A 46,008-nucleotide genomic window follows, 5' to 3' on the forward strand; every position below is an offset into this window, starting at 1 on the left:
AATCTGATAGTGATGCGGTCGGTCAACCAGCATTATCTTATCATTTTGGGAGGATTTTTTGATACCACGCTAAAAGCTTTTTGGAACCACCCGCATAGCAGGTGGTTTTCAAATCATACAAAAAAAGAAAGCCAAGAGCAAGGGGTGCTCTCGGCTTCCTATGAGGAGAGAAATTAAGGATTAGAAGGAGCTGGGGTAGGAGTTGTTGCTGGTGCGTTAGGGTCACTTGGTTCATCATAAGCCCAAGGAACAGCTTTGAATTTCAAATTCAAATTAAAACTTGGTTTACTCATGGTGCTAAGGGCAGAGTTGACCTCACCTGAGAAGTTGTAGGTTGCCTTGTTACTGTTAGCTACAGCCACTCCGCCTTTATCAGTGACCCCATCATCGTTAGCTAAAGTTAATAACGCATCAGTGTTTGGATCTTTGATCGTACCTGGTGCGCTGAACAAATCAGAACCAACTGTTTGGTTTGATCCAGTGTTCGTCACATTCAACTTCAACGATTTGATGTCAGTGATCGGGTCACTGCCGTCTTTATGACTGAAGCTGCCGACAGCTACTTCGACTGGACGACCTGATTTATTTTCGATATTGTATTGTGGTGAAGTGATATCTGTCTTACCTGCTTTGTTATAGAAAATAGTTGCCGTATCTAGACTGACGTCAATCCAGTCTTTTTCACCTTCATCGATCCCGGCAGTTGCTTTTGTATTGTCAGCGCCCAAAGTCCCGTTGACAACGATATTAGCATTGTCTTGACCGTTAAAGTTTTGGTTCGCTGCTAAAGCGACACTACTTACGCCAATACTTGCACCCAGCATCAAGGTGCTCAAAACGATCTTTTTCATGATGCTTGCCTCCTTTTGCATTGATTGATGAGTGATACATAAAAAACTTCAATCCTCTACTGGGACGTTCACCTTCATTCTGACGGGCGCCGACTTTACAAATCAGGCGGGCAGTCTAATTTATATTAATGAACCGCCAACAAAACTTCTGCGGAAACTTGCCCGCGGCGTTCTTTTGTGGCTGGATCATAAATATTGAATTCAGCGGTCATCTGATGTGACCCCGGAGTTAGATTTTTTTCTAGATGAAACGTTCGGACTTCATAGCCTGGCTGGATCGCACCGGTCGTATAGACTACGTCACCTGTCGCATCATCTTTTAAATCTACCGAAACAGGATAGGCATTTTCTTTTGGATTTTGGATCGGCAATTCAGCGTTTTCCGTTGTTTGATCGATCTTTCCAGTTGGTGCGATGATCATATTGAATTTGCTTTTATCCACTTTTGTTTGCGCAAACTTTTGCAAATCAGCAGGTTTGATCTTTTGCGCATCTTTTTCAGGCGGTAAGAAATCACCACTTACGACCATCCGAGGTGAAACGGTTTTTTGGGAGTGGAAAAATAAAGCTGCACCTGCTCCGATCAAAATGAGCAACCCTATGATCACGTAAATGAGCCGTTTTCTTGTTTTGACATCCTTCAGATCCATTTTTCTCACTTCCTTCTCACAAGATAATTAAATTGAAACCCAACTTGTTGGACGCCGGTATTCGGTCCTGAATAATTACCTTGCAAATAAATTTTTTTCGTAGCCTCCGGCGGCAAGTTGATCTCAGACAACTGATTTGTCCCGATTTGTAACGGTCCCAGTTGTTCTCCGCTATCGGTCATTAAATTCAACATCAGTTCTTGATGATGGGTCACAAAATTCTTTTTCAACGCAATCGGATTATTTCCCGTCTCACTGACTGTCGCAATGGTGAAAGCAACCGGATAGTTACTCAAGTTTTGGATCGGTTGTGCTTGATCCAATGAAGTAAATGCCCCAGATTGCTTCGTTTTAAAATCTAACTCAGTCGGAACTGAGATGATCATGCGACTTTTTGGGATAAACATCTGCTGTTCTGCCCAAAGTGTCGTTCGAACAAATTGCGGTTGATCAGGATCATCAGTCGGTAAAAGATCCGCTTTGCCGTACAAATAGTATTCCTCTGGCTCTAAGTTTTTATAAACAGCCTGCGTCGTCACTTGTTCAGGATACGCTAGCGCAGCTTGTTGGATCTTTTGTTGGTTGATTGGATCTTCTAATCTATAAAGACCATTGATCAATGATCCGTTACTTAATCGAAACGTCGCATTTCGTAACGTGAATTGAGCCGGTGTGTATTGACCGATCGTAGCGGTTACTTGACTGACACCTGGCTTAACACTTGGCACTACATTGAGGCTAGCAAGTTTAGCTTGTCCGGCGATCAACAAGCGTTTGCTTGCGCTCGCAAGTTTAGGTAGTGCTACATCACTTAAAACATTCGCCCCTGTCCGTAACGAGGTCTCGGTACTCAATGCTTGATCATTCGCCGTTTGATACGTATACCCGTAGCTGTTAGGATCATTGAGCTGCACATTGACGGTGGAACCAAAGAACTTAGTCGCTGCTGGTTTTTTAAATAAAATCGCGCGCGGTTGATCCAAATTCAAATTGATTGGTCCCGCCGAATTCAGCAAACCACCGAAATTAAACTCGCCGTAAGAGCCGGCTTGAAAGTTTAAATTAGTCGGAATCTGACTCACGGTCATGCGAAAATCACTCGTTGGTTGATTCAATTTGAAGCTGGCGTTTTTTCCTACATCGATCGTTAAACCTTGACCGGCTGTTAAAAAGTACAGACAGTTCGTCGTAAGAGCAACTTGCGCATTTTCCTCTAAAGTCAAATTAACGATGTTATCGCGTTGTGTCGCGCCACCAGATGAATAAGCCGTCAGAATCGATGAACTTGCCGGTGAACTTTGCTGATCAATGTAAGTTTGACTATCTTTTTGAAAAATAATATTGTTGCCTTCCAACCATTCTTGTGAACCATTTCCAGGCAATTGAGTAAAATGATTTTCACCCGTGAAGTAAAAGCGACTCAACCGATTGTTGCTGTAAAATGCTTGTGCACCTTGACTCGCGTAATAATGGACATTCTCACTCGTCAGATCAAAAGCGATGTCTTTTTGATTGCCCGCGCTGATCATGCCATACATGTTACTGTTGGAATGTTGTGGATCACCAAAATTGAGATTTTTCACTTTGACTTGCACACCGGATTTAACGATTCGAAATCCAACATTCGCACGCGTATAGTCATTGGAATCATAACTAATGGTGTGGCCTTGTCCATCGATCTCCGTATTATCACTGATCGCAAAAACATTTTGTTCCGTGTACGTAAGATCACTAGTCAATTGCAGGTAGCGCGTCGTTTGACCAGCAGGCAGCGGTTGCTTCAATGCAGCAGTCAGGGCTTGCACACTATTCACTTGAAAAGGTGCGGCTTGTGTTCCGGTTTGTTCTGGTTCATTATTTGATCTGGGATTTTCTTCAGCCGAAGCAGAGGCTTCAGTAGAGGTTTCTTCCGTTAACTGAGACGATTCACCAGCAGTCGAAGAAAGTGTTGCGGGGTCTTGCGAAGTTGTACTAGTTTGTTGTTTTTCAGCTGAATCATTCGAAATACTAGTTGATTTTGAAATACTTTCACTAGTTGTTTTATCAATCTTTGCGGTCGTTGTCTCACTTTCAATTGAATTTACAGCTGACAAAGTTTGGGCAGTGGCTGGCTGAGAGGAAAAATAAAATAGCCAAGTCACACTAAAAAAAATCAGGGAAAAATACTTGTTAAAACGGAGCCTTTTCATTTTTCTCATCTCCTCTAGATGAGCAACTCCTTTTCCATCAAACGGTTACATCTGCTTCTATGCTTATAATATAATTCCTGTTTCTTTTTTTTTCAAGTTAATTTACTTATATTTTTAAAGTATTCATTAATCCAACAACTATTTATTCGTTATTTATTTTACAACTAATTTTTTTATGGCTTGCATTTAGTTTTTTTATCTTCCGTTATCGAAAAATTTTCAGAATCTTCTCTTATTACAATCACTTTTTTGATTGAAGGCCGCTGTTAAAACTTGTTATCGAATCGCTTCACAAAAAAGTTTTCGATTAGAAAATAAAACTAAAGACTGCTGTTTGTTTTCTCGTACGAGCTTTCAAACAGCAGTCTAAAAAGGAAAAATTTTTTTATGATCGAGCAAATTGCTGAGCAAAAGCAAAGTAGTTAGCATCTTTTTGATACAACGAAAACACGATCGTTTTAAAAGCGTCTACTAGATCGGCTTGCGTGAGACTTTCAGCAAACAAACGAGCCACCACTTTCGGATCATTGCCAAAAACACCACAACCAAACGCACCTAAAATGATCGTCTGACAACCCGCTTGTTTAAAAGCACGCAGCGTCTGTAAGATCCGGTAGCGCAAATGTCGCTCGATTACATCAGCTGCTAGCTGGTTTTTATGCAGCCGCATCGCGCGTTGATTTGGCGCAGCAACGGTGGCCACATCGACTAAGTACGGCTCAGTTAAAAAGGTCTCTTTTCCCGCTACTTCCCGTTTGACAAACCAAACTGCTTTTGAATAGATCACGTCATCGCTGTAAAGATCTTGTTGCGGCTTCCGTTGATTTTTTTCGTAATACGTCGCTTGGAATTTGACTAACTCTGGATATAAAAAGGAACAGCGCGCAAGCGTTTCTTCTTGCGCATTGACACCGCGCAAAAAATTCCCACCAGGATAAAACGGCGAAGCAAAATTCATCACGCCCGTCCGCCCGTCCACATGCTGAAAGATGCTGTTCACGACATTTTCAGCTTCTACAATCACGCGCGTTTTTTGCGGATCCGTTGGCAGCACGGGCAGCGCTTCTTGAATCAAGGTTGAAGTTGCATGTTGCGGTAATTCATTTTTTTCATAATAAGCTAGTGTAGCTTGAGCAGATCGTTGATAATGATTCATCGGCAACACCCCTCCTTAGTATAGCAGAACTCACGCTTCAGACACTTTTTTCAAATAGGTGCCACCAACTAAAATGATCACTGAAGCAATGACTGCGATCAAAAACATTTGCTGATAAGCATGTTGAGCAGTTAAATGAAATAAATCGAGCATGCCTTGATCGGATCGTGCTTGGAGTTGCAAATAAAAACTTTCAATCGATTGTTTCGTCCCAGCTTGGGCCAATAATTTTGCAAAGTTCCCTTGGATAACAGTCGCATAAATCGTCGGTGCGATCGTCAACCCGATCTGACGACTGACTGACAATGTCCCTAACGCGACCCCGTTATCTCGCTTGCCGGCGATTTCAGAGATCAAAACTTGGAAAGGCGCTCCCATCAACATCCCAAAGCCGATTCCAGCAATAGTGGAAGAAACTAAAAACCAGACTGTCGTCGGACTTAAGAAAGCGACCAGTGAAAAACCGACTAATGAAAGACCACCTGAGATAACTAACGAACGGGCAGCTCCCAGTTTTGAAACGAGCATTCCGCCAACTCCAGCCCCCACGATCGAACCAAGACCGATCCCACTGATCCACATGCCGCTACTACTAGCGGAGACTCCATAACGATGTTCAACAAAACTAGGAACAAACACGAAAATCGCGATTAACGTTCCTGACAAAAAACCTAAAAACAACGTCACTAAAAAACGAGTATTTTTCAGTAGATGATAAGGTAAGAAAGGATCCGTCGTGGCTGTTTGAACTCGCTTTTCACTTTGAACAAACAAGAAAAATAAACCGATCCCTAATAAAGCAAAGCCCCACACACTTACCTGGGCCACACTTGCAAGTAGTGCGGCACTTTTTAAATTAGTGATTGCCAACATGAAACTCAAGATCCCCAGCGTCAACAATGACAACCCACGATAATCCAAGCCTTTACTATTTGCAGCGACCGTTTCGGGAATCGCTAACGAGCCGAAGACGAGTACAAAAATAGCGAGCGGCAAGTTGATCAAAAATAGCCAGCTCCAATGCCCACTGACATTTAAAATCAAACTGCCTAAATTTGGTCCGACGACCGAGGCAATCCCATTAATCGCTCCTAAAATCCCTAACAAAGCGCCTTGCTTTTCTTTTGGATAAGTCGATAAAATATGACTAGATGCAATAATAAAGATCCCGCCACCGCCTAAAGATTGGAACAAGCGAGCAGCTAAGAAAAATAAAAAGGAGGGACTCAATGCTACCGCAAGTGAACCTAATGCAAAAATCGCGATCTCAATCAAAAATAATTTCTTGCGGCCGAACGTATCAGCTAATTTTCCGACGATCGGTGTGGCAATCGCCATTCCTAATGTATAAAGCGTCACACCCCACGTTCCTTGGACCTCTGAAACATGAAACGAGTAATTGATCGTCGTTAGCGCACTGGAGATGATCCCATTATCTAGTGCGGACATAAAGACGCCTAAAATAAAAATAAATAATGCAAACTTTCGATTCTTCATGTAAAGACTCCCTCTCACTATAAATTAAGCGCCCATTCCGATAAACATCCCGACAAAGTAAGGAATCAACCAAAACAACCAGACCACGATACTAAATTTATGAAAGTTTGCTTTCGCTTTGGGATTCCCCTTTAGTAAAACATAGATCGCCCAAATTAAATGAAAGACCATCAATAAAATAGCAGCCATGCCGGTGATTTGATGCAATGGGTTAACAGCAACCGTACTACCCGCAGCGATTTTTGACATGATCGTCGTACCCGTCGTATCAAAAACCAAGCCTAAGCCAAACAAAATAATATGTTTTAACTTCAAATCTCCACTACGCCGTTCTGAAAACACCCCACTCGTATAAAAAACTAATGCTAAACTAATCGTCACAATTGCTAAAATCAACCGTATATTCATCTGTGAATCCTTCTTTCATTCATTTTAGTGACACTTTATCACTTGACTGAACTGATCATAACACCTCAGTGACATTTTGTCACTACGATTGCTTAACAAACTAAAAAAAAGAAGCCAGACATTTTTCGTGTCCGACTTCTCTTATTTAGTAGCCTTGATTTGGTTGGTAATATTGATTATTTTCGTAATTGTACCCTTCATAGGTGTTGTTGCTGTCTACGGCTGGCTCCCCATAGTCATTGTAATCTGAACTATCTGTACTTTGTTGAGACTGACTGCTCTTTTGGTACCCGCTGCTGCTGTTTTCGTCATCATCATTCGTTTGATTGCCAATAAAGTTTCCGTACTCATCATAGTTTTCACTGTGATCGTAGCCGGGAGCGTATTGACTCGTGTCTTCAGTCAAACGTTTATCCGAATCATCATAGAATAATAAATCTGCATCATCATCTTTTAAGTTTGGTAATTTTTTCTTCGTTGGCAACTCTAATTGTTTTTTCAACGTGTTTTGGACTTCTAACAATTCGTGCTTCCCTAAGATTTGATAATAAACGCCTTGGCTCATATCATTTTTACCGGCTAATTGTTTTTGATTGATCTTATCAAAAGCAGGCAAATAATTCGTGCCAATATCGACCATATTATCCCAAGATAAATCAGTCTTCATATTTTTCTCGACTGCTTTCAAGATTTTTTTATGATTGCTGACTCCATTGACTGACATCACTTTTTTCAAAATCTTCGTCACAACTTCTCGCTGCCGTTTTTGTCGGCCAACATCACCTTCTGGATCTTCATAACGCATCCGAGCATAAGCTAAAGCTTTTTTCCCGTACAATGTCTGTTTTCCTTTTTTGACTTTGATGCCATCTAAGGTAAACGTCCGTTTGTTGTCGACTTCGATCCCACCGACTGCATTGACTAAATCTTTCAAGCCTCGCATGTTGATGGTCACATAATGATCGATCGGAATGTCTAATAGATTTTCGATCGTGTTCATGGACATCTTCACGCCACCGTAAGCATACGCATGATTTAGTTTGTCATTTTCTCCGTAACCAACGATCTTCGTCAAAATATCACGGTCCAAGCTGATAATGGTAGATTTTTTTTGTTGCGGATTAACGGTCACGACCATCATCGTGTCTGAACGTCCTTGATCGGTTCGACCAAGGTCACCTGTATCAACGCCTAATAATAAAATCGAAAATGGCTCGGCATTATTGATATCGGGTTCACCATCTGTTCGCAAAGCGCTTTTACGATCGATTTTTTCGCGGACATTATTCATCATTTGACTTGCATCACTCGTTACCTGCATTGCATAAGCAATCACTCCAGCTACAGCTAGATTTAAGATCACTAACAGCGCAACGATTATTTTTTTCCAACCGCTCATACCACACCTCTATCAATAAATTTACGTTTTATTTTCTCACACTCCAACTGATGATTCAATGGATTTTTCGCAAGAATGATGTTTTTAAATTAAAATTTTAAATCTTCTCACTAGTTGACTATCCTCTTCCAATCAGACTTTCTCGCGAAGAAAATTTAAAGATTTGCATAAATATCGATTTTCAGTCTGGCTAGGCAAAAAAAATAAGCTCACAGGAAAACCTGCGAGCTATTTACTAGTTTAAGCATTCATTGCTTCTTCTAAGTTTTTATTGACTTGATCCCAGTTGATGATATCCCAAAAAGCGGCGATATAATCTGGACGAACATTTTTATATTTCAAGTAATACGCATGTTCCCACACATCCAAGCCTAAGATCGGTGTTTTGCCTTCCATTAAAGGTGAATCTTGGTTTGGAGTCGACATGATCTCTAATTTTCCGTTGTTTAAAACGACCCAAGCCCAACCTGAACCAAAACGTCCGGTAGCAGCCGTCTTGAATTCTTCTTTCATTTTTTCGAAGCTGCCGAAATCTTTTTCAATCGCTTCTTTGACCGCGCCCGTTGGTTCGCCACCAGCGTTTTTAGCCATGATCTTCCAGAAGAAGCTGTGGTTAGCATGTCCGCCTCCATTGTTGCGAACCGCAGTCTTGATCTCAGCAGGTAATTCGTCCACGTGAGAAATCAATTCTTCCACACTTTCTTCACCTAACTCCGGATATTTTTCAATCGCTGCATTCAAGTTCGTCACATACGTATTATGATGTTTGTCATGGTGTAAGTGCATCGTTTCTTCATCGATGTAAGGTTCTAGTGCATCGTAAGCATAAGGTAGATCTGGTAAAGTGTAAGACATTTAAATTCCTCCTTAGTGAAATTCTGTTACACTTGTAACTGTACCAAACTCTTCACATATCTTCAAAACATATGCTTAGACTGCCCGAGTATTCGCTTTCTTAAAAAGCAGTGCAGCTCCACTTTAGTCGATCTCTTCTTTGACTTCAACTTTTTTGAAAATAAAAACTTTGCTGAAGACATAGTTTGCCACGACCACGACGATTTGCGTGACGATCTTGGCAATCAGATTACCGGTGTGCAAAAGATCGATCAACACATACATACACGCCATGTCCATCCCAAATGAAACGATCCGCGCTGCTAAAAATTTGCTGAACTCCCAGGCTAAGGCCACCCAAGTTTCCGTTTTGGAATGAAAGACCCATAACTTATTGGTCACAAAGGCAAATAAGACCGAACAGATCCACGAAAAAGCATTAGAGAGCGGCCAGCTCCAACCAAATAAATTAAAGGCTAACGCAAAAGTAAGCAAATTGACGAGTGTCGCCAAGCCACCAAAAAATAAATAAATGAATACTTCCCATAGTTTTTTTTCTTCTAAGTACTGCTTGAATGCTAAATAAAGTCTCATCGTTGTCGTCCTTTTTTCTATTCTTCTTAGTAACCTTAGCGAAGGTTTGCCATTCCGTCAATCATTTCGTAAAAAAATTAAGCTTTGAGCTATTGTTATTTGATTTTGACTTCGATACAATGGCAGTTAGTAGATAGAATGGAGCGATGTTATGACTTTTGGGCAATTAATCAAAGGCGCCCTTTTTCATTTTAAAGATCTAAAAGCTGCCAAAAAGACGCCGTTTTGGAAAAGTGTCGTGTATTTATTGATCTTAAGTTTGTTTTTGGCGATCCCGACCGTTTATCAAGCTGTCCGAGTGACCCAAGATATCAAAAGTGACAGTCTCAAGATCGCGAAGAAAATTCCTGATTTTACCATTAAAAATGGTGCGATCAAAACAAAAGGTGACAGTGAAGGATTTATTTATCAAACAAATTCAATCATTTTGACCTTTGATCCTGAGGGCAAGCGCAGTGAAGAAGATGTCACCCATGACTTAGTCGGAAATTTTTTCAGCGTCGGTCTGTTAAAAGACCAAGCGATTTTAGTTTTACCTGATTATGGCGGCGTCAGTACGTCACTTTTTGGAGACAACGTGTTGAAGTCGACGTACAATAAAGAACCGTTAAAAGAAATGACTGGCGCAAAATTACGCCACGAGTTACGCAATTGGCAAATTCCGTGGTGGGCTCCTTTGGTCATGTTGCTAGTCGCGATTTACCCCGCCTTTTTGAATTTATTATTGACTGTCTTCATTACCGCGATCGGTGGGATCATTTTAGCCAAAGTCCGGTTGAAGCAGATCACCTTTTTCGAAACCTTCAAGACATTGATCTTTTGTTCAACGATTCCAGTGCTCTTGTCGACAATTCTTTTGTTGTTCCGACCAAATTTTGATTTTAGTTTGTTGATCACGTTCATCAGTATCTTCATTTTCGCTCGGATCGTTGGTGAATACGATCAAATGGATCTACCTGGAATGTAATAAAACTGCCTCTTATAATGGGAGGCAGTTTTATTTTGCATTTGATAAGCATTTGTTACAATAGACGCGAGGTGAATAAAATGACCAAACCAATAATTTATTTACAACGTCCTTTTCGCGCTGAATGGATCGAAAAAATTCAACAACTAGCGCCTGAATATACGATCACCACTGACTTACCCACCGATCTTTCCCAAGTCGAGATCACAGTCGGCTGGGAAAAACAAAATGAACTGGCCTTGTTAAACGCAGAAAAACTCAAGTGGGTCCAAGCGATCTCAGCTGGCGTCAATCAGCTCCCGTTGACCCAATTTGCACAAAATGGAATCTTGCTTTCAAATGGCAGCGGCATTCACAGTGAATCGATCAGTGAACATGTGATTGGCAGTTTACTCGCTTATTATCGCGGGCTGATTCCGGCGATCATTGACCAAACAACTAAGAAATGGGCACCGAATACGATCCACTATGACCAACTGGCCGGTAAGAAAATGCTCATCGTCGGCACGGGACATATTGGACAAAAATTAGCTCAACTGAGTCACGGTCTAGCGGTCCAAGTCTATGGGATCAATACGACGGGGCATCCAGTTGAAGGCTTTAACGAAACTTACGCGATCAAAAATTTAGCGAAGATCGTACCTGAGATGAATATCGTCGTTGATATTTTACCTAGTACCGAAGCGACATATCATTTATTTAATAGTAGTATTTTCCAAGCGATGAAGTCGACCGCGGTCTTTGTCAATGTCGGTCGCGGTGATACGGTCCACACCAAAGAATTGATCACGGCACTGAACGCTGATGAGTTCGCATACGCCTTGTTAGATGTATTTGAGACCGAGCCGCTTCCAGCGACTGATCCTTTATGGCAAACTAAAAATGTTTTGCTAACGCCTCACATTTCTGGTCTGACCGTTGACTTTGAGCATAAATTCATGAATATCTTTTTAGCTAACTTGAAAAGTTATCTTAAAGATCATACGTTGAATCAAAACCAAATCGATCTACAGCGAGGCTATTAATAACTAAAAAGAGGGACGTCAAATTGTTTGACGTCCCTCTTTTTAATGCTTGTTCAACACGTTGTAAAGCTGTTTTACTTTGCTTTTGGTGTTTTTTCAGTTTCCCGCACGATATAGATCGGCCGGTCTTTCGTTTCTAAAAAAATCTTGCCGATATATTTTCCAATGATCCCTAGACATAAAAGCTGCAGGCCACCGATAAAAAGAAAAATCGAGACCATTGAAGGCCAGCCAGATGTCGGATCACCAAAGATCAATGCCCGTCCCACGATGAAAAGTAACGCGATCAATGCACCAAAACATGACAAAGCGCCCACAAATGAAGCGATGTTCAACGGCGCATCCGAAAAATTAACAATTCCATCGATGGAATAATTGAATAATTTCCAAAATGACCACGTCGTTTCTCCGGCAACGCGCTCCCGATTTCCATACGATAAATATTCAGTTTTAAAACCGACCCAACTGAACAAGCCTTTGGAAAAACGATTGTATTCGGTCAGCTCTAAGATCGCATCGACCATTTGCCGCGTCATCAAGCGAAAATCTCGGGCACCGTCTACCATCTCGGTCTCACTGATCTTATTGATCAACTGATAAAATTTACGCGCAAAAAAACTGCGGATCGCAGGCTCCCCTTTTCGATCGGCCCGACGCGTTCCAACACAGTCGATCTCTTTTTCTTCGATCAGCTGGATCATCTGAGGCAAAAGTTCTGGGGGATCTTGCAAATCAACATCCATCACCGTGACCAACTCACCCGTTGAAGCTTCTAGACCCGCATACAGCGCCGCTTCTTTGCCAAAATTCCGCGAAAAAGATAAATAATGGACAAAGTCATGCTGAGCCGCTAATTGACGTAGTTCTGCTAGGGTTCGATCTTTTGAGCCATCATCGACAAAAATATATTCCAACTCATGCTTCAGTTGCGTTTTGATTTTTTCCATCGCCGCAAAAAATAGCGGGATCGCTTCTTCCTCATTAAAACAAGGGACGATTACAGATAACACACGCTCCACCTCTTACGCTTCTACAAATTTATATTTTGGTTCAGCTAGTTTTTCATCATACGCTACGACTAGGTCATACCCTTTGAAGAACCATTCATCTGCTTGTTCGATAAAAAAGAGTAGCCCGTCCTCGGTTTCTTCGATTAGTGGCTGTTCGGGCACATCAACTGCCATCCCGACCGAAAAGCCATCATGGACTTGGGTCTTACCATAGACTTTGCCGTAAAACTTGATCCCTTGTTTAGGACCGACTTCGATTTCCCGTTTAAACCAAGCTAATGCTTCAGGCTTCATAGTCAACTTCATATTCGACACACTCCTTTTAGCCATTCATTTTTTCATCTAATAACTCGACATCTTCATTTTGGCCGATCACAACGAGATGATCGTTTTTTTGCACGATCTCTTCAGCTGCTGGTGAAACAATCGGATCTTCTTGCCCACGCCGAATCGCCACGATATTCAAGCCAAACCGCTGACGAAAATCTAATTCTTGTAACGTCTTGCCATAAAACTTACGATTTGTGACCACGATCTCCGCAAGCGAATATTCTTCTGATAGTTCCAAGTAATCCAAAATATTTTTTGACACGAGGTTATGGGCGATCCGATTCCCCATGTCACGTTCTGGATGGACGACCCGATCAGCACCGATCTTTTCTAATACGCGAGCGTGGTACTCATTTTGCGCTTTGGCTAATACATTGGGCACCCCCATCTCCTTGACCATCAATGTTACTAAGATGCTCGCTTGAATATCTTCACCGATCGCTACGATCACATGATCAAAATTGCGGATGCCTAGTGAACGCAACGTCATCTCATCTTGCGCGTTTGCCACGACTGCGTGAGTCGCGATATTCATATATTCGTTCACACGATCTTCATTGCTGTCGATCGCCAATACTTCTTGTCCTGCTTCGACCAATGTTCGACAGATACTGCCACCAAAACGCCCCAAGCCGACGATTACAAAACTTTGCTTCATGTTTTCGCTCCTTTTGAATTAGTATAACAAACAACGAGCTGATAAAACAGAGAAGTCCTCTATTTTATCAGCCCGTGTTTAAAGGCGTAGATCGCGGCTTGTGTGCGATCTTCTACTTCTAATTTTGCTAAGATATTCGAAACATGCGTCTTCACTGTCTTCAACGTGATGAACAGTTCATCGGCGATTTCCTGATTACTCATGCCTTGTGCGATCAGTAGTAAGATCTCACGTTCACGATTCGTCAGTTCATCGTGTAAAATATGGCGGTTTCGCCCAGACAATTGCGCCATGACTTTATCAGTCACTTCCGGTTCTAGCACGCGCTCTCCTTGATATGTGGCGCGGATCGCTTCAGCTATTTCTTGAGCGGTTGAAGTTTTGAGTAAATAGCCCGAAGCCCCCGCTTCAATCGCAGGATAGACTTTTTCGTCATCAATGAAACTCGTCACGATCAAAATTTTGGCTTCTGGCCAGTCAGCCAAAATCTTTTTCGTTGATTCAATCCCATCCATCACATCCATCACCAGATCCATCAAGATCACATCCGGCCGCAACGCCAAGGCTTTCTCATAGCCGACTAACCCATTTTCCGCTTCGCCGACGACTTCGATATCTGGCTGGATCGATAAATAAGAAGACACGCCTAAGCGTACCATTTCATGATCATCCACTAGCAATACTTTAATCATCATCTTCCCCCTTTACAATTGGCACTTTAATCTCCACGCTGGTACCTTGATCTTTGAAACTAATGATCTTAGTTGTTCCGCCAACACTTGCGATGCGTTCGCGAACGTTACGCAACCCGTAACTGCCCGCGTGTTCGTCATTTTCTTGATTGAAGCCCACACCATCATCGATCACTCGTAGAATTAAATTCGGACCAATGATCTGCAAATAGACTTCCAATTCATTCGCTTTCGCATGTCGCAATGTGTTAGACAACAATTCTTGGACTACACGAAATAATTGGTCTTCGATCGTAGCGGCCACATTGATATCTTCCACGTCCCACTTTAATTTGATCTGGACTTTCGTCTGCAATTCTTTTAGCAATTGTTCGATCCCTTGCTTCAGACTTTTTCCCTCAAGGTTAACTGGACGTAAATGTAATAACAGTGCCCGCATCTCAGATTGTGCTGCGTTGATGATGTCAGCCACCATCGCTAATTGTTTTTTGTACGGTTCCAAAACGGCGACTTGTTGCGACTGTTCATTTAACGCAGACATCATCATCATTGCGGCAAATAATTGTTGTGAGACTGAATCGTGAAGTTCGCGGGCAAGCCGATGCCGTTCTTCTTCTAAAATTTTTTCTTTCGTCGTGCCATCCACCATTTGAGGTCGGCTGCTCAACTGCTGTAATTCTTTTGAAGTGCTGATCAATTTTTGTTGGATCTTTTCGATATCGGTTGCCATGTTGATTAGATGTACATCTGTCAGTTTCGCTGAATCAAACGTTAAAAGCGGATGCTTATAATTTCCCGCAGCTAATAATTGCAATTTTTCTTCGATCTGACTAAACTGTCGCTTTTGTGTCACCGCAGCAACTAGATACGCGGTACTCCCCGTAGCAAGCGAAATCACTAACAAATACACGACGATCGGGATGTAAAAAAAGCGCGGACCCAGTAAGATCGCGAGCAAGTTTTTTTCACCCAAGGCATAGCCGTAAATAAAAAGCGTCATTACCAACACAAAAAAAGTTGTCGTGCCGGTGTAGACGGCGAGGTGAACATTGGAATATTTCTTACTCATACTCGGATCACCTCGATGTCCCCGATCAACGCATTCGTTACTAATTTCAATCGGCGAGGACTTTCATCATAATCATGACTGTAAAGTTTCAACGTTTCATTTTTTAAAGTGACCGCATCGTCTTCAAAGACTACTTTACCATAAAAAGTCGCATGTTCAATCACTACACCGATCCCATACGGAATCAAGACTCGTGTCCGACCAAACCCTTTGCGGATAATGACGACACTGTCTTCTTTAGGCAACAACGTGTTTCCTAGATCCACGATCGTATCACCGGCCAACATCGTCAAATTGATATCGTCCCACTCATAGACTTGGCTGCCGATCCGTTCATTGCCGAACCAACTTTGCTTTTTGCGCTCACCGGCATGTTTCAACGGCTCTTCTGTTTCCACCATGACCATTTGTTTTTTCGTCTTAAACGAATGATCGGGAACTGAAATCCCTGCGATCTCAACACCTTTTAAGCCAATAAATAAAATCGCAAACACGATCATCAGCCACACCGCGGGACTAGTGATCAGCGCTACTGTCGCCATCACTAACCCTGCCACTAATTGGAAACGGCGGTGTCGGTCTTTTTTCAGTGCCCAATAAATATTGGCGCCACCAATAACTAAGATCACTAACAGCCCTGGAGTTTGGGACAGCTGCCACATGACAAAAACCAGTAGCAACAACTCGATGACAATAAAAAAGCGCCAAGGATTTTTCACGCTGTGTTCCCTCCTTTTTCCAAATGCAATCACTCGTTAAGCTAGCAACACATTCACTTTAGTCAGCTTAGCCGAGAAATCTGTTTTCTTGTTCTTACTCTATCATAGCGGTATTCCCGTAAAAAACCATCGGACTTAAGTATGAACAAAATCCAGCTAAAACACAATGGCTTCTTGCAGAAAAATTAGCTAGTTCAATGCCAAAATAAAAACTAGCTCCTAGCTTCACTGCAAAAAAAGATCGAAGCTGCTGCTACACTGAACAGCGCTCCGATCTTATCTATTTTATTTTTTAGTGATGATCACATCACTTGGTTTGATGTCTTCTCCAAAGAATGGTTTCAACGTTTCGTTATAGGCCGTTTCAAAGAAATCAGCTTGGTTCAACTTTTTAAGATCATTATTGACCCATTTCAACAATGATTTATTCCCTTTTTTCACAGCCGGATTAATCGTAGAAACTTCTCCGATCTCTTTGATCCCGACTTTGTAATCTGGATTTTCTTTGACCCACGCATATAAGTACGTATTATCATCAGCTAATGCTTGAGCCCGCCCATCCGTCAAGGCTTGGAACTGTTGACTTTTAGATTCATATTTTTCCAAATTGATCTTCGGATATTTCTTAGTAAAGTACGTTTCAGCCGTCGTTCCTTTTGTTACGATCAATTTTTTATCATTTAATTGTTTAGCTTTGGTGATCTCAGCTTTTTTTGGTGACACCACGCCAATCCCGACTTTCATATACGGTGAAGCGAAGTCGACTACTCGTGTTCGTTCCGGCGTTTTTGTAAAATTAGCCAATACTAAATCGACTTTATTTGATTTTAGCGCATCCACGCGTTCTTCTGCATTCACTACGACAAACTCGACTTTTGATTCATCTCCTAGTAAGTCTTTAGCTAAACGTTTGGCTAAATAAACGTCATACCCTTGATTTTTCCCTTCTGAATCAACATAACCATAGGGTGATAAATCACCAAAGACGGCAACTTTTAGTTTCCCTCGTTTTTTGATCGCTTTGACTGACGACGGATTATCGGCAGCCTGAGCTGACTGGGTTGTGCCACTTAGCCCAACCGTTAATGCTAGTGCTAAAAATGCAATAATTGCGACCCATCTTTTTTTCATTTTCATTCCCACTTTCTCTTTTTATAAATTTTCGAAGTCTAAACTTCGTAAAAACTGTTTTGCACGACTGGTTTGCGGTTGATCAAAAAAGGCGGCGGTTTGATTTTCTTCAACGATCTCACCATCTGCCATAAAAATCACGCGATCACTAACCCGACGAGCAAAAGCCATCTCATGAGTGACGATCAACAAAGTTTTATCTGTTTTTGCTAATTCCAAGATCACTTCTAAAACTTCGCGGACATTTTCTGGATCTAATGAAGCGGTAACTTCATCAAACAGCATCAAGCTTGGATTCATACACAGACTGCGGACGATTGCCACTCGTTGTTTTTGCCCACCAGACAATTCTCGTGGGTAACTTGAAGCACGTTCCCGCAATCCTACCCGGTCTAGCCATTCCAAGGCGACCTTTTCTGCTTCTGCTCGTTGACGTTTTTGAACTTTGATCGGGCCAATCACAACATTTTCCAGCACCGTCTGATTCGGAAATAAATCATAACTTTGAAAAACCATTCCGATTTCAGGTCGTAATGTTTGCCAATTTTTTTCTGTTGGCTGAATCGGCTGACCTTTAAAAATGATTTCTCCGCTACTGACGGTCTCTAATCCATTTAAGCAACGTAAAAGAGTGCTTTTCCCACTACCTGAAGGACCTAAGATCGCGACAGCTTCTCCTTTTTTTACCTTTAGATCTACATCTTTTAAACCGATCTTAGTTCCGTAATGCTTAACTAATTTCGTTGTTTCGATCATCATCTCGACCATCATGCTGCTCTCCTTTCCAATTGTGCTGCCAATCGACTCAATGGATAACACAAAATAAAATATAAGAAAAAGATGAATCCATAGACAGTCAAGCTCGCAAGGGGAACTTTGACCGTATAATGTTCAATGATCTGTGTTCCAACCCGGATCATTTCCGTCACTCCGATCATCATCAATAAGCTGGTCGTTTTGATCACGCGGGTCACTAAGTTGATCGTAGCTGGCAAAATCGAACGAAAACTCTGCGGTAATAAAATATACCGGTAACGTTGAATCCGATTGAAGCCTAATGATTTTCCGATCTCCACTTGGATCGAGCTGACATTTTGGATCCCACTACGAACCAAATCACTCATTTCCGCTGAGATCCAGAGTACAAAGACTAAAATCGAAACGGTTTGATTATTGATTTCTTTATTCAACACTTCGGGCAATAAGTAATAGAAGACAAACAGCAGTACTAACAACGGTACGATGCGGAAAATCTCCAAATAAAGTTTGAAAAAAACGCGAATCAGTTTACTATTAGTCGTTCGCAAGATCCCAAATAAGATCCCTAAGATCAAACCAATCACTAGCGAGATGGCCGATAGTTTGATGACTTCCACCACCCCGCCCATCAAACGCCAAAAATTATTTCCGGCAAAAATGATTTCAACTCCCAGCGGAAACACCTCCTACACTTTTTTCCAGCCAATACAAGATCACGACCATTGGAATAATCAAAATGCTGTAGCTGACCACAAGCATCAATAAAAATTCGCGCGTCATGTAATACATCCCGATCAAATCCTTGGTCACGTTTGTCAGATCCATGATTGCAATCGCACTAAAGACTGAAGTTTCTTTTAGTAAAAAAATACAATTGGCTCCGACACTGGGGATCGCTAATTTCATTCCTTGAGGCAGCAGGACTACCGTCGCTAATTGAAATCCATTAAAGCCCAATGAGCGACCGACCTCCAATTGAATTTGAGAGACTGACTCAAAGCTAGCGCGAAAAACTTCTGCCATATAAGCCGCTCCTAAAAAGGTCAAGCCGATAATCGCGGCTAATTCTTTTGCCAACGGGATTCCCAGTTTTGGCAAGCCATAGTATAAGAAAAATAATTGGATCAAAAGCGGCGTATTGCGTGACAATTCGATATAAGCTGTCAAGATCCGTGTTAAGATCGGAACTTTAAAAAAGCGAAACAATGCGATCATAAACCCGAATAAAATGGATAACACGATCCCGATTGCACCTAGGGTCACCGTGACTTTCATCCCTTTGACAAACAACGGAATATTTTCTTGAATGATCTGCAAATCCATCAAATTTCCTCCTATTCAAACACCGCCAACGCTTGAAGCAGATCAGTCACTAAGTCATCAGCATCTTCAATTCCTACCGATAAGCGTAAAAGATCCGGCGTCAAACCATAAGACTCCCGCAGTTTTTCAGGAATATCCGCATGGGTCTGCGTCGTTGGATAAGTGATCAAACTTTCAACCCCGCCCAAACTTTCAGCAAACGTGATGATCGCTAACCGTTCTAACAAGGCAGCGATCTTTGTAGCATCGGTGACATAAAAGCTGATCATAGCTCCCTTTTCAGGATATAAAACTTGTTTGATCCCTGGATGATCGGCTAACGCTTTTGCAATTTTTTTAGCATTTTCTTCTTGGCGTTCGAATCGTAGCGGAAACGTTTTTAAACTTCGGATAAACAACCAGCAATCAAAACTGGCTAAGGTTGGTCCCGTTGTATTAGCGAGCCAGGCGATTTTTTCTCCTAATGCTTCGTCTTTTGTGATGACGGCACCAGCTAAAATATCATTGTGGCCAGATAAAAATTTTGTGCCTGAATGGATCACGATATCTGCCCCTAGCTCCAATGGTTTTTGGCGTAAGGGCGTTAAAAAAGTATTATCGACGATCAAAGTCGCGCCTATTTTTTTCGTCAATTCACTAACCGCTTCAATCGAGATCTCATTCATCAAAGGATTGGTGGGCGTTTCTAAAAAGACACCGGAGATTTTTTCGTTTAATTGATTTTTCAAACTAGTAAAATCATCAAAGTAATGAAACGTTGCACACTTTTGCCGTTCTAATTCCGTAAAGTAACGAAAGCTGCCGCCATATAGATCCCGCGAAACTAAAAATTCGCTCCCAGCATCAAAGGAACTGAACACTAATTGGATCGCGCTCATCCCAGAACTCGTGACAACAGCTTGCGTACCATTTTCTAATTTTGCTAACCCCGCTTCTAAAATATCTCGCGTTGGATTTTTAGTTCGAGTGTAATCATAACCGGTGCTTTGGCCTAATTTTGGATGCGAATAAGTCGTCGATAGATAGATTGGTGCTGAAATCGCGCCAGTTTGCTGATCACTGTGATTACCTAATTGAGTTAAATACGTTGTAATGTTGGTCATAAGCGCTCTCCTTTTTCTGCGATCAAGCGATCACAAGCTTCTTGTATGATGTTCGGTGTCGTCGCGAGATTCAAGCGAATGAAATTTTTAGTTTCCGGTGAAAACCATTCACCAAAATCAACGGCGAGCTTTGCTTGGTCTTGTACATAAGTCTTCACTTCATTTGCCGGAACTAAATCAGTTAAATCAAGCCACAACAAGTAGGTTCCTTCTAAAGGCCCGATTTTGATTTCTGGCAAAGCAGTGCCCAAACAATTCTTTACGTATTCATAGTTTTGCTGAATGACTTGCAATAAATTTTCCAACCACTGATCACCAGTCTCATACGCGACTTTAGCCGCTAGTTGGCCTAATGAGCTATTTTCTGTCTGGCGATGTCGAGCTGCCCACTCCTCGTAAGTACCGCGCCTTTTTGCTCCTGGAATCCAAATGTGAGAATGCAGCAAGCTCGCTAAATTAAACGTTTTCGACGGTGCATTGACGACGATCAAATTTTCCAACCCAGTAGCTGACGCAAGCGAAGCCGTTGACGTAAAGGGTTGAAAAACTAAATCAGAATGGATCTCGTCTGCGATCACGAGTACCTGATGGCGCTGGCAGATTTCTAAAATCGCCATTAATTCGGCTGGTTGCCAAACGCGGCCGACCGGGTTGTGAGGCGAACATAAAATAAAAGCTTTCACGTGTTCTTGTTCGATTTTTTGTTCAAAATCGGTCAGATTCATTTGATACGTAGCACCTTGACGGATCAAATTAGACGTCACCAGCTTCCGATCTTGTGCTACGATCGCATTGAAAAATGGATAATAAACCGGTGGCTGAATCAAAATCGCATCGCCAACTTCGGTAAAACAAGCAATCAAATCATAAAGCGACTGCACGACGCCGGTAGAAAAGAAGAGCCATTCCTTTTGAAACGGTGTTTGTTCATGACGTGCTTGCCAACCAGCATACGCTGCAAAATAATCAGTCGGTACATTCGAATAACCAAACACTCCGTGAGCTACGCGTTCTTGCAATGCGGCTACGACAGAATGCGGTGTTTTAAATTCCATATCCGCCACCCACAGCGGTAACAAATCAGCATCACCATACCGTTCAGCTAGCGCGTCCCATTTCAACGAATCGGTTTGTTTGCGGTTTACACCGTACGTTGCAATAAATGTTTCAATCGTCATGTCATCACGACCTTTCCGTAAATTAATTGTCGGTTAGCGGTCTAAATAAAAAAAGCCGCCCCTTTGCCAAAATTTGACAAAGGGACGACTTTGCGCGTTACCACCCTCATTTATGCTGACCTCACAGCCAACACCTCGACAGTTCCTAATGAAACTCGGCACTTTAACGGATGTGACCGTCTAAACAGCGTGAACCATTTAGAAAACTCAGAGCTCATCTTCATCTTTTAGCAAAGGTCCTCGTTTCCACCATCCGAGGTCGCTGTAACCCAACTAAAAACTACTCTTCTCTTCAATGTCTTTTTTTATATTAATCAAATTATAATATTATTTTCAAAATAGTCAACATTTTTTAAGCTTTTTCTTCTAATACATGAAATGCTTTAAAAGCTATTCCTTGTTCTTGCAATCCGGTCACCAGTCGTTGATACTGACTATCTGTCAAAGCTGGCGTGAAAACAGCCGTCTGATCCGCAACTTTTTTTTGCTGAGTAATGGGTACCTCGGCTGTCGTGAACAATTCTACTGACATCGCTGCTGGGTCATCCAATAAAAATAAATAGCGATATTCATGTTCAGGTGCTAAGATCGTTTCGGCTTCATAATGATTAAAGGGTAAGACCGGGTTTTTCCGTTCGATCGACACGATATCCAACAAATCATTTACGACACTGTTGGCAGTCGGCCGCGCCCCCGCTCCCGGACCATAAAAAACGGAATCCAACACGCGCGCACTTTTGACCTCGACAGCATTAAACTCATTGGCAACTGAAGCTAAGGGATCGTTTAATGCAATCAAAGTGGGGGCAACCGAAACTTGTAAGCCGGCCGCTGATCGTTTTGCTTGGCCCACTAATTTAACTGCGTAGCCTAATTTTTCTGCCGCCACTAAATCAGCTAGTGTCACGTCTTCAATCCCAGTGATTTGTAATTGTTCAATGGCTGGATCCATCCCAAAAGCAAATCGACTTAAGATGATCATTTTATAAGCCGCATCTAATCCGGCGACATCATTATACGGATCTGCTTCGGCAAAACCTAATGCTTGCGCTTTTTTCAAAGCTTCGGCATAGCTCAGTTTTTCCGTCAACATCTTTGTCAACATGAAGTTCGTCGTGCCATTGATGATGCCAACGATCTCATGGATTTCATCGCCTTGAAAACTCGTTGCTAACGTGCGTAAAATCGGAATGCCACCCCCAACACTCGCTTCATAAAAAAAACCAATTTTTTGTGCTTCTGCCAAGCGAGCCAGTGAGATTCCCGCGGTCGCCACAAGATCCTTGTTGCAACAGATCACATGTTTTTGCGCCTTTAAAACCGCCTCGATGTACCCACGAGCTGGATCAACGCCGCCGATTGCTTCGATGACGATCTCGATCTCGTCATCTTCTAAAATCGCTGCGATCTCGGTTACTGGATGTGCACCAAATGTTTCTACTTTGGCTTTTCTTTCAGCTTGATCGCGAACTAAAACTTTGCTGACGGTAAACGTAATTCCGGTGATCGCCGTTAATTTTTCTTGTTCACTCAATTGTTCTAAGATTCCAGTCCCCACGACACCGATCCCTAACAACCCAATTTTGATTTCTTTTGTCATTTATTTTCCTCCTGTCAAACTACTGATCGTTAGACTAAACCTTCGTATAACACTTTGATCGTTTGCTGATAGTCCGCATCTCGTACGCCGATCACCACATTCAAGTCATAATTACTTTGCGAGATCAATGACACGTTGATCGCATGCTGCCCTAAGATCGTAAATACTTTTCCCGACAGACCGACCGTTTGCTTAGACGCACGACCCACGACTGCGATCAAGGACAAATCACGATCAAGCGTGATTTCATCTAGAGCCAGTTCTGTTTCTAACTCTTCCATCACTTGATAAATATTTAGCGGTGTTGTTTCTTGCGAGAAGATCACCCGCACATTATCATAACCGCTTAAAATGTATTCGATCGAAATTTGATAATGGTGAAAAATATTCATCATCTTATTTAAAAAACCGACTTCCGGCATGATTTTACGTTTAGACATCAGCAAAGATAAATACCCCTTTTTCCCTGTAATCCCGGTGATCAAACGTTGATCCGAACTAGTTTCCGAGATCGTCGTCCCGACAAGTTGAGGCTGATTCGTATTTTTGATTTGGATCGGAATATTTTTTACTTCCACTGGCGAGATCGCTTCTTCGTGTAAAACGTTTGCCCCCATAAAAGACAGCTCTTGCAATTCTTGATACGTCACTTGAGAGACCGTCACTGGATCAGCGACTAGCTGCGGGTCTGCCAATAAAATCCCCGCGACATCCGTCCAATTTTCGTAGAGCGTCGCCCCAACCACACTAGCTAAGATCGCCCCTGTCACATCGCTGCCACCACGACTCATTAAATGAATCTCACCGTTAGGATAGGCACCATAAAATCCCGGCACGACAATTTTTTTATTTTTTACCAATACGCGTTGCACTTGCTGTTCGGTTTTAAGTTGATCGAGTTTGCCGTCGTAATGAAAAGCGAACAATTCTTTGGCATCGACAAACTGATACCCGAGATAGTTGCTCACTAAAAGAGCCGTTAAAAATTCCCCGCGACTGACTAAATATTCTGGCGTCGCACCTTGTTGCATGTGTTCCTCGATTTCCGTCAAGTAGCGTTCCAGCGGCAATTGCAGTCCTAATTCTTGTTTCACTTGCCAAAAGCGCTGTGTGATTTGTTCCCACAATCGTTTTCCAGAAACCCGATGACGCAAATGGGCCGCTAAGATATATAATAGATCGGTGATTTTATCATCTTGGGCTTGACGTTTTCCTAGGGCAGACACGACGATGATTTGCCGTGTCGGATCACTTTTTACGATCTGTTTTACTTTTTTAAATTGTTCTTCACAAGAAAGCGAAGAACCACCAAATTTTGCAACTTTCATTTTCTATCCCTCTCTTAACACCAGTCATAAGGCGTGACTTGGTACACATCATTGATCCAATTCATAAAAAATAAAGTAGCGTGGGCTCGCCAACGGTTGAAGATCTTCCCGTCAGCTGCAAAATAATTTTCAGGCGCAGCTGTTGCAAGTCCTTTTGCCTGGTCCCGTTCATATTCGACTTGTAACGTTTCTGTCTGGTATTCAAAATGCCCTAACACAAACAGTTGCTTATGATTCGCCGAACAAATGATACTAGGACCAGTCGCCTTTCCCGTCGCAATGACGTTTAATCCAGCTGACGTTAATTTTTCCGTTTCGATGCCGGTATAACGCGAGTGAGGCATGTAAAATAAATCATCAAAACCTGCAACCAATCGATCAGCTGCTTCAACTTGTTGAGGAAAGATACCAAAAATTTTTTCCGGTTGCAGCACTTTGTCGATTCCGTAATGATAAAACAAACCAGCCTGAGCACCCCAACAAATATGTAAAACAGATGTGCAATGACGTTTGCTCCATTCCATCACAGTAGTCAATTCCTGCCAGTAATCCACGTGATCAAACGCCATTTTTTCAACCGGTGCGCCCGTAATGATCAGCGCACCAAAATTAGCAGCTTTGACCGCAGAAAATTCCTGATAAAAAGTATCAAGATGACTGGCACTAGTCGTCTTACTTGCATGGTGTCTCATTTTTAAAAACGTCACATCAAGCTGTAACGGACTTTGGGAAAGCAGACGTAACAATTGGATCTCTGTCGTGATTTTTTGCGGCATTAAATTGGCGATCAAAATTTTTAACGGCCGGATGTCTTGTTGGCGCGCTCGTTGCGGAGTAAATGCAAAAATATTTTCTTTGGTTAAGATCTTCACCGCGGGCAGATCTTTCGGGACATTGATTGGCATGTTTACCTCCTTCTCTTTGAGTAAACTAGATAGTGTTAGACTTACTCTGCTAAAGAAAAAAGTTCCCTCTACCGACTTTCGGTAAAGGGAACTTTTCAGTTGACCACCCTTGCATTGCTGCCTCAAAGTACCACGTGATACTCGGCGCGTTAACGGGCGCAGTTCGTTTTCTTTGCGTGAACAAATCAAAAAACTCCAAGCTCATCTTCACAGACACTCACTGTCCTCTTTTTCACCTACCGAGGTCTCTGTCTCAGCTATTGTCCGTTACTCTTCTCTTCAGCGTTCATTGTTTTCTCATTTATTTTTCCAAATTATAAAGTGGCTGTTTTAAATTGTCAATTCCTAAAAATAAAAAAAGCGATCATTTTCCGTGCTATTTAAAGAAACGTTTTTTTTATAAAATTTTTTTGTTTAATTCTGTTTGACAACAGATTAAAAATTTTGTATTGTAAGACCAACAAATTAAAATTAAGTGTTGAAGAGAAGAGTAAATCAAATAAAATTTTAAGCGAGTCTGTGGTTGGTGGAAACAGATAATTCGATTTGATTGAAGATGGTCTCGAAGCTTCTGATGGCAAGTTGCAAGATGAACTGTCAGCGGGTCTGCTCCGTTAGTTAGCAACAGTATGTTTGTACTGGTCAAGGTGTATTTACACGAACAAAGGTGGTACCACGAGTCACGTCGTCCTTTCTTTCTTAGCAGAAAGAGAGGACTTTTTTTGTCCCCACCGACGATTAATCATGACAACAGTCAATTCAAGGAGGAATTTTTTATGAATGAAAACCAACAACATTTTGAAACGATCCAATTACACGGCGGGCAATCATTGGATGAAACTGGCAGCCGCGCTCTACCGATTTACCAAACGACGTCTTATGTTTTCAAAGATGCTGATGAAGCAGCGGCTCGCTTTGGACTGAGCGATGCCGGCAATATCTACACGCGCATCACGAACCCGACGACGGCTGTCCTTGAAGAACGTTTGAGTTTATTAGAAGGCGGTGTGGGAGCAGTTGCAACAGCTTCAGGATCGGCAGCCATCACGTATGCCATCCAAAATATAGCGGGCGTGGGGGATCATATCGTGGCTGCTTCCACTCTTTATGGTGGGACATATAATTTATTTGCTCACACCTTACCCGACTTTGGGATCGAGACAACATTCGTCGATCCAGACAACGTCGAAAATTTTGCGGCAGCTATCAAAGAAAATACGAAAGCCATCTTTTTAGAATCATTGGGCAATCCTGATATTACGATCATCGATTTTAAAGCTGTCGCAGAAATCGCCCACGCTGCTGAGATCCCTTTGATCATTGACAATACTTTTGCGACAGCTTACTTGTTCAAACCATTTGAAGTCGGTGCCGATATCGTCGTCTATTCCACCACAAAATACATTGCCGGTCATGGCGTTGCATTAGGCGGAGCAGTGATCGATTCCGGAAATTTCGATTGGACTTGCGGAAAATTCCCGCGTTTAGTCGAACCTGATGCCAGCTATCACGGTACATCATGGACACAAGCCGCTGGTAATGCCGCCTACATCACACGCTTGCGAACGATTTTATTGCGCGATACCGGTGCCACCCCGGCTCCGTTTAATTCATGGCTGACGATTTTAGGGTTAGAAACGCTTTCGTTACGTTTAGACCGACACGTCGAAAATGCTCAAAAAGTGGCGGAATTCTTAGCACAACACGAAAAAGTTGCGTGGGTCAACTACCCCACGTTAAAAGATAATCGCTACTATGATTTAGCGCAAACCTATTTTCCCAAAGGTGTCAGCTCAGTCTTTACGTTTGGGGTCAAAGCTGGTGCTTCTGCCGGTAAGACGGTGATCAACCAAGTAAAACTGTTCTCGCTATTAGCAAATGTCGGCGATGCCAAATCACTGATCATCCACCCGGCTTCCACCACTCATTCGCAATTATCAGCAGAACAATTGCAAGCCGTCGGTATTAAACCAGAAACGATCCGCCTATCTATCGGCTTAGAAAATGTCGCGGATTTGATCGCGGACTTAGATCAAGCACTGACAAAAATTTAACCGTAAAAAAGCAGCTGAGCTACTTAAATCAAGTAGTTCAGCTGCTTTTGTCTGATTAAATAAACTATTATTTAACGGCTGTGATCTTCACTAACATATTGCCACCAGGTGTCGCAATGGTCACCGTGTCGCCAACTTTTTTCCCGATCAAAGCCTGCGCGATTGGTGAATCATTTGAGATCTTACCCGCAAATGGATCAGCTTCTGCTTTCCCAACGATCGTGTATTCTTCTTCTTCCCCGTCAGGCTGTTCTTCAAAGACCACGGTCTTCCCAATCGAGATCTCATCTGCTGCAACATCTTCATTGTCGATAATTTGCGCAAAACGAATCATACTTTCTAACGTATTGATCCGACCTTCCACAAAAGCTTGTTCATCTTTAGCCGCTTCATACTCCGAGTTTTCGGAAAGATCGCCAAAGCCTCGCGCAATTTTGATCCGTTCGATAATCTCACCACGTTTGACCGTTTTTAAGTATTCTAATTCTTCTTCTAATTTTTCTTTGCCTTCATGAGTCATTGGATAAACTTTTTCTACCATAACACTGATCTCCTTTTACATAATTACGAAAAGTAATCTTTCGCAAAATTATTCTGCGAAAGATTACTTGTCCATTACTTTTTAATTCTTGAAGCCCACTTTACTACTTATTGACATATTTATCAACTAATTTCATATGTTGTTCATACGTCTTGGCATAATACACTTTTCCAGTTGACGTGTCAGCTACAAAGTAATAATAATCATTAGCTTCAGGTTCTAGCACCGCTTGGATCGCTTCTAAACTTGGATTGTCAAATGGTCCTGGACCGTAACCGGTATTCGTGTATAAATTATACGGTGAGTCGACCTCAGTATCTTTAAAGGTGACTAATTCTTTGTGAACCCCTAACGCATATAAGATCGAGATATCCGATTGGATTGGCATTTGCGCATCGATCCGATTGAAGAAGACTTGCGCGATCTTTCGGCGGTCATTCGGTGTGACCCCTTCTTTTTCAACTAAGGAAGCTAGCGTCATCACTTCTTGGACGTTCAATCCTTTTTGTTTGATCTTACTGTAATAAGGTGACATCACTTGGTTCGTCGTGTCAACCATTTGATAGACGAGATCTTCCAATGTCTTCGCTTTATGAATGTTATAGGTTGCTGGGAACAAATAGCCTTCTAACCGATAGCGAACCCCTTCTGCTTTACCCGCATCCGTTAACAGATCAGGATAATCTTTTTCCAATTTCTTGAAGAACGTTTCATCTTTCATCAGCTTGATGAAATCAGCTTTTTTAAATTTCGTTTTCTTCGCGATCAAGCTGCCGATTTTTTCGATGTCGTAGCCTTCTGGGACTGTCATCTTCGAATCAGGATCCAAAGGTTCGGCGCTTCCGCCTTGTTGTAATTTTTTACTGATTTGATCCAGCGACATGTTAGCGGATAAATGATAATAGCCCGCTTGGAAATTCGTCAGATTTTTCATCTTCGTATACAAATTGAAAACCGTCGCATCGCGAATGACTTGATCATGTTCTAAAATATCTCCGATTTGACGATTGGACGACCCGCTTGGAATCTCCACTTGGATTTTTTGTTTATCATTTTGATCAAGCGGCTTAAGTCCGGCATTGACATAATTATACCCCGAGATCAATAAGATCCCCGCAATGATCGCAATTGCTGCCGTCAACACATACACGATCTTTTTCGCAACTCGATCTTCTTTTCTTCTCGTTACACGTTTCAAGTTTTTCTCCTCACTTAAATCCCCTTCAAATTGTTCATCTTCTTCATGCAGACGTTCATATTTGAGTTTCATTTTTTCAAAAATAGAAGGCTCCTCATCTTCTGAAACCGAAGATGTTGCAGCCGCATGGTTTTCGATCGTATTTGAGGTTTTTGCTGTTTCTGAAGAAGGTCTGGCGATCACTGGCTCTTCGTGACGTTCGGAATGCAGCGGTTTTAATTGCCCCGCCCGTCGTCGCTCGCTGCGGCTAGTGAACTGTTCATCGGCTAACTGGATTCCTTGTTCAGCCCGTTTTTTACGGCTCTCCTCCAGCGCTTTCATAACTTGTTCCTTAAACGATTCTTCTCCAGAGTGTGTGTTTTGATCCTCAGACAAAACAACGCCTCCTTACTTCATGTCATAACTTTGTCTATTATACATGAAACTAAAGAGGAGGGAAACGGGATTTTATTAATAGTTATAAAAAAATCAATTAATTACTATTTTGAAAATTTGAAAAATGGCAGGCTTAAAAACAAGGGTAAACTAAGAGCTAAGATCAAAACGTAGCGTAAACTAAACTTTTGCACATGATCAATCGGCTTTTTTCATGAACACACCCTAGTGCCATGGAGTGAAGGGATTATCAATAATTTTTCTAGGCTTAATCACTCCCTGATCGCTTTTCAGCGTACAGCCGATACAAATTCAACTCGTATTGTTTTTTATCATCGGTCACAACGGTGTCTAAGATGAAGCCTGTCACTAACAACAACAAAGCCAAGATCATGATGCCAGTCGCTAAAACTGCAGATGGTACTTTGGTGATGTAGCCAGTCTTAACAAATTCCACGATCACCGGCATGCCAACCAATAAACCTAAGATAAAAAAGAGTGCAAACCAAATGCTGAAAAAAAACATCGGCTTGTAGTCTTTGCACATTTTAAAAATCGTCTTCAAGACTTTGAAACCATCGGAAAAAGTATTGAGCTTCGACTCACTACCTTCCGGACGATCACGGTAATCAATCGGGATCTCCACTAGTTTAAAACGTTTATCTAGCGCATGGATCGTAAATTCCGTTTCGATTTGAAACCCAGAACTCATCACTGGAAAACTTTTAACAAAGATACGATTGAAACCGCGGTAGCCCGTCATCACATCTTTTATGTCTGCCTGGTACAAATAATTGATAGAATTTTTGACTAGATTATTGCCAAAATCATGAAACGCGCGTTTGTTCTCATCGAAATACGTTCCGTTAGACAACCGATCACCAATCACCATATCGGCTTGCTCATTTTCCAATTCAGCTAGCAACTGGTGGCAAGCTTCCGCCGGATAAGTATCATCACCATCCACCATCAAATAATAATCCGCTTCGATATCAAAAAACATCTGACGGATCACGTTGCCTTTTCCTTGCCGCGGTTCTTTTTTGACGATCGCTCCTGCGTTTACAGCAATCGTGTACGTATCATCGGTTGAGTTGTTATCATAAACATAAATCTGAGCTTGGGGTAACTCCCGTTGAAAGTCATTAATCACCTTTTTGATCGTCAGACCTTCGTTGTAACAAGGAATCAAGATAGCAATTTTACTCATGAATAATCTCCTTAGAATAATTACCAGATAAATAATCAAAAATATCTGCTTAAATGTAGCAAAGATCAGTAGCTAGGAATGATATAATCAAGGGTAATAGATTTTATCTACAGAATCAATAATAACTTAATCCGTTCTCAATAAACTAGATTTTTCAAAACTAATTACTAGTGTTACCAATGATACACTTTCCTCTCTGATACTAGATAATATATTCTAGTCATGTATCAATCTTGTTTATCACCTTTTAACACTCAAATTTTCTCAATTTACTTTTCTAGCTAATTTTTTTGGAAAAGAACTTGTTCTTGTCCCTGGAATTGATCAACCGGATGATACTTGGTTTGTAAAATTTTCAAAACCGTTTGATCTAGATTAGAGTCATTTACTGGTTGATCTAATATTTCCTGTTTCACAACAATATATTTAGGCGATGAAACTGTCAAAGCTTGTTGGAATTCCGACTGTAACTTAGGAAATTTCGTATAATCAACAGCTGGTAAAACAAAAAAACGTGAATTAGCATAACGATTACTCAATAAATAAAGATTAGCTCCCAAATTATGGACATAGATTTTATCATTAACCGTAGAATGACGTTTAATGTAATCTGCTAGATCTTTTTCTTGTTTAACGTTTTGGTTTATTTCTTCTGTCCCACGATTGGTTACTAAGACTTTATTTTGAATATCTCTTTTAGTTGCTAGAGCTGGAATCATTAATAGTAACAAACAAATAAAGAATGCAGTAACTGATGACTTAGCCTTTTTTAAAAGAGTAGCTAAAAGAATTGCTAGAAAGAGTAATATGATCGGTAATTGCGTCACTAAATAATGAAGATACGGGCGACCCGAAAGAACAACTGTATAATAATTGGCCAGAAAATAAATACTAAGAACTACATAAAGCCGCTTTTGTTCTCGCGGAGCCTTGTTCGTCATCATACTGATTCCAGCTAATGCTAATAAAGCTAAAAGCCCATAAGGAATTAAAACTTCTAAAAAAAAGCGACACATTTTTAGGCGCTCATTCCAAGTGGTTGCTGAATATCTAAAATTCATCACAAAAGCTTGCTGAATCATTTCAGTAAGATTTCCAATTCTCCAACAATACAAACATATCAAAAGAACAACAACGACGCCCCCTAAAAATATCAAAATCGTTTGTTTGACCAATTTTTGATAATTTTTTTCAACCATTCCTTCAATCAACAGACTAAAGCAAAAAATCACCCACAGAGCAATCATGTTTCCCCGTAAAAAGAAAGTTAGACCTCCTAAAACACCAATCCAAGCATATTCTACACTAGCCAATTTGTGATTGAGAAACAACTTACAAAATAAATACAAAGCATTGGCGATTAATGCGACTGCATATCCTTCTGATAAATTTCCACCTTCATATATATGAAGAAACAGTCCAATTGTCATCGGAAAAATAAAGACTGACGCAATTTTGTTTTTAGTTAGTAAAAATGCCGTACGAGAGATAAAAAATAATGCCATCGCTAAAAAGAAAACTTCTACTAACCATAAACCAGTTACTCCTAGATTAAGTTTAACTGCAAAAAATTCGATTAAAAATAAAAAAGGCCCCTTATGATCTAGCATCTCTGTATAAGGAATCAATCCGTTTGCCATTCCTTTACCAAAATAGTAAAACATCGAGCTGTCATGACCTAACAATATCTTAGAGAAAGGATTTGACCAAAACCCCAAACTTATCACTATTAAACTGACCAAAAAGATTATTACAACAAAGACATTTTTTAAATTTTTTTTTGACATACGCGCTCCATTCAACAAATGACACCCTTTTAAAGAGTGCCATTCATAGTTTTGCTATTTTAATCCTTCAAAATGAAAATAACGATCTATTCCATCAGCTATTGTAAAGTTGTTCTTAAAGCCCAGTGTTGTAAGACGCTGAGTGTCTGCTAATGAATCACGAATGTCCCCGCTACGTTTCGCTTGATAATCAATTGGTAATTTTAAACCTAAACTTTTATTCATCACATCAATCAATTGATTCAAACTCAACGCTTTTCCCGTTCCAACATTAAATTGTCGACCCAATGCCGTCTTTTTATCTGCTACTAAAAGCAATGCTTGAATCACATCATCAATATAGACAAAATCACGAGATTGACTACCATCACCAAATAAGGTAAAGTTTGCCTCTTGACCAGCCTGCAACTTTTTATACCGATCAACTAAAATCGAGATCACTCCGCTATAAGGTGATTTGGGATTTTGATTTGGGCCATAGACATTGAAAAAGCGGACAGCACTACAAGGAACATCATATAAGTTTGAATAAGCCAATACATAGCTCTCTGCAGCAAATTTATCAATCGCATACGGAGTCAATGGTCGAATGACAGACTCTTCTTTTTTAGGTAATGTCGGCTCGTCTCCATAGACTGCCGCCGATGAACTGAAAACTAATCGTTTTAACTTTTTTTGCGTTCGACGAGTTAATTCTAACAGTAACAAAACACTATCGAAATTGACCTGATGCGTTTCAACTGGACGAGCTACGGAATCTGCTACACTCGCAATAGCAGCTAAATGGAAAATATAATCAAACTTATAATTTGTGAGTGTGTCTTCCATCAATTGTTGATCGGTTACAGATCCCTCAATAAACGTGAGATTAGGAGAATCAATTAAGTTGCTCTTCTTCCCCATGGAAAGATCGTCAATCACTACAACTTGATGATCTTTTACTAGATAATTAGCTAGATTAGATCCAATAAAACCGGCACCGCCCGTAACTAAATATCTCATTATCTCTCCCCCTCAATCTGGTCATGCAAAGCAATCTCTTCATCTCTATTCCACCAAAGATTTAACCGACCCAAGTATAGCCAAAAAATTAACGTTCCAATCGTATTTACTAAAACAAACTCATTATTGAAAAATCCTGAAGCAGCAATCACAATAACAATCAAAGTATACAAATAAGGATAGCTCAACAATCGAAGTTTCTTTTTAAACAAATGAGCTAATACTTTGTACGCATTAAAAATAAAATAAGCCATAATCGAAACAAACCCTAAAACTCCCGTTGAAGCTAACAGATTGATAAAGGTATTATGGGTAACGATCTTTTTCTGAGCAATATATGTTTTAGGTAGTTTATCAACTGCATAAGGAAACAGATTTCTAGGTGATACACCAAAAATAGGCGATGTTTTAAAAATTTCAATCCCACTTTGCCAGATAGAAAAACGCATATTGGAAATGTCGTCATTGTCTGCCACATCTTTTCTCGTTAAATCAGCCTTATCTGATTTTTTTGGCGTATTTGGGTGAATATCTGCTATTGAAATATGTGATAGCACTGTTTTTGATCCAGCTTGAATCCCCGTAAAACATACTCCCACCACAATTATTGCTAATATACTCAAAATAATTTTTTTCAATAATCCTGCTTTTACCAATTTTTTATTAGAAAAAACTGCAGCAAAGGTAACCAAAACTAAACTCAAGTAACATAGTAGCAACGCACTTCTCGAACCAGATAAAAGCATATAACAATATTGAAGAATAATATTGAAGAATAAAAAAACCTTAGCTAGATTAGAATAGAGCTTCCAGTGACTGACTAAATAAAAAATCGATAATATTAAAACGATTACTGCTGTAGTAGCTCCAAAGTTAGGATCTCCGTAAATACCAAATAGACGAGATTCTAAAAAACCAATTCGGATATGATCTCTTGGCCCCGGCCCATAGACATAAACATAACTAAAACGAATAAGATACATCCCTATTGAAATAAGTGACATTATAAACGTACCTATAATCAAGATCCAATCGATTCGTTGAAAAAAAGTATCCTCTTTACTCAACCGTTTGACTAATAAGTAAAGTCCTAAAATATAAACAGCATTCCAAGCCAATAATTTGATATTCCCACCTAATCCATACTGGCGATTGATAATACTAGATATAAAAAAGACGAGTAAAAAAATCACTAGCAACCAATCACTGGTCACGACCTTTTTCTGGGAAAGGACCGTTATACCTTCATAAATAGCAATAAGTGCACCAACTGCACCTAAGATACCAAAAACTATACTATCGTACTTAGATGGTAATAAACTAAACACATTAAAGGAACGAACGATCAACGCAACTAGCAAAACTAAAAAATAGCTTTTTTCAAAAAACTTTATTTTCTCTTCGATATCATTTGGTACTTTTTTATTCATCTTTCTCTCTCCACTCATTTAGTACCCGTTCCCACTTTTTCATTACTGTTGTTACACTGAATTCTTTAGCTCGTTTTAGCGACTTGACTTGCCACGCTTGTCTTTCAGCTGGCTGTTCAATCAAACGATTAACAGCTTTCCCCATCGCTGTTGTATTTAAATCCGCGATTAAAATTCCATCTTTTCCATTTTCTAACAACTCTTTAGCTCCACTATGATCAAAACTTATGATCGGTAATCCAAACGATAATGCTTCGATCATCACTAGTGGCAAAGCTTCTGTCCGTGAAGTTGATAAAAAGATGGAACTGTTTAGATAGTGTGCTACCAATTCATCCCCCGTCAGCGGGCCAACAAATTGGATTTTAGTGGTGACTCTCATTTGGTTAACCAGTTCATTAAAAGCAGCTTCTTCTTTTTCAGATCCTTGTCCCGCCACCCTAATCACCCAAGGATCTGGAAGACTTTTGGCAACTTCACATAAAAGATCCAACCCTTTAATTTCAATATCTAAACGGGTGGTAAAAGAAATCACTGATTGTCGTAGATCAGACTTACCTGTGCTGGCTAAAATCAGCGGATTGTAAATAATTTCGGTTTGCGGATTAAGTTGTTGGTAAACTTGCCAAGCTTTCTGACTTAAACAGATAACTTTATCTGCTTGCTGAAGACTTTCTTCAAACACTGGTCGATAATTTTTAGTTACCTCTGACGCATAATCCGGATCCTCATGGAGCCAAGCAATCAATTTGATTTGTGGAAATAGCGCCTTAATTCGTGAACAAAACCGGACGATTGCGACATAAGAATTTAAAATAATTACATCCAGTTTTTCTTGCTGAATAATCTGAGTCAAATGCTTAAATTCATCATCGATATATCGACTAGGAGTCAACTGGTGTTGTAGCCCAAGCTCGATTCCTTTTTTCACTTGAATGATCCTTTTTTGCCAAATCGATCGTTGCTGGACTAGACTACAAAATCGTTTACTAGGAATCGCTGTTACATTAGCTTCATCTTCGTAAGGCAAAAAATAAACATCATGATTTTCAGCTAATTGGTTCCCCACAGCTGCTGCCACTAAATTGGCTCCCCCATAACCAAATGAAGGACCAACAATTCCGATTTTCAATTTCACACAACCTTTTTATTTGATGATTCGTTTAACTAGCCGACCCGCAATTGATCCTAAATAATGAAACTCACTTGTTTTGAAAAAACAAACAAGATATAAAACAAGCCCCACTAACAGTGCCGTACCCATTTTAAGGAGAATACTTATAAAGTTAGTATACGGTAAAAATTGCTGTGTCGTCAAAACAACTACTGAGGCTAAGATCAGTGGCAGCATATAGAAAATAAATAATTTGATATAAACTCGCAACGGTTCTTCCAAACCATACTTAAAGATATAGTGGACTTCTACCCACATGACATACCCAAAAGATGAAATAATCGTTCCTAGTAACACCCCGTTGATTCCCATTTTAAACGCCATCAATAAAACCAAGGAAGCGGCCAGATTGATGCCTGCCTCAATGATCGATTTCCAACGTTGGACCCAATACAACCCAAAAGAATCAATGAAGACAAAGTTGGTATTTCGAAACATTTGAATGACTAAGTTAAAAATGATCAACCCTACTGTCAGCGGTGGTAAAGTGAATTTCTCCCCAATCCACCAGGTAATAAAGGGGTTTAAAATCGCAATCAAAATCAACGTAGCAAAATAAATCATCGTGTAATTAACAAATAAATGACGACGAAACAGTTCCAATGCTTGTCTTTTGTTAGCAGAAACAATATAATTCCCCACACTCGCCGTAACTGAATTTGTAACTTGTTTACAGAGGTTTTGCACATTATTGATGATCATCGTGTAATTCGAATAGTAGCCTACTGCAGCTAAACCAACAAAACTTGAAATCAAAATACTATCGGTCCCCATAACGACGACTCCACCAATTTTAGAACTCATGTTACCGACAACATTTTTCTTGATCTCCTTGACTTCTGCTTCTGAGAGTGGCTGATGACCTGACTCTTTTAAAAAAGGATAATCATGGTCGACTTTTAACGAAATACTGATATTCCCTAATAAAGTAAAAATCAATTGTACCACTAGATAGATCGTGAAGCTTTGATAGTGGAACAATAAAAAAATCTGTAAAGCATTACTAAACAGTAAAAATAAGAAATCATTGATATTCACAGTATAAGTCCGCTGATCCGCAATCAGCATCGAGCGTTTGTAGGTGAAAAAGTAACTCAAAACAGAATTACCAAGAAATAGCAGATAAAACCAGACAAAGTGATCAGTTGTTGCTAAGTCAGCCGAAAAATATTTTAAAAAGGGTACTAAGGTTAAACCTAAGACAGCTACAGCTACTCCAATGTAGTGATAGGCCTTTTTATATAGGTCCATCAGTGCCTTGATCTCCCCTTGATTATTTTCAGCTATCGGACGATACATGGAATAGACAATGGACGTCCCGATACCTAACTCAGCTAGCGAAAGCAGACTCAAGATATTTGAAAACAATCCGTTGATTCCTAAATAAGTGACCCCTAAAAACTGGATAAAATAGGTTCGTGCAACAAATTGAATCACTAATTTAAAGAAAAAGACAATCGTCGAAATTGATGAGTTCATCAACGAGTAATATAATCTGGATTTTTGCATTTAACTCTCCTTTACTCAGAATGCTTCCGTTTGTTTTTTTCCTGTTGTAGAACTAAGTAACGATAAAAATGCGGATTGAAACTCAGTACGATAATAGCTATTTTTCGGCTTTTAGTAAAACCTGAGTAAGATAAAATGAACCCTCGTTCTTTTTTCAGCGTTTGGATTACCTTTTGCTGTTCTGAGACGGGCACTGGATTCGTCGAAACAAGCATTTTATCCAATACAAAAAAGTAAGCCCAGCAAATTCTCCGTCGACAGATTGCTGCTAATTCAGGGTAGTACGCCAATACTAAAGCCGCATTCTTTTCCCAAGCCTCGATTACATCAAAACTTTTTTTAGAAAAAGCAGCACCAATGATACTATCGTCACGATGAAAATAAAAGTAGCCTGGCCAATCAGACACGACTACTCGTTCGGCTTGTAATAAAAGTTTCATAATAACAAAAGCATCTTCCACGATTTTTCCAACTGGAAAACGAACCGTTTCAAACAAGGTCTTTTTAAATAATTTATTGGTCGCATAAGCATAGAACTGATTTCCCTGTAAGACAGCAATTATAGCCGCTTTTTGATCTAACACCTCGACTTTGCCATGCTCGGCTTTTTGGATCAAACGACCGTCATAGACATCAACCAATTCAACAGAACTAATGTCAGCTTGATAATTGACTAGATTCCCATACAAGTTAGCTAGCATTTCAGGAGCAATGTAGTCGTCACTATCAATGAAACAAATAAACTGGCCTTTAGCCTCTTCAATTCCAACATTTCGAGCATCACTTAACCCGCCGTTTTTTTTATGAATCACCCGAATTTCAGGATGTTCAGCTGCATAATGGTCACATATTTGAGTTGAATGATCAGTTGAACCATCATCGATCAACAGAATCTCATATTTATCATCAAATGTTTGGTCTAAAATTGAGTCGATACATTTTTTTAAATACTTCTCAACATTATAAACCGGCACAATGACACTGATTTGATACATCTTATTTCCACCTAAATTTTTATTTATGCTGTATTCACAATTAGTCATTTTAGCATAAAAATGAACAATAAAGTCATTTTCATTTTAAACTATACTCGTTTTTAAAAAGTTGAAAGTTTTTTAACCAAAAAAAGCCGTGTGATTCACTACACGACTTTTTTTCGTAACACTTCGATCGTTTGTCGCAAAGCTTCATCCAAGTCAAAGAGACTTTTCCAGCCTAACTGGTGAAGCTTACTCGGATCTAACAATGCTTTGCTAGCTTTTGAGAAACCTTTTTGTTCTTCTGCATCAGGCAAATCAAAGATTACCTTTTGACCACTGACAGTGGCTATTTTTTTAGCCAGCTCTTTTAAACGTAAATCAAATTCGGCAACTGCAATATTGTAGGCTTCCCCACTTTCGCCGTGGCTTAGTAAGAAGAGGAGCGCTGAGACGACATCCCCCACATAAGCGTAGGAAAAAAATTGCTCGCCTTGACTTTTTAATACGATGTTTTCTTGCCGAGCCCCATTTAATAAAAATTGTGAAGCAGCTTTGGAATCATTCAATAGCAGAGTTGGGCCAAATGTCCGACAAATTCGCGGCATCACGATATCGACTCCGTATTTAGAACGATAGGCTTGACACAAACTTTCACTCGCCCTTTTTCCTTCTGGATAACCTGCTCGCAACGTGTTGCAATCGATATAACCGCAATAGTCTTCCGTAAATCGTTCCACATCGCCGCGATTCTCACCGTAGATTTCTACTGTCGACAAAAAAATCACTCGCTCAGTCTTAAAAGCTACCGCATAATCAAGGACTTGTTTTGTTCCCATCAAACTGGTCATGACCGTTCCGATTGGATCAGTTGCATAAGCTCGTGGATGCGTATTGCTAGCAGCATGGATAACATAATCGGCTTCGACCGTCAATGGCAACGGCTCAGTCACATCCCCTTTTACTAATTCAAAAAAATCTGAAGTAAGATAAGGAGTAAAGCGTTCTTCCAAGCGTAGCTTATTGCGACCCATCGCATAAATTTTTATTTTTGCATTATAAACATGATTCCGCCACATCAAAAAATCAACTAAGTAAGAGCCGATCATGCCGGTTGCACCAATAATCAAAAAGGAATGTCCATCAAGAGTACTCGAATTTTGGAGATGATCGATCTTTTCAAACTCCGCTGTAAAAGATGTTACTTCATTCAAGAAATCCCTCCTAGTCATTCATTTTTAAATACGCCTTGAATAATTCTAAATCATCCGTCGTCGTCAATTTGATATTTTTATCTGAACCAGCCGCAAAATAAAGTGTCTCTCCCAATTCTACCATCATCGTATTCGTATAAGAAGAATCTGTCATCCCGACTTTGTCTTTGATAGCTTGATCATATGCCCACGCTAACTTCTTAAATCGATAAGCTTGTGGTGTTGAAACGCGACGGATCGTGTTCCGATCAATATATTCTTTTGTAGTTTCCTCCGTTGCTTTTAGAAAAATCTGTTCATTGTAAGGTAGTGATGTTACTGCATTCCCGTGTTCTTTTGCTTTTACAATAACATCAGATAAGACCAGCTCATCCACTAATGGTCGAATCCCATCATGGATCACGATCGTATCATCAGGATCAGAATATTGTTTTAAAAATTGGACCCCATTGTTGATCGACTCTTGCCCAATTGAACCGCCTTGAATGATCCACTGAACTTTTTTTAATCCATACTCATGGATATAGCCCCATAAAGTTTCTTCCCAGCCAGTCTTACAAACGACCAATACACGATCCACTAACGGGTGACGCTCAAATGATTCTAAAGTATAAATAATAATGGGCTTACCATTCACCGTGATAAACTGCTTTGGGATATCTTGTCCCATGCGTTTTCCGACACCGCCTGCAATAATCAATGCTGTGATCATTTCTTTGAATCCCCCTTCAAATAATAGATTCCACGATATTTTTCATACGGCTGATCAGGATCGATATAAACAGCTTCATGGACCGACACTTGTTTTTCCTTTGATGGTCGTTGCATATAATTACCAAAGGCTTTTTTCAAGTAGCGATCATAACCAATGGGAATCGGCATTTTTCTATCTTCAAAAGGAACTTGGATCGCTTGCGAAAAATCTTCTGCATGATAGATGTTGCCCATGTAACGTGGACCAACACAGAGTTCTGTTACCCAACCAGTTTGCTCATTGTTATATCTCGTCATTTGTTTTTCAGCGTACTTCCAGATCTTATAGCGTAAAGCCTTACTAGGAACAATCGCCAGCAGAGCTTTACTGCCAAAAGCGATGATTCCTCCATGATTTTTAGGAACAATTTGATTACAATACAACGCATAGATTAACGCCCAAATTTTTTGAGCCCTTCGTTTCATAGGCTTAACTGGTGCGACATCCAAAGGAAAAATATCAATCGCAATCCCATGAGGCAAGTCCAAATCTTTCTGATAGGTTTTGATAAAAGTCGTTTGCCGATCTCGAATCGTAGTAAAAAGATTATGATCAACATAATCTTTTTGTGCACGTAAAATTGGATATCGATCATTTAACGTACTCTGTTGCCACAATCGATAGAATTTCTCATAATCAGTACGCGGCATAAAAAAATCTAAATCATCATCCCAAGGTACGAAGCCCTTTTCACGAACTGCACCAATGACTCCCCCGCCGCAAAAGTAACATAGCAAATGATGTTTTTGACAAAACTCTACGATCAGGGTTGCCATCTGTAAAGTCGTTCCTTGAATTTTTTTTAATTTTGGATCAGTACTATACATAAATTCCCTTCTTACTTTCGTAATCGCTTCTCATAGATTTTTCCTCTCACTGAATTTGGTAACAGACTGACAACCATATGGGCAGAACAAGAAACTGCTAAGTCTGCCCAAGTTCCTAATCCTGCCTGATAAATTTTTTTCCGTCCTGCTAACCCACGAGTAAAATATTTCAGACCGCCTCGGCGAGCATACATATTTTCACCTGTCCGAGCATAGACGAGCGGCTCTTGGAGGTTTTGCCCCCGATAGCCGGCTTTTAATAAACGAGCCCACAAATAATAATCTTCAAAACCGGATAAAGGCTGATAATTTCCGACCGTTAAGATCGCTGACTTTTTAAACATGACGGTCATGTGATTGAAAGGATTCCGTTTTTTAGAAAATTCCCGGATTGCGTGATTTGTTGCTGGCACGATTCGCTGACCAGTGATTTCTGATGGAACTGTCGCAAATTCAGCGATATTCGAACCAACGATTGCAAGCGTAGGATCAGCATCAAATGCTTGAAGCTGTTTTTCTAAGCGAGTCGGCACCATGATGTCATCGGTATCCATCCGTGCGATCAATTCATTTCGGCACGCCAAGACGCCTTTAGCTAGTGCTGTCCCCAGCCCGGCATTTTCTGCTAAGGGAACTACTTTGATGATGTTGGGGAATTTTTTTTGATACGCGTTGATCACATCTTGCAACAATTGCGTGATCGGCCCGTCTAAGACTAAGACGACTTCTGCAGCTGGTGAGGTTTGATCAAAAATACTTTGAAGTGCTTGTTGTAAATACGTCGCTTGTTCTTTTTCATAAACGGACAACAGCACACTGACTGCTTTTTTCATCGCGCACCTCCTGTTTACTGATAAATCTTGTCAGTTGGAAAATCGATACTCCGTAAGTTATCGATTGCTTCATCTTCTGCTAACCCTTGAGAAGACACTTTATCAAATAAGATCTTGATCGTTTGCAATAAGATCTTCAAGTCCAACAACAGCGAATATTTCTTGATATACAGCAAGTCAAATTTTAATTTGCTATCATAGTCAGAAACATATTTGCCATAGACTTGCGCATACCCGGTGATGCCAGCTTGTACATTATGACGCAAATAATAATAAGGATTTTCTGCATTGAACTGATCGACAAAAAATGGTCGTTCAGGACGTGGCCCCACAATGGACATATCTCCTTTTAACACATTGAACAGTTGCGGCAATTCATCAAAGCGCACGGCGCGAATAAATTTTCCCACCGGAGTGACACGCGCATCATGACTTTTCGCTAACACGGGACCTGACTTTGCTTCTGCTGTTGCACTCATGGAACGAAATTTGTAAATCGGAAATTCTCGCTGGTCTTTGGTGATTCGAATTTGTTTGTAGATCACTGGACCCGGTGAAGTGACTTTGACTAACAGCGCAGTCAACAGCATGAAAGGTGAGGCGATCACTAATAAAACCAATGAAACGACGATATCAAATAAGCGTTTGAACAAAGCTTGTTCCGAATTGATTTTAAACCCAGTCGACTCGATGATACTTTCATCTTCAAAGTTCATAATGTTCGGATTGATCATGATCAGATTTTCAAAAGTAGTATTCAAAAATAATTTTTTTTCTTTTTTCGTTACTAGTTGATAGATTTTTCTTTTTTCAGCTTCGGCGATCTCAGAAGCTAGATACACGATGTCCACTTGATCGATCAAGCGAGTCAAGTTGTCAGTGAAGTGATCGATGATGACACTACAGACACGATGCTTGTTGTTTTTTTGCGAGGCAAAGTTTTGAACCGCCGGCGCGACATCTTTTTCAAAGCCCACGATCACCACTTGTTTATCTCGGCTGACCTTGAGATACGTTTTATAGATGATCAAGCGATAAATACTTAACAAGATCGTACTTAAAATAAAAGAATACAAGATGACCATCCGCGGAAACGCAAACCAGCGTCCAGCAAACGTAATAGTCATGATCGCAAAGGACATCAAAACTTGGCTGATGACCGTCACAAACACGATGTCACTTGTGATCCGATTATAAAAAACATATGCCCCCAGTAACAGATTCAACGCAATAAAAAAGATGGAGATAAACAGCGCTGAATTTTCGAATGTCTCAAAATTCCGTTGCGGGATCGTCCCGTGAAATTTCAGCCAAAAACTGAAAAAAATCGCGATATTATACACGATCACATCAAACAGGATAATGAACAACCGTCGCGCGCCACTCCATTCTCCATTTCGATTCATATAAATTTACACACTCCTATTTTCCCAATAATCCAGCTACAATCTTACCACAGCCCTATCTAAAAGCCCAGTTATCCCTAGAAAAATAAAGGAAATTAAAAAGAGACTGTTCACAATTTTTTCTGTTTTGCTCAAACCGAGCCATTACGATTTTTCTTCAACCATCGTCCCCACAAAGCTTGAACTCCAGCAATCAGCAAAAACAAGATCACTAAAACGCCGATTGCGATCACACGAGTCACGGGTGTTTGAATGACGCCCGCGCCATCGACTCTTCTCACAGCTAAAAAAATAATCCCAACGATAAATAGTAAAATCCAAACTATGTTCATGAGCTTCCATAATTTCATCTCATTCAACCTCCATGACTTTTTCTGCTTAAAATTATAACACGCTGAAAAAAAGAGTGAGTCTTTATGATCCTACTCCCTTACATTGAGCATTGTCTTTTGAGCGTAATTTTTTACGTTTTACACTCCAAATCAAAACAATCAGGAGACCTAAAAATTTAAACCCTAGAATGATTTTCAAATCAATGCTGGGACGATAACCCACGATAACTGAGTTCACACCAGGTTTAGCATTGACCACCAAGGCTCCGATCAAACTTTTTCGTACTTTTGTCGAAGCGAGCTGTTGTTGATTGTAAAAAATTGTCGAGTGATCATAAATCACAACAGGGACAATCACCTTTTTGGCTATCTTTTGCCGCCATTTGATTTGTAAACGACCATCAGCTAAAACTTTTTTCGTTTTATTCAATGGGTTTTCAATAAATTGTTCAATATATAATTGATAAGGCTCAGCTTGATAAACTTTTGTTTGACTGCTAGTGATTGGCAAATAATCTGGCGTACCTTTCACCAATTGCCGTAACCCAGCAGATAAATCTCGGCTACGAAAAGCAGTCCGAATTTTTTGCGGGTCTTGTTCACTCTTTTCTTTTACGACATTGCTTAATTCCAATGGATCATTTCCCGTCCAGATCCATGTTTGGGTATACATTGCTTGGTTGACACTGAAAACTGCAAAAAAAGCGGCGACCACTAATAATACCAAGCAAATCTTTTTTGCTTCATTTGTTTGAAATTTAACGGTCAATTGTTGCAACGTTCGTCCAAACCCCAGCAGCAATAAGACATAGGCGACCATCGCAAATCGATGGGGAAATTGAATCAGTTTGATAATCGGAATCCATTGAGGTAAATTGTCCCAAGGTAAAAGTCTTGATGAAAAAATTAAAAAAGTGGCGCCAACGCCGATCATCAATCGTTCAACCGTTAAAAGTTTTTTCCAGTTCAAAACAGCATAAGTGATTTGAAAAATAAAAATCGACGTGAAGATCAAACCAGCATCGTGTAAACTCATTTGCCCCGTCGAAAATTTGAGAGTATCACCTAACATATGGTCCAGTTGAAAAGGTTGTAAAATATTATTTGATGAATAAACATCTAACACACTAGCTACTGAATTAGCTGATAATAAAACAAATACGATCACCGCGAGCCCTAAACGACCTAGCCAAGTACCTTTTTGTGCTGACTGAAAAAAACTATAAGTAAGCATCGGTAAAATCGCTAAGATGCCAATCAGCCAACTTAATATATGAGTCGAGAATAAAATTGCGACCGGAACAGCTAACAAAATGGGATCAATCGGCTTTTTTTTGTCTTGAATTGCTTTTAACGCTGGAATAAAAAGTAGCGGTAAGAAAGCGGCACCCCAACCATTGAATGCTTGCCAAATAGCATAATAAGCTACCGTACTTGAATACATATATAAAATAGCAATCGCAAGTGCAAATTGGTCGTGTAAGCGTAAATATTTTCCTAATAAATACATCGTGAAGCCACTCGTGAAAAAACATAAGAATGCTGAAACGATTTGGAATTTCAGCCAACTCTTAAAAATTACTAGTAATACTGCTTGAAAAAAAGCAAAATCATAACCGTATAATGCATTGATGATCCGACCACTTTGATTAAATCCAAAAAGCGTTTGATAATAGTTAAACTTTCCTTGCGACAGTTGTGTGGCTAGTTCATAGAACCGGTTAAAATGAAAAACAGCATCCGCTCCTATAGACAATGATCGCCGATAGATTTGCGGTGAGACCATGATAAATGAAACAAAGATCAGAACACTGATTACCGTGAATAGTTTTTTCATTTTTGCAGAGGACATCACCACCCTCCCTTTCTTTTCCAAATTGCGCTAAATCAAAACCACCCGTGTGAACGGGTGGTTTGCTCTTCGGCTGAAAGCCTCTATTACCGGCCACGGCCTAAAAGGCCCTCTGAAAGGTCTCCCTTCCGCACCACTTCTACTCGCTGATTCTAAAA

Annotated in this window: 43 protein-coding genes and 2 other annotated features; of the genes, 3 read left to right on the plus strand and 40 right to left on the minus strand. The window is 40.4% G+C overall.

From position 1 onward, the window contains the following. Window positions 1–173: 173 nt before the first annotated feature. The 9 genes from GVJ38_RS10185 to GVJ38_RS10225 all read right to left on the minus strand — a co-directional run bounded on the left by GVJ38_RS10185 (window position 174) and on the right by GVJ38_RS10225 (window position 9,578). The gene (locus GVJ38_RS10185) at window positions 174–851 is read right to left on the minus strand and encodes a hypothetical protein (protein ID WP_159723055.1); all 678 of its coding nucleotides are present in this window, start codon (window positions 849–851) and stop codon (window positions 174–176) included. Between the two features lie 125 nt (window positions 852–976). Then, window positions 977–1,501: a hypothetical protein gene (locus GVJ38_RS10190; protein ID WP_159723056.1), complete on the minus strand. Its 525-nt coding sequence runs from the start codon at window positions 1,499–1,501 to the stop codon at window positions 977–979. A 5-nt stretch (window positions 1,502–1,506) separates the two neighbouring features. Beyond that, window positions 1,507–3,690: a pectate lyase-like adhesive domain-containing protein gene (locus GVJ38_RS10195; RefSeq protein ID WP_159723057.1), complete on the minus strand. Its 2,184-nt coding sequence runs from the start codon at window positions 3,688–3,690 to the stop codon at window positions 1,507–1,509. A 385-nt stretch (window positions 3,691–4,075) separates the two neighbouring features. Beyond that, entirely contained in the window at window positions 4,076–4,846 is a 771-nt protein-coding gene (locus GVJ38_RS10200) for a TIGR02452 family protein (protein WP_159723058.1), read from the minus strand. A gap of 30 nt (window positions 4,847–4,876) precedes the next feature. Then, window positions 4,877–6,343 (minus strand): MFS transporter, encoded by a 1,467-nt coding sequence (locus GVJ38_RS10205; RefSeq protein ID WP_159723059.1) that lies wholly within the window; start codon window positions 6,341–6,343, stop codon window positions 4,877–4,879. A gap of 24 nt (window positions 6,344–6,367) precedes the next feature. Continuing rightward, window positions 6,368–6,751, minus strand: a complete 384-nt coding sequence (locus tag GVJ38_RS10210) for an HsmA family protein (protein ID WP_159723060.1) — start codon at window positions 6,749–6,751, stop codon at window positions 6,368–6,370. Between the two features lie 145 nt (window positions 6,752–6,896). Beyond that, entirely contained in the window at window positions 6,897–8,150 is a 1,254-nt protein-coding gene (locus GVJ38_RS10215) for an LCP family glycopolymer transferase (RefSeq protein ID WP_159723061.1), read from the minus strand. Between the two features lie 240 nt (window positions 8,151–8,390). Then, window positions 8,391–9,005 carry a superoxide dismutase gene (locus GVJ38_RS10220; protein ID WP_159723062.1) on the minus strand — a complete coding sequence of 205 codons (615 nt, stop codon included), beginning with the start codon at window positions 9,003–9,005 and terminating at the stop codon, window positions 8,391–8,393. Between the two features lie 123 nt (window positions 9,006–9,128). Continuing rightward, the gene (locus GVJ38_RS10225) at window positions 9,129–9,578 is read right to left on the minus strand and encodes a GtrA family protein (protein WP_159723063.1); all 450 of its coding nucleotides are present in this window, start codon (window positions 9,576–9,578) and stop codon (window positions 9,129–9,131) included. A gap of 151 nt (window positions 9,579–9,729) precedes the next feature. Here GVJ38_RS10225 and GVJ38_RS10230 point away from each other — a divergent pair, with 151 nt between their 5' ends. Then, window positions 9,730–10,545 carry a DUF1189 domain-containing protein gene (locus tag GVJ38_RS10230; RefSeq protein ID WP_159723064.1) on the plus strand — a complete coding sequence of 272 codons (816 nt, stop codon included), beginning with the start codon at window positions 9,730–9,732 and terminating at the stop codon, window positions 10,543–10,545. A gap of 80 nt (window positions 10,546–10,625) precedes the next feature. Then, entirely contained in the window at window positions 10,626–11,570 is a 945-nt protein-coding gene (locus GVJ38_RS10235) for an NAD(P)-dependent oxidoreductase (protein WP_159723065.1), read from the plus strand. Window positions 11,571–11,644: 74 nt separating this feature from the next. Here GVJ38_RS10235 and GVJ38_RS10240 read toward each other — a convergent pair whose 3' ends face one another. The 15 genes from GVJ38_RS10240 to GVJ38_RS10310 all read right to left on the minus strand — a co-directional run bounded on the left by GVJ38_RS10240 (window position 11,645) and on the right by GVJ38_RS10310 (window position 25,375). Further along, a complete protein-coding gene (locus GVJ38_RS10240; protein WP_159723066.1) occupies window positions 11,645–12,580 on the minus strand; it encodes a glycosyltransferase family 2 protein in 936 nt (311 codons plus the stop codon). 12 nt (window positions 12,581–12,592) lie between these two features. Then, window positions 12,593–12,886 carry a HesB/YadR/YfhF family protein gene (locus GVJ38_RS10245; RefSeq protein WP_159723067.1) on the minus strand — a complete coding sequence of 98 codons (294 nt, stop codon included), beginning with the start codon at window positions 12,884–12,886 and terminating at the stop codon, window positions 12,593–12,595. A 16-nt stretch (window positions 12,887–12,902) separates the two neighbouring features. Beyond that, the gene (locus tag GVJ38_RS10250) at window positions 12,903–13,568 is read right to left on the minus strand and encodes a potassium channel family protein (protein ID WP_159723068.1); all 666 of its coding nucleotides are present in this window, start codon (window positions 13,566–13,568) and stop codon (window positions 12,903–12,905) included. Between the two features lie 59 nt (window positions 13,569–13,627). Continuing rightward, a complete protein-coding gene (locus GVJ38_RS10255) occupies window positions 13,628–14,260 on the minus strand; it encodes a response regulator (RefSeq protein WP_159723069.1) in 633 nt (210 codons plus the stop codon). Further along, complete coding sequence (locus GVJ38_RS10260) at window positions 14,253–15,329, minus strand: sensor histidine kinase (RefSeq protein ID WP_159723070.1); 1,077 nt, start codon at window positions 15,327–15,329, stop codon at window positions 14,253–14,255. Before GVJ38_RS10260 ends, GVJ38_RS10255 begins: the two co-directional genes overlap by 8 nt. Further along, window positions 15,326–16,048 carry a cell wall-active antibiotics response protein LiaF gene (gene liaF / locus GVJ38_RS10265; RefSeq protein ID WP_159723071.1) on the minus strand — a complete coding sequence of 241 codons (723 nt, stop codon included), beginning with the start codon at window positions 16,046–16,048 and terminating at the stop codon, window positions 15,326–15,328. Before liaF ends, GVJ38_RS10260 begins: the two co-directional genes overlap by 4 nt. A 285-nt stretch (window positions 16,049–16,333) precedes the next feature. Further along, complete coding sequence (locus GVJ38_RS10270; protein WP_200849488.1) at window positions 16,334–17,185, minus strand: transporter substrate-binding domain-containing protein; 852 nt, start codon at window positions 17,183–17,185, stop codon at window positions 16,334–16,336. A gap of 15 nt (window positions 17,186–17,200) precedes the next feature. Then, entirely contained in the window at window positions 17,201–17,947 is a 747-nt protein-coding gene (locus tag GVJ38_RS10275; protein WP_159723096.1) for an amino acid ABC transporter ATP-binding protein, read from the minus strand. Further along, entirely contained in the window at window positions 17,947–18,567 is a 621-nt protein-coding gene (locus GVJ38_RS10280) for an amino acid ABC transporter permease (RefSeq protein ID WP_442896050.1), read from the minus strand. Before GVJ38_RS10280 ends, GVJ38_RS10275 begins: the two co-directional genes overlap by 1 nt. 34 nt (window positions 18,568–18,601) lie before the next feature. Next, entirely contained in the window at window positions 18,602–19,261 is a 660-nt protein-coding gene (locus GVJ38_RS10285; RefSeq protein WP_159723074.1) for an amino acid ABC transporter permease, read from the minus strand. An 11-nt stretch (window positions 19,262–19,272) separates the two neighbouring features. Then, window positions 19,273–20,364: a PLP-dependent transferase gene (locus GVJ38_RS10290; RefSeq protein WP_159723075.1), complete on the minus strand. Its 1,092-nt coding sequence runs from the start codon at window positions 20,362–20,364 to the stop codon at window positions 19,273–19,275. Continuing rightward, entirely contained in the window at window positions 20,361–21,542 is a 1,182-nt protein-coding gene (locus tag GVJ38_RS10295; RefSeq protein ID WP_159723076.1) for a MalY/PatB family protein, read from the minus strand. The genes GVJ38_RS10290 and GVJ38_RS10295 overlap by 4 nt, the downstream gene beginning before the upstream one ends. A 77-nt stretch (window positions 21,543–21,619) precedes the next feature. Beyond that, window positions 21,620–21,847: a binding site (T-box leader), on the minus strand. Between the two features lie 47 nt (window positions 21,848–21,894). Next, window positions 21,895–23,142: a homoserine dehydrogenase gene (locus GVJ38_RS10300; RefSeq protein ID WP_159723077.1), complete on the minus strand. Its 1,248-nt coding sequence runs from the start codon at window positions 23,140–23,142 to the stop codon at window positions 21,895–21,897. Between the two features lie 29 nt (window positions 23,143–23,171). Next, window positions 23,172–24,470: an aspartate kinase gene (locus tag GVJ38_RS10305; protein ID WP_159723078.1), complete on the minus strand. Its 1,299-nt coding sequence runs from the start codon at window positions 24,468–24,470 to the stop codon at window positions 23,172–23,174. Window positions 24,471–24,484: 14 nt separating this feature from the next. Continuing rightward, entirely contained in the window at window positions 24,485–25,375 is an 891-nt protein-coding gene (locus GVJ38_RS10310) for a homoserine O-succinyltransferase (protein ID WP_159723079.1), read from the minus strand. Between the two features lie 469 nt (window positions 25,376–25,844). After that, window positions 25,845–26,071, plus strand: a binding site (T-box leader). An 80-nt stretch (window positions 26,072–26,151) separates the two neighbouring features. On the opposite strand from GVJ38_RS10310, the gene GVJ38_RS10315 reads away from it, so the two are divergent. Then, on the plus strand, window positions 26,152–27,429 hold the full coding sequence (locus tag GVJ38_RS10315) for an O-acetylhomoserine aminocarboxypropyltransferase/cysteine synthase family protein (protein WP_159723080.1): 1,278 nt from the start codon (window positions 26,152–26,154) through the stop codon (window positions 27,427–27,429). A 67-nt stretch (window positions 27,430–27,496) separates the two neighbouring features. Here GVJ38_RS10315 and greA read toward each other — a convergent pair whose 3' ends face one another. From greA to GVJ38_RS10395, 16 genes are all read right to left on the minus strand, one after another. Beyond that, window positions 27,497–27,970 carry a transcription elongation factor GreA gene (greA, locus tag GVJ38_RS10320; RefSeq protein WP_159723081.1) on the minus strand — a complete coding sequence of 158 codons (474 nt, stop codon included), beginning with the start codon at window positions 27,968–27,970 and terminating at the stop codon, window positions 27,497–27,499. A 103-nt stretch (window positions 27,971–28,073) separates the two neighbouring features. Next, entirely contained in the window at window positions 28,074–29,543 is a 1,470-nt protein-coding gene (gene mltG / locus GVJ38_RS10325; RefSeq protein ID WP_235032866.1) for an endolytic transglycosylase MltG, read from the minus strand. Between the two features lie 268 nt (window positions 29,544–29,811). Then, the gene (locus GVJ38_RS10330; RefSeq protein WP_159723082.1) at window positions 29,812–30,753 is read right to left on the minus strand and encodes a glycosyltransferase family 2 protein; all 942 of its coding nucleotides are present in this window, start codon (window positions 30,751–30,753) and stop codon (window positions 29,812–29,814) included. Between the two features lie 281 nt (window positions 30,754–31,034). Beyond that, entirely contained in the window at window positions 31,035–32,555 is a 1,521-nt protein-coding gene (locus tag GVJ38_RS10335; protein WP_159723083.1) for a hypothetical protein, read from the minus strand. 39 nt (window positions 32,556–32,594) lie between these two features. Further along, the gene (locus GVJ38_RS10340; RefSeq protein ID WP_200849490.1) at window positions 32,595–33,545 is read right to left on the minus strand and encodes an NAD-dependent epimerase/dehydratase family protein; all 951 of its coding nucleotides are present in this window, start codon (window positions 33,543–33,545) and stop codon (window positions 32,595–32,597) included. Beyond that, window positions 33,542–34,972, minus strand: coding sequence for an O-antigen ligase family protein (locus tag GVJ38_RS10345; protein ID WP_159723085.1), 1,431 nt, complete (start codon window positions 34,970–34,972; stop codon window positions 33,542–33,544). Before GVJ38_RS10345 ends, GVJ38_RS10340 begins: the two co-directional genes overlap by 4 nt. Continuing rightward, entirely contained in the window at window positions 34,965–36,104 is a 1,140-nt protein-coding gene (locus GVJ38_RS10350) for a glycosyltransferase (RefSeq protein WP_159723086.1), read from the minus strand. The genes GVJ38_RS10345 and GVJ38_RS10350 overlap by 8 nt, the downstream gene beginning before the upstream one ends. Window positions 36,105–36,119: 15 nt before the next feature. Continuing rightward, window positions 36,120–37,655, minus strand: a complete 1,536-nt coding sequence (locus GVJ38_RS10355) for a lipopolysaccharide biosynthesis protein (protein WP_159723087.1) — start codon at window positions 37,653–37,655, stop codon at window positions 36,120–36,122. Between the two features lie 11 nt (window positions 37,656–37,666). After that, entirely contained in the window at window positions 37,667–38,650 is a 984-nt protein-coding gene (locus GVJ38_RS10360; protein WP_159723088.1) for a glycosyltransferase family 2 protein, read from the minus strand. Between the two features lie 146 nt (window positions 38,651–38,796). Then, window positions 38,797–39,846, minus strand: coding sequence for an NAD-dependent epimerase/dehydratase family protein (locus GVJ38_RS10365; RefSeq protein ID WP_442896049.1), 1,050 nt, complete (start codon window positions 39,844–39,846; stop codon window positions 38,797–38,799). A 10-nt stretch (window positions 39,847–39,856) separates the two neighbouring features. Next, window positions 39,857–40,558 carry an IspD/TarI family cytidylyltransferase gene (locus GVJ38_RS10370; protein ID WP_159723090.1) on the minus strand — a complete coding sequence of 234 codons (702 nt, stop codon included), beginning with the start codon at window positions 40,556–40,558 and terminating at the stop codon, window positions 39,857–39,859. Continuing rightward, the gene (locus GVJ38_RS10375; RefSeq protein ID WP_159723091.1) at window positions 40,555–41,427 is read right to left on the minus strand and encodes a LicD family protein; all 873 of its coding nucleotides are present in this window, start codon (window positions 41,425–41,427) and stop codon (window positions 40,555–40,557) included. The genes GVJ38_RS10370 and GVJ38_RS10375 overlap by 4 nt, the downstream gene beginning before the upstream one ends. A gap of 11 nt (window positions 41,428–41,438) precedes the next feature. Continuing rightward, window positions 41,439–42,260: a glycosyltransferase gene (locus tag GVJ38_RS10380; RefSeq protein WP_159723092.1), complete on the minus strand. Its 822-nt coding sequence runs from the start codon at window positions 42,258–42,260 to the stop codon at window positions 41,439–41,441. Between the two features lie 14 nt (window positions 42,261–42,274). Beyond that, window positions 42,275–43,666, minus strand: coding sequence for a sugar transferase (locus GVJ38_RS10385; RefSeq protein WP_159723093.1), 1,392 nt, complete (start codon window positions 43,664–43,666; stop codon window positions 42,275–42,277). A 131-nt stretch (window positions 43,667–43,797) separates the two neighbouring features. Beyond that, window positions 43,798–44,016, minus strand: a complete 219-nt coding sequence (locus tag GVJ38_RS10390) for a DUF3923 family protein (protein WP_159723094.1) — start codon at window positions 44,014–44,016, stop codon at window positions 43,798–43,800. Window positions 44,017–44,080: 64 nt separating this feature from the next. After that, window positions 44,081–45,850, minus strand: coding sequence for a hypothetical protein (locus tag GVJ38_RS10395; protein ID WP_159723095.1), 1,770 nt, complete (start codon window positions 45,848–45,850; stop codon window positions 44,081–44,083). Window positions 45,851–46,008 lie beyond the last annotated feature (158 nt).

This window comes from Enterococcus sp. CSURQ0835 (genome assembly GCF_902706605.1).
Classification (GTDB): Bacteria; Bacillota; Bacilli; order Lactobacillales; family Enterococcaceae; genus Enterococcus_A.

Coding starts and splice junctions, on each gene's coding strand:
- GVJ38_RS10185 (WP_159723055.1), bottom strand. CDS start 851: ATGAAAAAGATCGTTTTGAGCACCTTGATGCTGGGTGCAAGTATTGGC.
- GVJ38_RS10190 (WP_159723056.1), bottom strand. CDS start 1,501: ATGGATCTGAAGGATGTCAAAACAAGAAAACGGCTCATTTACGTGATC.
- GVJ38_RS10195 (WP_159723057.1), bottom strand. CDS start 3,690: ATGAAAAGGCTCCGTTTTAACAAGTATTTTTCCCTGATTTTTTTTAGT.
- GVJ38_RS10200 (WP_159723058.1), bottom strand. CDS start 4,846: ATGAATCATTATCAACGATCTGCTCAAGCTACACTAGCTTATTATGAA.
- GVJ38_RS10205 (WP_159723059.1), bottom strand. CDS start 6,343: ATGAAGAATCGAAAGTTTGCATTATTTATTTTTATTTTAGGCGTCTTT.
- GVJ38_RS10210 (WP_159723060.1), bottom strand. CDS start 6,751: ATGAATATACGGTTGATTTTAGCAATTGTGACGATTAGTTTAGCATTA.
- GVJ38_RS10215 (WP_159723061.1), bottom strand. CDS start 8,150: ATGAGCGGTTGGAAAAAAATAATCGTTGCGCTGTTAGTGATCTTAAAT.
- GVJ38_RS10220 (WP_159723062.1), bottom strand. CDS start 9,005: ATGTCTTACACTTTACCAGATCTACCTTATGCTTACGATGCACTAGAA.
- GVJ38_RS10225 (WP_159723063.1), bottom strand. CDS start 9,578: ATGAGACTTTATTTAGCATTCAAGCAGTACTTAGAAGAAAAAAAACTA.
- GVJ38_RS10230 (WP_159723064.1), top strand. CDS start 9,730: ATGACTTTTGGGCAATTAATCAAAGGCGCCCTTTTTCATTTTAAAGAT.
- GVJ38_RS10235 (WP_159723065.1), top strand. CDS start 10,626: ATGACCAAACCAATAATTTATTTACAACGTCCTTTTCGCGCTGAATGG.
- GVJ38_RS10245 (WP_159723067.1), bottom strand. CDS start 12,886: ATGAAGTTGACTATGAAGCCTGAAGCATTAGCTTGGTTTAAACGGGAA.
- GVJ38_RS10250 (WP_159723068.1), bottom strand. CDS start 13,568: ATGAAGCAAAGTTTTGTAATCGTCGGCTTGGGGCGTTTTGGTGGCAGT.
- GVJ38_RS10255 (WP_159723069.1), bottom strand. CDS start 14,260: ATGATTAAAGTATTGCTAGTGGATGATCATGAAATGGTACGCTTAGGC.
- GVJ38_RS10260 (WP_159723070.1), bottom strand. CDS start 15,329: ATGAGTAAGAAATATTCCAATGTTCACCTCGCCGTCTACACCGGCACG.
- GVJ38_RS10270 (WP_200849488.1), bottom strand. CDS start 17,185: ATGAAAATGAAAAAAAGATGGGTCGCAATTATTGCATTTTTAGCACTA.
- GVJ38_RS10275 (WP_159723096.1), bottom strand. CDS start 17,947: ATGGTCGAGATGATGATCGAAACAACGAAATTAGTTAAGCATTACGGA.
- GVJ38_RS10280 (WP_442896050.1), bottom strand. CDS start 18,567: ATGGGCGGGGTGGTGGAAGTCATCAAACTATCGGCCATCTCGCTAGTG.
- GVJ38_RS10285 (WP_159723074.1), bottom strand. CDS start 19,261: ATGGATTTGCAGATCATTCAAGAAAATATTCCGTTGTTTGTCAAAGGG.
- GVJ38_RS10290 (WP_159723075.1), bottom strand. CDS start 20,364: ATGACCAACATTACAACGTATTTAACTCAATTAGGTAATCACAGTGAT.
- GVJ38_RS10295 (WP_159723076.1), bottom strand. CDS start 21,542: ATGACGATTGAAACATTTATTGCAACGTACGGTGTAAACCGCAAACAA.
- GVJ38_RS10300 (WP_159723077.1), bottom strand. CDS start 23,142: ATGACAAAAGAAATCAAAATTGGGTTGTTAGGGATCGGTGTCGTGGGG.
- GVJ38_RS10305 (WP_159723078.1), bottom strand. CDS start 24,470: ATGAAAGTTGCAAAATTTGGTGGTTCTTCGCTTTCTTGTGAAGAACAA.
- GVJ38_RS10310 (WP_159723079.1), bottom strand. CDS start 25,375: ATGCCAATCAATGTCCCGAAAGATCTGCCCGCGGTGAAGATCTTAACC.
- GVJ38_RS10315 (WP_159723080.1), top strand. CDS start 26,152: ATGAATGAAAACCAACAACATTTTGAAACGATCCAATTACACGGCGGG.
- greA (WP_159723081.1), bottom strand. CDS start 27,970: ATGGTAGAAAAAGTTTATCCAATGACTCATGAAGGCAAAGAAAAATTA.
- GVJ38_RS10330 (WP_159723082.1), bottom strand. CDS start 30,753: ATGAGTAAAATTGCTATCTTGATTCCTTGTTACAACGAAGGTCTGACG.
- GVJ38_RS10345 (WP_159723085.1), bottom strand. CDS start 34,972: ATGAATAAAAAAGTACCAAATGATATCGAAGAGAAAATAAAGTTTTTT.
- GVJ38_RS10355 (WP_159723087.1), bottom strand. CDS start 37,655: ATGCAAAAATCCAGATTATATTACTCGTTGATGAACTCATCAATTTCG.
- GVJ38_RS10360 (WP_159723088.1), bottom strand. CDS start 38,650: ATGTATCAAATCAGTGTCATTGTGCCGGTTTATAATGTTGAGAAGTAT.
- GVJ38_RS10370 (WP_159723090.1), bottom strand. CDS start 40,558: ATGATCACAGCATTGATTATTGCAGGCGGTGTCGGAAAACGCATGGGA.
- GVJ38_RS10375 (WP_159723091.1), bottom strand. CDS start 41,427: ATGTATAGTACTGATCCAAAATTAAAAAAAATTCAAGGAACGACTTTA.
- GVJ38_RS10380 (WP_159723092.1), bottom strand. CDS start 42,260: ATGAAAAAAGCAGTCAGTGTGCTGTTGTCCGTTTATGAAAAAGAACAA.
- GVJ38_RS10385 (WP_159723093.1), bottom strand. CDS start 43,666: ATGAATCGAAATGGAGAATGGAGTGGCGCGCGACGGTTGTTCATTATC.
- GVJ38_RS10390 (WP_159723094.1), bottom strand. CDS start 44,016: ATGAAATTATGGAAGCTCATGAACATAGTTTGGATTTTACTATTTATC.
- GVJ38_RS10395 (WP_159723095.1), bottom strand. CDS start 45,850: ATGTCCTCTGCAAAAATGAAAAAACTATTCACGGTAATCAGTGTTCTG.